The 56,592-nt window shown below is 56.5% G+C and carries 59 protein-coding genes (2 of these 59 only partly in view); 20 read left to right on the top strand and 39 right to left on the bottom strand.

What is annotated here, in order from left to right:
- The 13 genes from glsA to ACR0AA_RS07855 all read right to left on the bottom strand — a co-directional run.
- A protein-coding gene (gene glsA, locus ACR0AA_RS07915) for a glutaminase A (protein WP_480661730.1) crosses the window boundary here: on the bottom strand, positions 1–468 show its 5' portion. Its footprint begins 321 nt before the window's first position; only the first 468 of its 789 coding nucleotides appear in the window; its start codon is at positions 466–468; the stop codon falls past the left edge of the window.
- On the bottom strand, positions 440–865 hold the full coding sequence (locus ACR0AA_RS07910) for an alanine:cation symporter family protein (RefSeq protein ID WP_480755812.1): 426 nt from the start codon (positions 863–865) through the stop codon (positions 440–442). The genes glsA and ACR0AA_RS07910 overlap by 29 nt, the downstream gene beginning before the upstream one ends.
- 46 nt (positions 866–911) lie before the next feature.
- Positions 912–2,441, bottom strand: coding sequence for a phospholipase D family protein (locus ACR0AA_RS07905; protein ID WP_480755811.1), 1,530 nt, complete (start codon positions 2,439–2,441; stop codon positions 912–914).
- 55 nt (positions 2,442–2,496) lie between these two features.
- Positions 2,497–3,585, bottom strand: a complete 1,089-nt coding sequence (locus ACR0AA_RS07900; protein ID WP_480755810.1) for a transporter substrate-binding domain-containing protein — start codon at positions 3,583–3,585, stop codon at positions 2,497–2,499.
- 105 nt (positions 3,586–3,690) lie between these two features.
- Positions 3,691–4,536, bottom strand: a complete 846-nt coding sequence (gene ypfJ, locus ACR0AA_RS07895) for a KPN_02809 family neutral zinc metallopeptidase (RefSeq protein WP_480755809.1) — start codon at positions 4,534–4,536, stop codon at positions 3,691–3,693.
- A 186-nt stretch (positions 4,537–4,722) separates the two neighbouring features.
- The gene (locus tag ACR0AA_RS07890; protein ID WP_480661720.1) at positions 4,723–4,908 is read right to left on the bottom strand and encodes a hypothetical protein; all 186 of its coding nucleotides are present in this window, start codon (positions 4,906–4,908) and stop codon (positions 4,723–4,725) included.
- Positions 4,909–4,930: 22 nt separating this feature from the next.
- Positions 4,931–5,941 carry a HupE/UreJ family protein gene (locus ACR0AA_RS07885; RefSeq protein WP_480755808.1) on the bottom strand — a complete coding sequence of 337 codons (1,011 nt, stop codon included), beginning with the start codon at positions 5,939–5,941 and terminating at the stop codon, positions 4,931–4,933.
- Positions 5,938–6,810, bottom strand: a complete 873-nt coding sequence (locus ACR0AA_RS07880; RefSeq protein WP_480755807.1) for a peptidyl-prolyl cis-trans isomerase — start codon at positions 6,808–6,810, stop codon at positions 5,938–5,940. Before ACR0AA_RS07880 ends, ACR0AA_RS07885 begins: the two co-directional genes overlap by 4 nt.
- Positions 6,811–6,873: 63 nt before the next feature.
- Positions 6,874–7,251, bottom strand: a complete 378-nt coding sequence (locus tag ACR0AA_RS07875; RefSeq protein WP_480755806.1) for a hypothetical protein — start codon at positions 7,249–7,251, stop codon at positions 6,874–6,876.
- Positions 7,252–7,671: 420 nt separating this feature from the next.
- The gene (locus ACR0AA_RS07870; RefSeq protein ID WP_480755805.1) at positions 7,672–8,673 is read right to left on the bottom strand and encodes a SphA family protein; all 1,002 of its coding nucleotides are present in this window, start codon (positions 8,671–8,673) and stop codon (positions 7,672–7,674) included.
- 57 nt (positions 8,674–8,730) lie between these two features.
- Entirely contained in the window at positions 8,731–10,437 is a 1,707-nt protein-coding gene (locus tag ACR0AA_RS07865; protein ID WP_480755804.1) for a DUF3604 domain-containing protein, read from the bottom strand.
- A 217-nt stretch (positions 10,438–10,654) separates the two neighbouring features.
- Positions 10,655–12,538, bottom strand: a complete 1,884-nt coding sequence (locus tag ACR0AA_RS07860; RefSeq protein WP_480661709.1) for a DUF3604 domain-containing protein — start codon at positions 12,536–12,538, stop codon at positions 10,655–10,657.
- A 10-nt stretch (positions 12,539–12,548) separates the two neighbouring features.
- The gene (locus ACR0AA_RS07855; RefSeq protein WP_480661707.1) at positions 12,549–14,477 is read right to left on the bottom strand and encodes a DUF3604 domain-containing protein; all 1,929 of its coding nucleotides are present in this window, start codon (positions 14,475–14,477) and stop codon (positions 12,549–12,551) included.
- A 118-nt stretch (positions 14,478–14,595) separates the two neighbouring features.
- Here ACR0AA_RS07855 and ACR0AA_RS07850 point away from each other — a divergent pair, with 118 nt between their 5' ends.
- From ACR0AA_RS07850 to ACR0AA_RS07800, 11 genes are all read left to right on the top strand, one after another.
- Positions 14,596–15,294, top strand: a complete 699-nt coding sequence (locus tag ACR0AA_RS07850; protein ID WP_480755803.1) for a Crp/Fnr family transcriptional regulator — start codon at positions 14,596–14,598, stop codon at positions 15,292–15,294.
- A gap of 39 nt (positions 15,295–15,333) precedes the next feature.
- A complete protein-coding gene (locus ACR0AA_RS07845) occupies positions 15,334–16,074 on the top strand; it encodes a hypothetical protein (RefSeq protein ID WP_480755802.1) in 741 nt (246 codons plus the stop codon).
- A 7-nt stretch (positions 16,075–16,081) separates the two neighbouring features.
- Positions 16,082–16,411 carry a hypothetical protein gene (locus ACR0AA_RS07840; protein WP_480661702.1) on the top strand — a complete coding sequence of 110 codons (330 nt, stop codon included), beginning with the start codon at positions 16,082–16,084 and terminating at the stop codon, positions 16,409–16,411.
- A gap of 641 nt (positions 16,412–17,052) precedes the next feature.
- Positions 17,053–17,547 carry a hypothetical protein gene (locus tag ACR0AA_RS07835; protein ID WP_480661700.1) on the top strand — a complete coding sequence of 165 codons (495 nt, stop codon included), beginning with the start codon at positions 17,053–17,055 and terminating at the stop codon, positions 17,545–17,547.
- A 184-nt stretch (positions 17,548–17,731) separates the two neighbouring features.
- Positions 17,732–18,760 (top strand): zinc-binding dehydrogenase, encoded by a 1,029-nt coding sequence (locus ACR0AA_RS07830; RefSeq protein WP_480661698.1) that lies wholly within the window; start codon positions 17,732–17,734, stop codon positions 18,758–18,760.
- Positions 18,761–18,835: 75 nt separating this feature from the next.
- A complete protein-coding gene (locus ACR0AA_RS07825; protein ID WP_480661696.1) occupies positions 18,836–19,711 on the top strand; it encodes a branched-chain amino acid ABC transporter permease in 876 nt (291 codons plus the stop codon).
- 3 nt (positions 19,712–19,714) lie between these two features.
- The gene (locus ACR0AA_RS07820; protein WP_480661694.1) at positions 19,715–20,812 is read left to right on the top strand and encodes a branched-chain amino acid ABC transporter permease; all 1,098 of its coding nucleotides are present in this window, start codon (positions 19,715–19,717) and stop codon (positions 20,810–20,812) included.
- Positions 20,809–21,573 carry an ABC transporter ATP-binding protein gene (locus tag ACR0AA_RS07815; protein ID WP_480661692.1) on the top strand — a complete coding sequence of 255 codons (765 nt, stop codon included), beginning with the start codon at positions 20,809–20,811 and terminating at the stop codon, positions 21,571–21,573. Before ACR0AA_RS07820 ends, ACR0AA_RS07815 begins: the two co-directional genes overlap by 4 nt.
- On the top strand, positions 21,570–22,343 hold the full coding sequence (locus ACR0AA_RS07810; RefSeq protein WP_480661691.1) for an ABC transporter ATP-binding protein: 774 nt from the start codon (positions 21,570–21,572) through the stop codon (positions 22,341–22,343). The genes ACR0AA_RS07815 and ACR0AA_RS07810 overlap by 4 nt, the downstream gene beginning before the upstream one ends.
- Positions 22,344–22,348: 5 nt before the next feature.
- On the top strand, positions 22,349–24,235 hold the full coding sequence (locus ACR0AA_RS07805; protein ID WP_480755801.1) for an AMP-dependent synthetase/ligase: 1,887 nt from the start codon (positions 22,349–22,351) through the stop codon (positions 24,233–24,235).
- A gap of 30 nt (positions 24,236–24,265) precedes the next feature.
- Entirely contained in the window at positions 24,266–25,426 is a 1,161-nt protein-coding gene (locus ACR0AA_RS07800; protein ID WP_480661687.1) for an ABC transporter substrate-binding protein, read from the top strand.
- Positions 25,427–25,498: 72 nt separating this feature from the next.
- Here the strand turns inward: ACR0AA_RS07800 and rpsI are convergent, their stop codons facing one another.
- On the bottom strand, positions 25,499–25,984 hold the full coding sequence (gene rpsI, locus ACR0AA_RS07795; RefSeq protein ID WP_039535473.1) for a 30S ribosomal protein S9: 486 nt from the start codon (positions 25,982–25,984) through the stop codon (positions 25,499–25,501).
- Between the two features lie 6 nt (positions 25,985–25,990).
- Positions 25,991–26,449, bottom strand: a complete 459-nt coding sequence (rplM, locus tag ACR0AA_RS07790; protein WP_170373746.1) for a 50S ribosomal protein L13 — start codon at positions 26,447–26,449, stop codon at positions 25,991–25,993.
- A 236-nt stretch (positions 26,450–26,685) separates the two neighbouring features.
- On the opposite strand from rplM, the gene ACR0AA_RS07785 reads away from it, so the two are divergent.
- Positions 26,686–27,048 (top strand): nuclear transport factor 2 family protein, encoded by a 363-nt coding sequence (locus ACR0AA_RS07785; protein WP_480661685.1) that lies wholly within the window; start codon positions 26,686–26,688, stop codon positions 27,046–27,048.
- Positions 27,049–27,052: 4 nt separating this feature from the next.
- Here ACR0AA_RS07785 and ACR0AA_RS07780 read toward each other — a convergent pair whose 3' ends face one another.
- Positions 27,053–28,456, bottom strand: coding sequence for an aminotransferase-like domain-containing protein (locus ACR0AA_RS07780; protein ID WP_480661683.1), 1,404 nt, complete (start codon positions 28,454–28,456; stop codon positions 27,053–27,055).
- Between the two features lie 99 nt (positions 28,457–28,555).
- On the opposite strand from ACR0AA_RS07780, the gene ACR0AA_RS07775 reads away from it, so the two are divergent.
- Positions 28,556–28,783, top strand: a complete 228-nt coding sequence (locus tag ACR0AA_RS07775) for a DUF1127 domain-containing protein (protein WP_480661681.1) — start codon at positions 28,556–28,558, stop codon at positions 28,781–28,783.
- Positions 28,784–28,840: 57 nt separating this feature from the next.
- Here ACR0AA_RS07775 and ACR0AA_RS07770 read toward each other — a convergent pair whose 3' ends face one another.
- Positions 28,841–29,284, bottom strand: coding sequence for a PaaI family thioesterase (locus ACR0AA_RS07770; RefSeq protein ID WP_480661679.1), 444 nt, complete (start codon positions 29,282–29,284; stop codon positions 28,841–28,843).
- Between the two features lie 58 nt (positions 29,285–29,342).
- Here ACR0AA_RS07770 and ACR0AA_RS07765 point away from each other — a divergent pair, with 58 nt between their 5' ends.
- From ACR0AA_RS07765 to gluQRS, 4 genes are all read left to right on the top strand, one after another.
- On the top strand, positions 29,343–30,128 hold the full coding sequence (locus ACR0AA_RS07765; protein WP_480661677.1) for an enoyl-CoA hydratase: 786 nt from the start codon (positions 29,343–29,345) through the stop codon (positions 30,126–30,128).
- A 262-nt stretch (positions 30,129–30,390) separates the two neighbouring features.
- On the top strand, positions 30,391–31,731 hold the full coding sequence (gene trmFO / locus ACR0AA_RS07760; protein ID WP_480661675.1) for a methylenetetrahydrofolate--tRNA-(uracil(54)-C(5))-methyltransferase (FADH(2)-oxidizing) TrmFO: 1,341 nt from the start codon (positions 30,391–30,393) through the stop codon (positions 31,729–31,731).
- 37 nt (positions 31,732–31,768) lie between these two features.
- Positions 31,769–32,383 (top strand): class I SAM-dependent DNA methyltransferase, encoded by a 615-nt coding sequence (locus ACR0AA_RS07755; protein WP_480661674.1) that lies wholly within the window; start codon positions 31,769–31,771, stop codon positions 32,381–32,383.
- Positions 32,380–33,276, top strand: a complete 897-nt coding sequence (gluQRS, locus tag ACR0AA_RS07750) for a tRNA glutamyl-Q(34) synthetase GluQRS (RefSeq protein WP_480661672.1) — start codon at positions 32,380–32,382, stop codon at positions 33,274–33,276. The genes ACR0AA_RS07755 and gluQRS overlap by 4 nt, the downstream gene beginning before the upstream one ends.
- 3 nt (positions 33,277–33,279) lie before the next feature.
- On the opposite strand, the gene hisI is transcribed toward gluQRS, so the two are convergent.
- Positions 33,280–33,669, bottom strand: coding sequence for a phosphoribosyl-AMP cyclohydrolase (hisI, locus tag ACR0AA_RS07745; protein ID WP_480661670.1), 390 nt, complete (start codon positions 33,667–33,669; stop codon positions 33,280–33,282).
- A 48-nt stretch (positions 33,670–33,717) separates the two neighbouring features.
- Between hisI and ACR0AA_RS07740 the strand changes: the two genes are divergently transcribed.
- Complete coding sequence (locus ACR0AA_RS07740; RefSeq protein ID WP_480661668.1) at positions 33,718–34,170, top strand: iron-sulfur cluster assembly scaffold protein; 453 nt, start codon at positions 33,718–33,720, stop codon at positions 34,168–34,170.
- A gap of 59 nt (positions 34,171–34,229) precedes the next feature.
- Positions 34,230–34,868, top strand: a complete 639-nt coding sequence (locus ACR0AA_RS07735; RefSeq protein WP_480661666.1) for a MarC family protein — start codon at positions 34,230–34,232, stop codon at positions 34,866–34,868.
- Between the two features lie 187 nt (positions 34,869–35,055).
- Here ACR0AA_RS07735 and ACR0AA_RS07730 read toward each other — a convergent pair whose 3' ends face one another.
- From ACR0AA_RS07730 to sciP, 5 genes are all read right to left on the bottom strand, one after another.
- The gene (locus ACR0AA_RS07730; RefSeq protein ID WP_480661664.1) at positions 35,056–35,178 is read right to left on the bottom strand and encodes a hypothetical protein; all 123 of its coding nucleotides are present in this window, start codon (positions 35,176–35,178) and stop codon (positions 35,056–35,058) included.
- Positions 35,179–35,289: 111 nt separating this feature from the next.
- Entirely contained in the window at positions 35,290–37,380 is a 2,091-nt protein-coding gene (recG, locus tag ACR0AA_RS07725) for an ATP-dependent DNA helicase RecG (RefSeq protein WP_480755840.1), read from the bottom strand.
- A complete protein-coding gene (ligA, locus tag ACR0AA_RS07720; protein ID WP_480755800.1) occupies positions 37,377–39,503 on the bottom strand; it encodes an NAD-dependent DNA ligase LigA in 2,127 nt (708 codons plus the stop codon). Before ligA ends, recG begins: the two co-directional genes overlap by 4 nt.
- Positions 39,504–39,627: 124 nt before the next feature.
- Positions 39,628–40,344, bottom strand: a complete 717-nt coding sequence (gene ctrA, locus ACR0AA_RS07715) for a response regulator transcription factor CtrA (RefSeq protein WP_480661660.1) — start codon at positions 40,342–40,344, stop codon at positions 39,628–39,630.
- Positions 40,345–40,425: 81 nt separating this feature from the next.
- On the bottom strand, positions 40,426–40,719 hold the full coding sequence (gene sciP / locus ACR0AA_RS07710; RefSeq protein WP_480755799.1) for a CtrA inhibitor SciP: 294 nt from the start codon (positions 40,717–40,719) through the stop codon (positions 40,426–40,428).
- Between the two features lie 129 nt (positions 40,720–40,848).
- Between sciP and mnmA the strand changes: the two genes are divergently transcribed.
- Positions 40,849–41,994 carry a tRNA 2-thiouridine(34) synthase MnmA gene (gene mnmA / locus ACR0AA_RS07705; protein ID WP_480755798.1) on the top strand — a complete coding sequence of 382 codons (1,146 nt, stop codon included), beginning with the start codon at positions 40,849–40,851 and terminating at the stop codon, positions 41,992–41,994.
- 16 nt (positions 41,995–42,010) lie between these two features.
- Here mnmA and ACR0AA_RS07700 read toward each other — a convergent pair whose 3' ends face one another.
- From ACR0AA_RS07700 to ACR0AA_RS07625, 16 genes are all read right to left on the bottom strand, one after another.
- Positions 42,011–42,586, bottom strand: coding sequence for a hypothetical protein (locus tag ACR0AA_RS07700; protein ID WP_480755797.1), 576 nt, complete (start codon positions 42,584–42,586; stop codon positions 42,011–42,013).
- Complete coding sequence (gene lpxB, locus ACR0AA_RS07695; RefSeq protein ID WP_480755796.1) at positions 42,579–43,745, bottom strand: lipid-A-disaccharide synthase; 1,167 nt, start codon at positions 43,743–43,745, stop codon at positions 42,579–42,581. Before lpxB ends, ACR0AA_RS07700 begins: the two co-directional genes overlap by 8 nt.
- Positions 43,745–44,539: an LpxI family protein gene (locus ACR0AA_RS07690; RefSeq protein WP_480755795.1), complete on the bottom strand. Its 795-nt coding sequence runs from the start codon at positions 44,537–44,539 to the stop codon at positions 43,745–43,747. Before ACR0AA_RS07690 ends, lpxB begins: the two co-directional genes overlap by 1 nt.
- Positions 44,540–44,543: 4 nt before the next feature.
- Positions 44,544–45,329, bottom strand: a complete 786-nt coding sequence (gene lpxA, locus ACR0AA_RS07685; RefSeq protein ID WP_480661648.1) for an acyl-ACP--UDP-N-acetylglucosamine O-acyltransferase — start codon at positions 45,327–45,329, stop codon at positions 44,544–44,546.
- Complete coding sequence (fabZ, locus tag ACR0AA_RS07680) at positions 45,326–45,799, bottom strand: 3-hydroxyacyl-ACP dehydratase FabZ (RefSeq protein WP_480661646.1); 474 nt, start codon at positions 45,797–45,799, stop codon at positions 45,326–45,328. Before fabZ ends, lpxA begins: the two co-directional genes overlap by 4 nt.
- A 72-nt stretch (positions 45,800–45,871) precedes the next feature.
- A complete protein-coding gene (locus ACR0AA_RS07675) occupies positions 45,872–46,354 on the bottom strand; it encodes an OmpH family outer membrane protein (RefSeq protein ID WP_480661645.1) in 483 nt (160 codons plus the stop codon).
- A gap of 109 nt (positions 46,355–46,463) precedes the next feature.
- The gene (gene bamA / locus ACR0AA_RS07670; RefSeq protein ID WP_480661643.1) at positions 46,464–48,824 is read right to left on the bottom strand and encodes an outer membrane protein assembly factor BamA; all 2,361 of its coding nucleotides are present in this window, start codon (positions 48,822–48,824) and stop codon (positions 46,464–46,466) included.
- Between the two features lie 126 nt (positions 48,825–48,950).
- Positions 48,951–49,079 carry a hypothetical protein gene (locus tag ACR0AA_RS07665; RefSeq protein ID WP_480661642.1) on the bottom strand — a complete coding sequence of 43 codons (129 nt, stop codon included), beginning with the start codon at positions 49,077–49,079 and terminating at the stop codon, positions 48,951–48,953.
- An 89-nt stretch (positions 49,080–49,168) separates the two neighbouring features.
- Positions 49,169–50,521, bottom strand: a complete 1,353-nt coding sequence (rseP, locus tag ACR0AA_RS07660; protein WP_480661640.1) for an RIP metalloprotease RseP — start codon at positions 50,519–50,521, stop codon at positions 49,169–49,171.
- Positions 50,522–50,525: 4 nt separating this feature from the next.
- Positions 50,526–51,698: a 1-deoxy-D-xylulose-5-phosphate reductoisomerase gene (gene dxr / locus ACR0AA_RS07655; protein ID WP_480661638.1), complete on the bottom strand. Its 1,173-nt coding sequence runs from the start codon at positions 51,696–51,698 to the stop codon at positions 50,526–50,528.
- Positions 51,698–52,480: a phosphatidate cytidylyltransferase gene (locus tag ACR0AA_RS07650; RefSeq protein WP_480661636.1), complete on the bottom strand. Its 783-nt coding sequence runs from the start codon at positions 52,478–52,480 to the stop codon at positions 51,698–51,700. Before ACR0AA_RS07650 ends, dxr begins: the two co-directional genes overlap by 1 nt.
- Positions 52,477–53,208, bottom strand: coding sequence for an isoprenyl transferase (locus ACR0AA_RS07645; RefSeq protein ID WP_480755794.1), 732 nt, complete (start codon positions 53,206–53,208; stop codon positions 52,477–52,479). Before ACR0AA_RS07645 ends, ACR0AA_RS07650 begins: the two co-directional genes overlap by 4 nt.
- 9 nt (positions 53,209–53,217) lie before the next feature.
- The gene (gene frr / locus ACR0AA_RS07640) at positions 53,218–53,781 is read right to left on the bottom strand and encodes a ribosome recycling factor (protein WP_480661632.1); all 564 of its coding nucleotides are present in this window, start codon (positions 53,779–53,781) and stop codon (positions 53,218–53,220) included.
- 186 nt (positions 53,782–53,967) lie between these two features.
- The gene (gene acuI, locus ACR0AA_RS07635; RefSeq protein WP_480755792.1) at positions 53,968–54,963 is read right to left on the bottom strand and encodes an acryloyl-CoA reductase; all 996 of its coding nucleotides are present in this window, start codon (positions 54,961–54,963) and stop codon (positions 53,968–53,970) included.
- Positions 54,964–55,023: 60 nt separating this feature from the next.
- Positions 55,024–56,127, bottom strand: coding sequence for a dimethylsulfoniopropionate demethylase (locus ACR0AA_RS07630; protein WP_480755789.1), 1,104 nt, complete (start codon positions 56,125–56,127; stop codon positions 55,024–55,026).
- On the bottom strand, positions 56,128–56,592 hold the 3' portion of the coding sequence (locus tag ACR0AA_RS07625) for a DinB family protein (RefSeq protein WP_480755787.1). It continues 42 nt past the right edge of the window; 465 of the gene's 507 nt are visible here — the last part of the coding sequence; its start codon lies off the right edge, out of view; it ends in the stop codon at positions 56,128–56,130.

Genomic DNA, 56,592 nt, shown 5'->3' with positions numbered 1-56,592 from the left:
GCAACTCATCTCGTTGCTGCACCGACGGAAATATATTTCGGTGACCTCTGTCACATCGCCGCGAATGTTGCCTTCGGCCAGCATGAAGTAGCCCAAGGCCCGGTTGCGGTCGCCCGTTGCTACCTCAGAGGAAAAGACATCGTCGTCCGCCATGATATCCGGCGAGTCTGCCAGACGTCGGCAAAGCTCAAGAACCGGATGCAAACCGGGTTCGCCGGATTGGTGTTCTAAAATTACATCGGACACAACAATCGCGCCCGGGTTAATGAAGGGGTTTCGAGATTTGCCGCGCTCGAACTCAAGCTGAACGGTCGAGTTGAAGGGATCACCCGACGGCTCTCGGCCCACGCACTGCCAGAGTGATGCACCGACATGCCCAAGCGCCACGACCAGCGCGAACACTTTCGAGATGCTTTGGATGGAAAACGGCACGCCAGCATCACCTGCAATGATAGGTTCTCCGTTCAACGGTGCAAACGCTATGCCAAACCGGTTTAGCGGGACGCTCGCGAGTTCCGGGATTTAGTTGGCACCTCTCCGCGATCAGCCTCACCGTCCATTCGGGCAGCGCCACCATCCAAATCCAGAAGATTGCTCCCGGTCCGCCCAGCGTCAGGGCACCCGCGACACCTGCCAAGTTCCCGGTGCCAACCCGCGACGCAAGGCTGACAGTCAAAGCCTGAAACGGAGTGATCCCGCGTTTGTCGGTGCTGGGGGCTGCCGTGATGACGCGCAGCATCTCGCCAAAATGTCGGAACTGCGGGGCACCGAGTCGGATCGTGAAATAAAGCCCAGCCCCCAGCAGCGCGTAAACAAGGACATAGTTCCAGAGAATACCGTTCAGACCATCAACAAAAAAATCCATCTAAAACTCTTTCTCTTAAATTGCGCCCACTCTTTTTGGACCCGCATTAAAGCTGCGACCCAATAGGCAGGATCGCCAATATCCCGGCCTTGATGTGATCAAAGAAACTGCCGGTGGGTTCGTTTTTATACAGCAGGATCGCGCCATCCTCGCGGCGGGATCGCCAGGTGAGACGGTCATCCTCGTCATACTGGACCGAATAGGTGTTTTCCTTCAAAGCTTCATCCAGCACGACCACTGCGCGTTTTGTCAGATCCGGTGAGTCAACAAGCACACCCATTTCGGTGTTTATGTTGACCGACCGTGGATCCCAGTTGAACGAGCCCACAAACAGGTATCGGTCATCAATGGTAAACGCCTTGGTGTGAAGGCCCGCGCGCGACTGACCCCAGTTCACGCCCCTCTGATGCACCCGATCGGAATCAGGGCGCAATTCAAACAGCTCAACGCCCCCGTCCAGCAGCGCGCGCCGCTCTTTTGCATAATGCGCATAGACAGGCGCCACATCGTTTGATGCCAGTGAATTGGTAACGACGCGCACCTCGACCCCGCGATCCTCAAGTTCGCTCAGCCATTCAACCCCTTTCTTGCGCGGAACGAAGTAGGCCGACACGATGTTGACCGAGCTTTCGGCTTTCCGGAAATAGGGCACCATTTGCGATGCCAGAATGGGCTGACCGTTATCGGCCCCGGCCGCTTTGGACGGCGGGTCGGAATACAGTTTGGCCGGAACCCAGTTCAACCTGAGCGTCCTAAGCGTAAAGTTCTCTTGCGCTGCTTTTTTGACCGCCGCTGCATACGGGGTTTTCAGGGATTCATCGACCAGCGCATTCAACAGCACGCGGGCGTCGTCCAACCCCAGAGTCTCGGGTTCGTCAATCACCGCGCGGGCGGGAACGGCAAATTCGCTGTTCCAGTATTCGTCGAAATTATCCGACACCTCATTCACCACCGGCCCAGCCACGAGGATGTCCAGATCGGCATAGTTAAACTCTTCCTTGGCCAGAAAATACTCATCGCCCACATTGCGGCCACCGACGATGGAAATGGTGTTGTCTGCGGTGATGGACTTGTTGTGCATCCGCCGGTTGATACGTTTGAAATCCGTCAGGCCCGCGATCAGCAGGCTTTGGTCGCGCCAGAATGGATTGAAAAGCCGGATCTCGATATTTTCATGGGAATCCAGCGCCGCCGTCATCGCGTCATATCCGGATGTATCCATGTCATCTAGCAGCAGCCGAACCCGCACACCGCGATCCGCCGCATCAAGCAGGCTTTGGGCGAACAACTGCCCGGTTAGGTCGTTGTGCAAAAGGTAGTATTGCGCATCGATTGACACATCCGCCTGTGCCACCAGCACCATGCGCGCCGCCAAGGCTTCTTCTCCGTTGCTGATCAGCTTGACGCCCGACCGCCCGTCGCGCGGGTCACCCAGTTTGCGCACCGCCGATGTCAACCTGCTGTTGGACGGCGTCTCGACGACCCGCGATGGAGTTTGGACAAAATCCCGAGGCCCTGTCGAACAGGCTGCCAGCGCGATAAGTCCCAGCAAAACCCATAGAAATTTTCTCGACATCATCTTTCTTCCTTTGGCCTTATTCTCCAAACCAGATCGGTGGAGCTGGAACGTCTCATTTCCCGATGTACCTTAGCACCTCGGCCTCCCACGCCGGGCTTTTGCGGACAGACAGCAAAGCGCGATTGAGCACTTCGACATATTCGCTTTCATCCTGCAGGGCGAAGGCATAGTTTTGTTCTTCGAACTCATAGGGCAGCACTTCGGGGGTCTCGAAACGACCCTGCTCTCGGCCCTGTAGGATTTCGTACTTCAGGGCGGGTGCATCCATGACAACCGTATCGACCCGGTCCGTTTCCAGGCTAGTGACTACTTCTGACAAGGTAGCAAAGGTGCGCGCGGCAATGCCTGACCGTTGCAGATATTCTGCCGACGTTGAATCCGCCAGCGTCGCAACCCGCACCTTCGCCAGATCTTCTGGTGAACGGATTTCGGATCGGATCTGCTCCAGCGTGAATGCGCTGGCTAAAATAGCCGTGATGCTGGCTACCATGATGGTACTTCCCACCGCCAACAAAGCCGAGAGAATCCGTGCAGTCGGTGTTTTGAACTCGTAACAGCGAATGGGACCGCGCGTCACGAACAGCAGTCCGATGACCAGAGCCTCCATCACTTTCCCACCTCGAGTTTTCATCGCGTAGAGCTTCGAGTTGATCTTATGCTCAAGCAGATAAAAGATGCCGCCAACCACAGCTGCCGCGCCGAAGACGATGATGATCGCAGTCAGAATTCGCGGACTCAGAAGGAATTGCCGGATCGAACTTAGATAGCTGACCTTCTTTATCCCAATCGCCTTGTGGGTCTCAAAAAAGGAATGAGAAAAGTCGACCAGTTCTTCGCGTTCCGGCGTGATCGAAAGGCAGGAGACACCAACTGCGGATCGACCGGTGGCGACACTTTCGATCATGTCACCGAAATTCATGACCGAAATGTCGTACGTAATGTCCAATTCCCTGCCGACGCGGTCCCACAAGAAAATGGCCAGCCCATCCAGGTTGCCACCTTCCTGCATCACGAAAGGTGGACAAACCGCTGCAGCGATTGGCACCAAGCCTCTACTATCCTGTGCTCTGCCGTTGTCGGGCAATAATGCCAAAGTGAACAGCACAGAAATACTCAGGATCAAAGAAAATTTACGTTTCAAACTCACATCATTGAAATAAATTGGTTTTCGAAGAACGAAACTCAGAGCTTTTTCAAAGCAAAATTTGGCCTTTAGTTTGAATAAGTCCGCTGGCATCACCAGTTCCTACAACCGGTTCGTCGAGAAGGTGTCGCAACTGTTGGGGTCCCCGGTTTCATATCCCTGATAGAACCAGTTTTGCCGTTGCTGACTTGTGCCGTGAGTAAAGCTGTCCGGAACCACCACTCCCTGTTGCGCGCGTTGCAAAGCGTCATCTCCAATCGCGGCTGCGGTGTTAAGAGCTTCTTCTATATCACCGGCCTCAAGTACGCCAAACCGCTGATCAACGGCGCGGGCCCAGACACCGGAATAACAATCAGCCTGAAGCTCCACGCGCACCGAAAGGGCGTTCGCCTGGGATTGGCTGGACTGGCTTTTGGCACGGTTCACCTGTTCCAGAACGCCAAGGCTGTTCTGAACATGATGGGCCACTTCATGCGCGATCACATAGGCTTTGGCAAAGTCGCCGCGCGCGCCGAGGCGCTGTTCCATGACCTGAAAGAAGGACGTATCCAGATAGACGCGTTGATCGACTGGGCAATAGAACGGACCGGTCGCGGGCATGGCACGCCCGCAGGCTGAATGGGTCCGGTCCGCAAATAAGACCAGTATGGGTGGCGTGTATTGAATGCCGGAGTTCCGGAATATCTCTGACCAAATTTCTTCGGTATCGGCCAGGATGACGGCCACAAACTCTTCGGTTTCGTCGTCAATCTGCACCGGCGCATTCGCTTGCGGCGCCGAAAGTTGACCACCACCGGTCAAAAACGGGGTCACATCCACGCCCAGAAACAACCCTACGACAACGACCACGATCAATCCAAGACCGCCGATACCAGCACGGGACGTGCCGCGCGACCCATGGCGTCGGTCGTCGATGTTTTTGCTTGTACGTCGTCCTTTCCAGCGCATGCGGCCTCCGAACAATTCGGGTAGTCTACCACAGTTTTCACGGTTCCCCGATCTACGAGGTTTGAACGGGGAACCGATCCGGGCTTCCAAAGCCTGAGGCAGTGACAACCGTAACTAATGGACGATATCGGGTGTCACTTCGCCACCACTCAAATTGCGCTCAGTGTATTGGAACGTCCGAATTCCTCAACCGTCGATACCGGCAGTATCGCGTGCTGTTTCGGCCGGAGTGCAACGATTGCTCACCCCGATCGTTGCCTGCTGGACTTGGCGTTTCGCGGCCTTTTCCGGTGTGCAATCCGGGTCCACCACGTCGCAGCCAGCAAGCGCGACTACAGCGACCATCATCACGCCTCCAAGTATTTTAATCATTGTCCCTTCTCCATCTTTTTGTTCAAAATCCTGCCAGCCGTTCGGCCAGCCAGAACGCTGCAATGCATCCGATGGGATATCCGAGAAATTGGCGCGACGGCTCATGTGCCATCGACCAGCCCCAGACCATTTGCAGTGTCTTTTTCAGCGTCAGGAACACGCCCAACACTGCAAAGATGAATGCCAGTTGCCCTGCCTCAACGCCGAGGTTAAAGGCCAGCAAGGCCGCCGGGATGTCCTGCTCGGGAAGACCAATCTCGGCCAGCGCTCCGGCAAAGCCCAGACCGTGCAGCAGGCCGAACCCAAAGGATGTCACCCAGGGGAAACGGCTGGCCAAAGTCTTTGGTTTGTCGTCAGAGCGCAGAACCTCTGTCGCCAAAAAGACGATCGACAGGGCAATCACGGCCTCGACCGGAGGGCCCGGTACGTTCAGCACGCCAAACGTGGCCAGAACCAGCGTGATGGAATGCGCGACGGTAAAAGCAGTCACTGCCGAGATCAGCTGCCGCAGATTGCGGATCAATACCAGCAGGGCAAAGACAAACAGCAAGTGGTCCCAGCCTTCAAGGATATGTTCAAAGCCCAGAACCCCATACTGCCACAGCGTCTGAACAAGCCCCTGTTGCGCGGGCAGCGTGACGGCCGGTGCATCCGGCGTCAGTCGGAAGGTCGCAATGTTCACCGTGTCCAGATACCCCACCCGCAGTAAGACGTCCGTTCGCTGCGCATCAAGCTTGTCGATTAGGATCATATTGCCGCGCAGGTCTTCGGCGCAGGTCATACGCCAGATCTGAGTCCAGGCGCGACCGTCAAAGACCGGCGCGTCAAAGGTGGGTGCGGTACAGACATCCGGAAGCGCAACGTCGATATCCATCGGTGCTCCCAGAACGTCGGGTTTGCGCCAAAAGACGTGCCAGTCACTCTCGGTTTCCTGCGAGATTTCCAGATAACCGGGTTCCAGCGCGTGAGCATTTGCAAAGGCGGGAACCAGAAGCCCCGCCAACAGCACAATCAGCGTCAGAAGGCGACTCATGTGGCACCCGCTGGCGCGTCGGTCTCCGCGGGTTCCTGAATCGTGTAAGTGGATCGCAGGTTTTGCAGAAGGGTCTCCGTCGCGCGTTCAGCCTGCTTCTCACGCCAGTCGGCCAAAACACGATCCCGGATCACGCCAAAAGGCGGCAGAGTGGCGTCCAATCTGTTGTCGATCCGAACCATGTGAAGTCCGAAAGACGATTGAACAGGTCCGCTCCATTCACCCAGCGGCAGAGGTTGCAACTGATCAAACAAGCCCGTTCCAAAGTTGCCATCTACTGAGTTGCGCGCGCTCAGATCAAACCCGGCCGGAAGCAGTGACGCCTGACCCAACTGGCGGTGGTCTTCGCCTGCCGTCAAACGCGCCCGAGTCTGTTCGACAAATGTCTCGCTTGGGTTTTGCCCCAGATAAACAAGGCTGACTGCAAGCCGTGCGGGGGTTGTGAACGCGTCGGCATTGTCGGACAGGTAAGTTTGCAGCACCTCATCCTCGGGGCGGGCCGCGCCTGCCTCGGAGGTCAAAAGGAAGTTCATCTTCTGCACCAACCGGTTGCGGATGATCTCGTCATTCCCATCCAACCCCAGCGCCAAAGCTTCGCGCACCAACACTTCCCGGTTCAGCCAATCCTCTTTGAGTTTCGCCAGTTCCTCCGCCGTCGGAGGGCGCCGCCATGTGTTTTCGTACTGACCGGCCAGAATGTCGATCTGACGCTGATCGACAATGATGACCCGCGCATCCGGGTCAGCGTACCAGGCGTCCGGTTGTGCAAGCTTGAACCAGCCAAAGATCGCAAGGCTGAGAACTGCAAAATGGACAAACGGCTCGGTGACTATCCGGCGGATCATACTTGGTTTGAATGAGGGTGGCATGGTCCGACTCGGAGGGTTCGTTGTTTGCCAGTGCGCATTCATCGCTTTGCCCTGTTCATGGGTTCACACCCCCTTTGGAACCAACAGTTTCAGCGTGAAGCTGACGGTGTCGGCAGCTGAAACCGCCCCATCGAAAAAGTTGTGCTCGTAGGACAGTGACCATTGCCACGGTAGCCCTCCACCCTTGACGAGCTTGGACACCTTGACCCCCAGCGGCAGGCTGTTGAATTCGCTGGCCTCCCAGTCGTAGACAAAAACCATTTCGGATGTTCCGGCAGACCAACCATTGCTAAGGTTGTAGTTGAAGACAGGCTGGATTGTGGACAGGTTAACATCCGACCGTTCATCGTCCCCAGCGACGGTAAACAGGTTTTGATTAAAAAGTCCCCAGAGCCCCATTTTTCCTGTTTCGCAAACCCTGCCGCAGGCCCTAAGGCCCATTTCTCTGCGCTCAACCCGTCTTCGCCGGTCGGCAGTAAGGCCACCGCGCCGACGCCGAAACGACCCCAGGACCTATCGAAGGTCATGAGGTCGAACAAAGTGGTGTCGCTCAGGCCCGACTGCCCATTGGCGCTGCCCGTCACATATGGCAGCGTGAGCCGTGCAATGTGGTTGGTTGATCCCAGCGTAAATGGGATCGCAGCCCGAAACTGCAGCAAGCTGCTGTCCTCCGGCGAGTTGTGTAGATTAAAATTGAAAAACCCTTGCAACTGAAACGACATAATCGAAGCCGTCGGGTCATTAGCGGCCGTTTCCAGCGATTCTGAGTTTTCCTGCGCCTGAACACCCCAAGGGACCAAAAAAGCCACCAACCAAGACAGGTACATATTCTTAGACACGTTTAACACCGTGATTTCATTTTCAGAAAGACAGAGAGATCAAGGCCGTCAGGACATCGCTTTCAAATCGCCGTTTTGCCGCAAACTCATGCGTATATTTGAGCTTTAGGGAGGCGTCGGCTCCCAGCAATGTTCCGCCATCATAGGTGACAAGCGGGCCAATACCGCTGACCTGAGCCCGCAGGCTGCTGGCCCCCAAGGCGATCCGGGTGAGTTCGGCGCCTGCACCACTGTCATCTTCAAGCTGATGGTAAGTGTACCCGGCAAGACCAACCCCCCAGCCCGAGCGGAAGCGTTGCACAACGGCTCCTTCTAATTGAAATGCAGGAGCAGTCTGATAGTCGGTAGCATCGTTTTCTTCGCTGAACAGCAGGCTGGCCGCACCCGAAACCTCAAAACCACGTTCCGGAACAAACCAGGTCGCAGCAAAGAAGGGTTGGAAAGACCAGACATTCTTGCCGGCATTCAAAACTTGGACGGTGCGCTGCTGAACGTTAATAGATGCGGTATTGTATTCGCCAGTCGGCGCAAAAACGGTTATGCCCGTGCTGTAATGCAGATTGCCCCGGTGCCACCCCACCAAACCTGTCAGGCTGATGTCACCGAAGCTTGAGAGCGTGTCGTCAATGTTCGCACCCTGCAAAGGGGGGCGGATCGCGGTAAAGGTGAGTTCGGCGACGGGAAAGGGAACGGTCAGGTTTATGGCAGGGGTCCCGCCAAAGAGCTGCGCGTCGAAAACCTGAGTTACACCCAGTCGCCATAGGTTCAGTTCAAGGTCTGCGTCTGCTGCAATCGGAAGCCCTGCAAGCGAAACGCCGTCCACGCTGCCGTCCAGATAGTCGAATGTCAGACTTGTGTAGGATCCCGGCTCGGGCACAAATCCCGAAAACGTATCTCTGGTTCCCAGAAAGTAAGCACCCAGACCCCCTTCAACCGCAATCGCCGGTTTGACTGGCAGAACTGTAATCGTAGCTATAGCCACCGCACCCATCGCTGAGCGCATCTCGCGCAAAAGCATTTTCATTTTTCACCTCGTTCTAACTTCTTGACGCGTTTGCTGTGCTTTTTGGGGTTTTTGGGATCAGGGTGTGTACCAGATGGGCGACGTGTACGCGCGTTCCTGCGTCGTCATCTGCGTACCTTCTGGCATTTCTGTGCCGAACTTGACCGCGTCGTAAGCTGTCCAGCGTGGCGTTGGGATTTCGATCACGCGCGCGTAGTAGAAAGCAGGTTCTGAAGGGTCGAAATCGGGGTCGGTCCAGACGGTGCCCAACTCTGGCGCGCCTATCGAGTTGGTCCAGGAGGGAATGGACAGATCGACGGTGTTGCCGACAGGAGGCAGTTTTCCGGCTGCATCCGGCGACCGATCACCACCCCACGCCACGTCGTAGACCATCTCCATGGCTTCTCCGCTTTCCGCGTCGATCCAGCCTTTGACGATCTGTATGCGGTCGAGGTTGGCGCCAATCGGATCACGTAAAGAGTAGACGAGAAAATCTGGCGCGTCTCCGTCGGCGGGTGTTGCCAAGTCACCGCCCATGGGCACACCGCCGGCATAGCCGATGCGGGCGAGATCCCGTCTCGCCAGCGTATCACTGTCGTAGTCCCCCCCGAAGAAACGCACGGACATGCGCGGTCCGGTCGTGCCATAGGCCTCACGACGGCGCATCGCGTCAAAGATCGACTCACGCGTATTTTCCTCCGCCCAAACCGCCGTCAATCCGGCTGCATTGTATTGGGAAGAGTAATAGGCTACCTCTCCATCCGGAAATGTCCGGCCCACGTGGACTGCGCGGTCCGCTTTCGGTTCAAAGGCGGTGAGTTTCCCGAAGAAATTATCCTCTGTCACCGTTGTAAGCCCGGTATGCGTGTCCGTTGCAGCACTCGCGCCGAATTTGTATGGGTTCACGCCCAATTCCGCCTCCAGCGCCAACCCCCTCAAAAGGCCAGAGCGGGCGTATTCACCCGGAAGCATTTCCTTTGTTTTGCGTTCAGAACTATCGAGATTGCCGTAGTCCCATGTTTCAAAGTCGGCGAATATGTCATCAGGCGACAGGAACGGATGCGCTTCACCATCTCCCTTGTACTGTGTCCATTCATAAAGCGGCTCCCACTTCTGGCGCAGTTCGGCGTATTCCCGGTCCAAAGGCGGGGTGCCGTCAGCGAAGTCGTCAACCAATGAAAACATCCAGCCGTTGGACAGATTGCCGTTGTGGGCAATCGCCAGCGCGTCACCGCCCGTGGTATCCTCATAAGCTTGAAGCCAAGCATAGAGATCGCGCGGGTTCGGTGATCCCATCGGCGGCGTCGTGGTGTAAGGTACAAGCTGCCTGGTCCTGTTCGGCCCATCGCGCAAAATGACGTTGCGATGCAAATTGTTGCCGCTCACAAGCGAAGTCCATTCGAAAGCGGCGAACGTCGTAAAAACGCCGGGTTGGTAATACTCCTCGGCAATAGTGACCAGATTGTCCCAAACGCGCACATAAGCTTCGTTGCCCAGTTGATAGTTTAGGGCAGGACTGAGGGTGCCTTGCGCGAAACTTGCGGTCATCTCCTGCGCTGCCCTGAGTGCAGCTTCGCCGCCCTGATTGAATGCTTCGTGGAAACTGCGCCCCTGTTCATCCGCCATTATATTGGGAGCACCCGAAATTATATCAGTGATCGCGCCCATCCCATCGGAGTGATCTGTGATCATGTAAAAGTCAAAAGGCCGCGCGAGTTTCACAGGTTGGCCAGTGTTTGAGATCACCTGTTCACCTCGCGCAAACCTGTATGCATCCCGAGGCATCAGCCGCGTTCCGCCGCCGCCTGCATCCGCTGAAAGGCTGGTATGAAATGTGTATCTCCAAAGAAAACGCGCTCGAGGTACGCCCGGTCTGCGTAGGGCGAATAGGGTCTACCTTTCAAAGCGTTGGCGGTCGCGTTGGTTGGCGTCTCCTGGCATAATGCTGCGGCCGCAGCGAAAACAAAAATGCTTGAAGCAATTGATAGAGTGTTCATTAGAATTACTCCGGAGCATACCAAATGGGCGATGTGTAGGCCCGGTCCTGAATGGATTCAGGCGCACCCACTGGCAATTCGACACCAAAGAACTTGCGGTCATAGGTGGTCCAGCGCGGGGTCGGAATTTCCAGTACCCGAACGTAGTAGAAAGCGCTCTGATCAGCGTCGAAATCCGGATCTTCCCAATAGCCGCCAAGAATGGCTTGGCCGATGTCATTGGTGTATGAAGCCTCTTCGGCATTAACCGTATCGCCCACCAGACCATTGCACGCACCATCAACAACCTCGCGCCCACCACAAGAAACGTCATAGACTTTTTCGGATGTGGTGCCGTCTGCGTTGAGCCAGCCCTTGATGACCTGAACCCGGTCCAGATTAGCACCATCGGGGTCTCGCAACGCCCGAATTAGGAAACGCGGCGCACGGCCTTCACTCTTTCCCAGATCACCCCCCATAGGTACGCCATTGGCGTAGCCGTGCGCCGCGAAGTCCGACCGAGGGAGGTCAGATTCCTTAAAGTCATACCCGGCAAAGACACGGACCCTAATGCGCGTGCCAGTAGTCGCGTAAACCTCTCTGCGCATCATCGCGTCAAAGATGGCCTCGCGTGTGTTCTCTTGTGCCCAAACCGCTGCAAGGCCCGATGCGCTGGTTTCCCACGCGCGGATCGTATTTTCCGGGGCGCCTAACCGCCCTGCTATGGCTTCTTCGAACCTCACTGGATCGGCCGTGGGTTCAAGCTGCGTCACCTTGCCGAAAAAGTTTTCCTCACGCGTTGTCGGCAACGAAGTATGGGCGTCGGTCGATCCAATCATGCCAAATTTGAAAGGGTTCGCACCTAACTGCGCCTCGTAGGCCAGCCCCCGCCGCAGCGCCGGTCGGGCATACTCCTTCGGCAACATATCGGGTGTCTTGGGTTCAGATCCGAAATTGGCCGAGTCCCATGTCTCAAAATCCGCGAAAGGATCATCGGGTGACAGCATCGGGTGCGTTTCACCGTCGCCTTTCATCTGCGTAACTTCATAGATCGGTTCAAACCTGGCTCGACGTTCCGCGTACGCCTGATCAATAGGGTCTTCCGAACCATACGGGGTGTCGTCGAACATCAACCCGTTGGACAGATTGCCATTATGTGCGATGGCCAACACGCGCCCGCCGGTTTCCGTCTCCAGCGCCTCCATCCAATCCCAAAGGCTCTCAGGGTTAAAACCTCCGTCAGACGAAAGCGGAACGCGAGAGTTAGCGACATCTTTGCCGTCTCGGTACACGACCACGCGGTGCATGTTGTTGCCATTTGGCGTTGAGGACCATTCGAAACCGATGATCGCGGAAAACAGACCAGGCTCATTTGCTTCTTCTGCGGCGTCAATTGTCTCTTCCCACGGACCACGTGAGAAATCGGGATTGTTCGAGTACGGGTTCTTGCCTTCAAACCGGGAGCCGGCCCACAGATTCCACGCCTCTCCAGCCGCCTCGGCTGAACCATCCTTGACATAACCATGCAACGTTTGACCGAATTCGGTATCCAGTACTGCGGGGTCGTCCCGCTTGAGCATGGGCGCGACGCCAAGCCCTTCGGCGTGATCTGAGATCACCAGCCAGTCTAACGGACGAATGAGGCGCACGGGAACACCCATCGAAGACACTACCTCTTCGCCCTTAGCGAACCGAAACGCTTCGGCAGGGCCAAGGTTGTTGCCGATCATTCCGGCATCTGGCGAATAGGATGTGTGCAGGTGGGTATCACCAAAAAGAACCTGATTAGGGAAATCCTGTTGGGGGTAAGGTGAGTACTCACGGTCGCCCGGATTTGGCGGTGGTGCGTCCTGAGCGAAGGCCGCTGAGGACAAAGCAATGATGGATACCGTAAGTGCTTTTAGATACATGGTTAAATCCTCAAGATGGCGTGTACCAGATGGGGGATGTATAGGCCCGTTCCTGGATTGAAACCGGAGCACCGTCGGGCAGTTCGGTGCCAAAAAACTTGGCGTCGAAAGTTGTCCAGCGCGGGGACGGAATCTCAAGCACGCGGACGTAGTAGAAAGCCGACTGCGTCGGGTCGAAATCGCGGTCTTCCCAGAAACCGGCCAGAATGGCCTGACCGATATCGTTGGTCCAGGTGGCCGTTTCCTCAACGACCGTATCACCGACCGGACCATCGCACGCCCCATCTATCAGTTCGCGCCCGCCACACGCGATGTCGACGACCCGTTCGGTAGTGGTTCCGTCCGCGTTCACCCAGCCTTTGACGATCTGGATACGATCCAGATTTGCGCCATCAGGATCACGCAGCGCCCGCACCATGAAACGAGGTGCGCGGCCATCGCTCGTGGAAAGGTCAGCGCCCATCGGCACTCCGTTTTCATAGCCGTAAGTGTCGAAATCCGAGCGTGGCAGGTCTGTCTCCTCAAAGTCATATCCTGCAAAGACACGCACGCGCATGCGCGTCCCGGTCGTCGCAAAAACCTCTCTGCGCATCATCGCGTCAAAGATGGCCTCGCGTGTGTTTTCACGCGCCCAGACGGCGGCCAGCCCCGAGGCTGAGGTCTCCCATGCCTTGATCTGATTAGCTTCGTCACCAAGGCGACCGGTAATCGCCTCGTAGAAGCGCATTTCATGGGCTGAAGGTTCAAGCGCGGTGATCTTGCCAAAGAAGTTCTCTTCGCGAGAGGTGGACAGGGACGTATGTGCGTCCGTTGACCCGATCATCCCGAACTTGAACGGATTGACGCCGAGCGCGGCCTCATGTTGTAGCCCCAGACGATAGGCCGAGCGCGCATATTCACGCGGCAACATTTCGGGTGTTTTGACCTCGGTGCCAAAGCTGCCTTTGTCCCACGTTTCGAAATCCGCGAAGGCGTCATCCGGAGACAAGGCCGGGTGGGTCTCACCATCCCCTTTCATCTGGGTCACCTCGTACAGAGGCTCCAGACGTTGCCGTCGCTCGGCATATTCTGCGGACAGAGGTTCCCCCGAGAACCGTTTGTCATCAAACATCAGCCCGTTGGACAGATTCCCATTATGTGGGATGGCCAATAGCTGGCCACCGGTTTCGGACTGGTAGTCCTCCATCCAGTCCCACAGCGCCTCGGGATCATTGCTAAGCCCATTGGACAGCGGAATACGGGTATTGGCCTCTTCCTTGCCATCCCGGTAAACGACGACACGGTGCAGATTGTTGCCGTCCGGGGCCGAACTCCACTCATATCCGATAAAGGCGGTAAAGCTGCCGGGCACATTGGCCACTTCGGCGGCGTCGATGATTTCTTCCCAAGGAACCTTGGGCACGTTTTGATCTGACGCCAGATGGTTCGTGCCTTCATAGGCGCGGCCGAGCCACAGGTTATAAGCGGCCTGCGTGCTTTCGATCGTCTTCTGGCTGACCAACTCATACAGCTCTGCGCCCAGAGGGTCTTCCAGCAAAGTCGGATCAGCGCGCGTCAGCAGCGGCGCAATGCCAAGACCGTCAGAGTGGTCGGCGACCACCAGCCAATCCAATGGTCTCTGCAGTTTTGCGGGGATGCCCGTGGACGCAACCACCGTTTCGCCTTTGGCAAATTTATAGGCATCCGCAGGGGACAGTTTGTTAAAAACCAATCCGGCATCCCACGAGTAGGACGTGTGGAGGTGCGTGTCGCCGAAAAAGACCTGATTAGGAAAACTTTGTTCCGGGTATGGGGAATATCCTGCCCGATCTGGTGCTACATTGGGCGCATCCTGCGCCACTGCCGAATGTGCTAATATGCCTACAATGCAAGTTATAGCAGCGTAGCTAATCGCGGAAGCTGAGAATAGAAACCCACGAGAACTCTGAGCGGAGTACATCTCCTATGCCCTCATAATATTGTTTATTATCAGGTAATTATGCTATTGTAACGTAAACGTTGTTGGGCAAAGCTAACAGAACAGTTTGCCAAATACTTTCCCAAATGGGGTAATTGCGATGAAGAAGGAATCTAAAGATACATTTTTCCCTATCTTTTCTTCAGCATGGCTAAGAGGCGTACCTCGAGAAAGCTTAGAAAAACTTGAGCAGATTTCGGAAATCGTCACGTACAAGGACAAGGAAACGATTTACGCAATTGGTGGGGCGCAAAACTTTCTCTATGGCACCGTCTCGGGAAAGGTTCAGGTTCGCCTCACACTTACCGAAATGGAACCGGTTCTGGGTCATATCCATCACCCTGGTGCCTGGTTCGGTGAATCAGAGTTGTTGCTTGACGTTGACGGTTTGGTGGAGATGAAGGCAGCAGGCGATGTCAGATTGGTCAGGATCGCATATTCCCGGTTTCGGCCACTGGCAAATGCGCGCCCTGATCTGTGGGAGGCAATTGCCCGTCTAAGTTCGATGAACCAACTGTTGGCCATGTCCGCGGCCAATGACCTTGCACAACGAAATACCCGCAAACGCATTACGGCCGCGCTTTTGCGATTGGGCGGATGGAGAGGCGTTTTGCAGGGAACCGAACCGACAGACACCGTTGTTGCCAGCCAGCAGGAACTCGCGGACCTGTCGAATATCGCCCTGTCCAAGATTTCTGTCTATTTGGGAGAAATGGCGGCCGAAGGCCTAATACGTTTGGAATATGGTCGCACCGTCTTGATCGACTTGGATGGATTGCGATGCGTGGTCGAGGAGTAGATTGATGTGTGCTGGCACATGTCATAACTGTAGCCAATCTTGGAAAAAGCTTCCTCTGCCCTTTTCTCAGGATTAAATAATTTTTCGATCTTCTGTCTTGGGGTGTTCGGCCCGCGTTCAGCTTTGGCATGTCCAGTTTGCGTCACGCTGCCCGAGACCTCACTTGCGGATCACTTGATCACGGCTGATGTCGTCGTTTTGGCGGTACCGGCGCAGGATAACCCGTTCAAATTTGCTCCGCGTCAGATCATCAAAAGCACTTCAGACGATCAGGAGAGAGTCCCTGAAATTCCATTCTTGATTGACAGCGCAACCCGCGCTGCCTGCCGCGCTGACCCCGAGATGACAGTTCTGCTGACCTACGGTACCGTTTCTAAGGATGGCGCTGGACGTGGCTTGTCACGCAAGAGGACAAGGATATTCACGCTGACCCCCGAGCGCGAAAAGTTCCTGGAAGCGCTTTGGGCCGAAGCAGAACTGTGGCAGGACCGCACTACGGCATCCAATGCGCGCGTCGCGTTTTTTGCCCGATACCTTTCGCAAGGAGATCGGGTGCTAAGAGATACTTCCCTTATCGAAATCGATCGAGCGTCGTACGGAAGTATCCAAATATTGCGCAATACGGTTGCTGCAGACGAGTTATTGCGCGAGTTCGACAGCCTCTCTCGTATGAGTTTCGTTCCGGTTGCTGGGCCTCCAGGGCGACGATGGCAAGGCCAGACAAATTGTCCGAACACGATATCCCAATTCGGTTTTTCAAAGTTCGGGGTATGCGTATGATTGGGCTGTGGCTGGGATATCTGTCGATGGGCCGGACGCTATCACCGTTGTCGACGCCGCGTTAGGTTCGGTAAACCTCAAACAGGACCATAAGCAATCCCTCATTCGCGCCCTGACTGACTCAGGTTTGGTGTCGTCTGCACTCAGAGATCAGATCATCAGGATTATTTCCCGCGAGTTGGAACAAGATCACTCGTCGGCTTTGGAGATTGCTATTGCCATGCGCAATTGGAATGAAACGCTTCTGGACAGCCAGTTTGTATCTTTGCTCGAAAACGAAAACGTTGATCCGGTAACGCGGTTCGTCATCCAAACCAAACTCGCCCCAATTGAGTGACAACCAACTGTCTCGAGCTGCGTTGAAACCGCTTCATTGATTGGCCGCACATACTAAAGCAGCCGATCTTTTTTGCGCAGTGCAATTACCAATCCTGCAAGGCGTCGGTGAAAAATTCTCTCATGGCTGGTTGATCCGAACATCCGGTTTCTGGAAATGGACTGTCCAATCGGGAAAGGTAACGAAGGTCTGCTATCCGCCCTTCGGAACCTCAATGCACCTTCGGTGACAACTGAAGAAGTTCACCCATCTCAAATCACTATGACGCTTTCCTAAGACACCCCCACCCGCTTTCTGTGCCGTGCCTGCTTATTTTGCCGCCACAAAGCCCTTGTTTTATTGATGTGACGATTTCTGCATAGATATCAAAAACGGTCTCGAAAACCGTTGTGGGTGCAAGCCCACCCAGGGTTCGAATCCCTGTCTCTCCGCCATAATCCTTCCGATTTGGTCGCCATATCGTTTTCAACAACTGTGTTGTTAGTCGATGGCACGCGCGACGGCGTGTTATTGCCATCAGCGCCAGTCGTATCGGCGCAGGCTGGCTCAATACCCCGTATTGAAAAGAACTTTGGGGAATTCCCCTTTGATTATCATTAGTTTTAACCCATCTAAGCGGCACTTATTTCAAGGAGAGACACATGTCGCGTACTATCTTGTTAGCTGTATTCGTCGCCGCCATCGGCGCTGGCATTTATTACTACCTCAACCAACCAGAACCCACCCCGGCTGAGCAACTTCAGTCAGCAGCCCAAGATGCGGGTGATGCGGTAAACGAAGCCGTGGATGCGGCAACCGAGCAGGTGAACGAAGCCGCCTCTTCTGTCGCCGATCAGGCTTCGCAGGCCGCCGAGCAAGCCGGACAGACAGCTACTGATCTGGCCAATCAGGCAGGTGATCAGGTCGCATCTTTGGCGAGTCAGGGCCAGGATCTAGTCAATACGTGGATCGAACAAGGTTCTCTGAGTGTCCAGAATTTCGACTATGACGCCATGGTCACGTCGGTGCAGAACAGCGATCTGACGCAGGACCTGAAAGATCAGGCCGTGAAAATTCTGGATGACATCAAAGCATCGCCTCAGTTGATCGCCGAAAAGATAGAAGAGCTTCGCGCACTGCTGTCGGGGCAACAATAAGTCAGGGGGCCGTTCGAATTCGAGCGGCCCTTTTCTTTCGCGCGCCCCGGAACTCCAGCTACGTCAGCCGTCCTTCAGATTGACGTGCCTGCTGTGGTTTGATTGGCTGCCCCCAAAATCCGAAGCCACACCAATTGCGACAGACCCAGTCTTTGCTGTGCCCGCACAGGAATTAGGAGATACCATGACCGCCCTGCCCACAAACATGTTTGCCGTCATTCAGACCCATGACGGGTATTCCGGATCGGCCTCTGGACCCTTTATCGAAGACGCTGCTGAGTGGCTGGCCGAAGCGGAGCTTCCCGTTCCAGAACCCGGCCCCGGACAGGTTCTGATCAAACTGCGGGCTTCGTCGGTAAACCCGTCCGACATCCACTTTATCAAAGGCGAATACGGTCAACCGCGCGTAAAAGGCATGCCAGCCGGATTCGAAGGATGCGGAGATGTGGTCGCCACCGGCACCGGAGCCGAAGCCCTGCAGGGTCAGCGCGTGGCGTTTGTTGCCGCCGGTTCTGGCGCTTGGGCGGAATATGTTGTGACACAGGCGATGATGTGCATCCCGCTTCGGCCCGACATTTCGGACGAGGACGGGTCGGCGCAGATCGTCAATCCCATGACCGCGATGGCGATGGTCGACATCGCCCGAACCGCCGGAGACGCGTTTATCGTCTCGGCCGCGACAAGCCAGCTGGGTAAGCTGATGTGTTCGCTGGGTCGTGACTTGGGGCTGAAACCTATCGCAATCGTCCGCCGGGCTGAAGCGGTAGACTCTTTGAAAGAGCTTGGCGCGTATGATGTTCTGGTCACTTCCGACCCAGAGATGTTGCAGAAATTCGCAGCTTTAAGCGCCGAACTCAAACCGCGTGTATTTTTGGACGCGGTCGCGGACCAAACATCCGAGCAGATTTTTTGCGCGATGCCAAATGGCGCGCGTTGGGTTGTTTATGGCAAACTAAGCCCCGAACTTCCCAAGCTGACGCAGACGGGTCAGTTGATCTTTATGGGCAAGCGGATCGAAGGGTTTTGGCTGACACAATGGATGACCTCGACACCGCCGGCAGACCAGATGCGTGTCGTCGGTGACGTTCAAGCCCGCTTTGCCGATGGCCGTTGGAAAACCGATGTTTCTGAACGGCTTGCACTGAAGGATGTGGTGTCAAATCTGGCCACCGCACTAAAAAAGAGTGACGGAAAGGTGATTATCACGCCATAGTAGAACAAAGCCCCGGCGCACGGAGGATGCCCGGGGCGCCAAAAACGCCGGGTACACCGGCATGGGAGGGTGAATTTGGATAACGCGCAGCTGCTGATCAGCGGGCTGGCGAATGGCTGTGTCTATGGCCTCATCGCGCTTGGCTTTGTGTTGATCTACAAGGCCACCGAGGCGGTGAATTTCGCACAGGGCGATTTTATGATGCTGGGCGCCTTTGTGACTATCGGACTTACGAATACCGAGTATATGGGGCTTCCGTTCTGGCTTGCGCTGCCGATCTCTCTGGCGATCATGGGGGCCTTGGGTTATCTCCTTGATCGTCTGATCATCCGGCGTTTGTTCGGTGAAAGTCAGACGGCGGTTGTGATCCTCACTATTGCGCTTGGGTTCGTGATCCGCTTTGTGGCCGGCCTGATTTGGGGGCACGAGCCGCAGACGCTGCAGAACCCCCTCGCTGGAAAAGAGGTTCGGTTTGGTGGATTGGTTCTTGGGATGGAGGACGTGGCGGTCATAGTGGTCACCATCCTGTTGACCTGGGGTCTGTACGTCTTTTTCAGCCGGACCAAGCTGGGATTGGCGATGCAAGGCGCGTCGCAGAACCAACTCGCGGCTTACTACATGGGCATCCCTGTCAAGCGTGTGCAGGGGTTCATCTGGGCTCTGGCCGGGGTTGTCGCCGGGATCGCGGGTATCCTGTTTGCTGCCAAAGGCTCGGTTGACCCGAACACCGGTTTGCTTGGGATCAAGGCCTTTGCGGCAGCCGTGATCGGAGGTTTTGGCAGTTTGCCCGGAGCTTTGGCCGGAGGGCTGGTTGTTGGTGTGATCGAACCCTTTGCCAGCCGCTATATCGCCGCCGGGTACAGCCAGATTGCCCCATACGCGTTGCTATTGTTGGTCTTGATTTTCCGTCCCAACGGGCTGTTCAGTCAGGTTCGGGTCAAGAAGGTCTAAGCTATGCGGATTGTCTTCAAAACCAACTACATGCAGGATATCCGGCCGTGGAAAGACACATACCAGCTGACCCTGTATCTGATCCTGCTGATCATTGTTGCCGCTGCGCCCTGGTGGCTGGATGACTTCTATCTGGGTGAACTGACAAACGTCCTGATCTGGGCCATCGCCGGCTTGGGGCTGATGGTCCTGACGGGCCACACCGGGCAGGTCAGCCTGGGCCACGCGGCGTTTCTGGCCTTTGGCTGCTACGCCAATGTTGTTCTGCTGGAGGCGGGGGTGCCGTTCCTGATCGCCTTCCCTCTGGCGGGCATTTTGACCGGGATCGCCGGAGTAACCGTCGCGATCCCTGCCCTTCGTCTGCACGGCATCTATCTGGCCATCTTCACAATGGCTTTGTCCATCCTGATGGACGATGTCATCGTTCTGGCCGAACCCATCACGGGCGGCGTCGCTGGCAAGTATCTGGGCGGGGTAGAAATCTTTGGCTTTCTGGTTGATCGCTGGGGCACACCGGTTCAGTTCTTCTGGCTGGTCCTCGGTGTGGCAGTGCTGGTGACGCTGGGTTACATTAACCTTCTGCGTGCCCCATTAGGGCGTAGCTTTATCGCCGTGCGGGACTCCGAAGTCTCTGCCCAGGCCATGGGTGTGGACATCGCCAGGACGAAGATGATCTCGTTTGCCTTGTCCTGCGCCGTCACCGGATGGGCCGGTGCCCTAATGGGCATGTATGCCGGGGCGTTCAACAACGAGACCTTCAGTGTCGTGATCTCCATCCAGCTTCTGATGATGATCGTGATCGGTGGGCTGGGCTCGATCCACGGCGCGTTTTTGGGTGCCATTGTGATAGGGTTTCTTCCGCAGTTCCTGTCGATCTCGAAGGAATATGTTGGCGCCATTTTCGGCGGCAACACTGTCGCCATTCCGGGCCTGGAGTTCGGCATCTTCGGTATGATCCTGATCGCCTTCATCCTGTTCGAACCGATGGGCATGTATGGTCGCTGGCTCAAGATCCGCACGTGGTTCGAATTGTTCCCTTTCTATCGCAAAGACATGTTCAAGCGTCAGAAATCCTACCTCAAGACGGAGCGCCTGAGATGAGCCTGCTTGAGTTCGAAAATGTCACCCTGAAATTCGGTGGCCTGACTGCGGTGAACGACCTGTCTTTCGAGGTCGAAGAAGGTGAGGTCTTCGCCATTGTCGGCCCCAACGGCGCGGGAAAGTCCACCGTATTTAACCTCATCTCGCGTTTCTACGATCCATATGCCGGTTCGATCCGCTATGACGGGCACGATCTTCTACAGGTGAAACCCTCGGGCGTGGCAGCCTATGGGGTTGCGCGGACATTTCAGAACATTGAGTTGTTCGAACACGCCACCGTTCTCCAAAACCTTCTTGTCGGTCGGCATCGCCATCGCAAAACGAACTTTCTTTCGGAAGTTCTGTTCCTACCCACTGCACGGCGGCAGGAGCTTGAGAACCGGCAGAAAGTTGAAGAGATCATCGACTTTCTCGACCTGCAGGCTTTTCGCGACAAAATGATCTCGGGTCTGCCCTATGGTGTGCGCAAAGTTGTTGAGGTGGCGCGCGCACTGGCCACCGATCCGAAGCTACTGCTGTTGGACGAACCGGCATCGGGGCTATCGGTTGAAGAGACCACAGACATGCGTTGGTGGATTGACGATATCCGGCGGCAAATGGGGATCACGGTTCTGATGGTCGAGCACGATATGGGTCTGGTCTCAGGGGTGTCGGACCGAGTTCTGGCGATGGCGGACGGCGCAAAACTGGCGTTGGGAACCCCGACCGAGGTGCAGTCGCATCCTGCGGTGGTCGAAGCGTATCTGGGGAAAGCCTCATGAGTGAGCCTATCCTGACGATCCGCAATGTCGAAAGCTTCTACGGCCCCATCATGGCCATCCGGGGCGTGTCGCTGGACGTTCATCAGGGGAAGATCGTTTCAATTTTAGGCGCGAATGGTGCGGGCAAGACCACTCTGATGAAAACAGTGTCAGGCGTTATGGACCCGGAAAAGGGTAAGATCACGTTTGACGGTGACGAAATTCAGGGGTCCGAGCCGCACAAGGTCGTGCGGAAAGGCATCGTCCATGTGCCAGAAGGGCGCGAGGTGTTCCCGCTTCTGACCGTCGACGAAAACCTTAGCCTTGGCGCCTATACCCTTTCGGACAAAGGGCAAATCGACCACGACCGCGATCTGGTGTTTTCGTACTTCCCCATCCTCAAGGAACGGCGCAACCAAGAGGCAGGTACCCTGTCAGGCGGGCAACAGCAAATGTTGGCAATCGGTCGGGGCCTTATGGCGAATCCGAAAATCATGCTGCTGGATGAGCCGTCTTTGGGTTTGTCGCCGCTGCTGGTGCAAGAGATTTTCGGCATCCTCAAACGCTTGAACGACGAACAGAACATGACGATGATGCTGGTCGAACAGAATGCCAATGCCGCGTTGGAACTGGCCCATCATGGCTATGTGATGGAGGTGGGGCGCATCGTCATGGACGGCGCGGCGGGTGTTTTGATGCAGTCCGAGGACATCCAGAACTTTTATCTGGGCGTTCAGGAGGAAGGCGCGAGAGAGAACCGCCGCTGGAAGCGCAAGAAGACGTGGAGGTGAGCCAGATGAATATCAGCACCCTGCCCCCTCAGATCACGGTCAACGGCGTTCGTCTGAACGCAACACCCGGTCAACGCCCGGTCCGCGTCGACGAATGCATCACGATCTGCCAGTTGTTTCAGAGCCGCTGCGCCGAGCTTGGCGATCGCACCGCGCATCGCGAAAAAGATTTTGGCATCTGGAAGTCGTATTCTTGGGCTGATTATTGGCAACACGCGAAGTGGATTGGTCTAGCCCTGCGTAAACTGGGGCTGCAGCGTGGTGAAGTCGTCTCGATCCTGTCCGAGGACCGCAAGGAATGGGCGTGGTTCGACATGGGTATTCAAGGCGTCGGTGGTATCGCTTCGGGCGTTTACACCACAGACTCCGCCAACCAGTTGAAATACCTTATCAATGACAGCGACAGCCGCTTTCTGATCGTCGAAAACGAAGAACAGCTGGACAAGTTCTTTCAGGTTGAAGGCGAACTGCCGGGGCTGCTGAACGTCATCATTCTGGACGATGAGGGCCTTCATGACCTGAACCACCCGCGCTGCATGATGATCGACGAACTCTATGCGGTGGGAAGACAGGCCGAGGCGGAACGACCCGGCAGCTTTGAGGCCGAAATCGCGCTGGCATCACCGCAGGATACGGCCTTGTTGGTTTACACATCGGGTACAACCGGCATGCCGAAGGGCGCGATGCTCAGCCATGAAAACGTCCTGGCCGCCATCGAGTGCGGCGCGCATTCCTTGCCCACCTTCATGACCGACGAACAGCTGTGTTTTCTGCCTCTGTGTCATATTCTCGAGCGTGATGTCTCGGTCTATTTCCCGCTGGCCGCCAAATGCACTGTCAACTTCGCGGAAAGCCCGGAAACCGTCTTTGCGAACTTACAGGAAGTGTCCCCGTCGACCTTCACTGCCGTGCCCAGAGTTTGGGAAAAGATCTATTCCCACGTGCAGATCATGGCGCAGGACGCAACGCCGACGGGTCGCGCTGCCTTTGGTATGGCGTTAAAAGCGGGTTTGGCCCGGGCCGAGTATATTCTGACCGGCAAGCCCGTGCCCACAGGTGTCGCGGCAAAGTTTTGGCTGTGGGATCGTCTGGTACTTCGCAACTTGCGGAGGATGCTGGGCATGGACAAAATGCGCCGTGGCGGGACGGGTGCGGCCCCTATCTCAACCGATCTGTTGAAGTGGTACTGGTCCATTGGCGTGCCTCTGATCGAAGGCTTTGGTATGACCGAAACCTCGGGGCTGGCGACGCTGAACACAATTGAGCACAACAAGATCGGAACCATCGGACGCGCTGTTCCCGGTAATGACATCCGTATCTCGGATGAAGGCGAAATCCAGCTGAAAGGCCTGAACATCTTTCAGGGCTATTGGCGCAACAATGCCAAAACGGCTGAGACCTTTACTGCTGATGGTTGGCTGCGGACCGGAGATCTGGGGCATGTCGATGATGAGGGCTATGTCACGATTTCCGGCCGGATGAAGGACATCATCATTACGGCCGGAGGCAAGAACATCACTCCTGCCGAGATCGAAAGTAGGTTGAAGTTCAGCCACTACATCTCGGACGCGGTGATCATCGGTGACAAGCGCAAGTATCTGACCGCACTCATCATGATCGATCAGGAAAACGTCGAGAAATTTGCTCAGGACCGGAAAATTCCGTTCTCGAACTTTGCCTCGCTATGTGCTGCCGCTGAGGTGAAAGAGCGGATCCAGGCCGAGATCAATGCAGTCAACAAGGACTTTGCCCGGGTTGAACAGATCAAGGACTTTCGGCTGATCGACGTTTTGCTGACCGCCGATGACGACGAACTGACCGCGACCATGAAGCTGAAGCGCAGTTTTGTTGAAAAGAAACACAGCCATCTCATTGAGGACATGTACAAATAGAATAAGGGAAAACCCAAAGGGAGGAGAAAGATGAAGAAAATGATCATGCGGTTGGCGACGGCCACCGCTTTGACGGCTTCGGCGACCCTTGCAAACGCGCAGACCCAAGGCGTTACCGATGACGAGATCATCATTGGTTCGGTCAATGATCTGAGCGGTATTTTCGCGGCCGTTGGTGTTCCGGCGATTAAGGGTGCCAATGTCGTGTTCGACCGCGTGAACGCCGACGGTGGCGTCCACGGTCGCACGATCCGTTATGTGGTCGAAGACAACGGATATCAGATGCCGCGCGCGATGCAGGGCTACAACAAGCTGCTGAACCGCGACAAAGTCTTTGCCATGCTGCAATCACTTGGAACACCAATGAACCTTGCCGGGTTCAAGTTGTTGGATCCTAAAGGTATTCCAAATGTCGCGCCTCTGACCGCCGCCCGGCAGATGCTGCAGGATCCGATGGACAATAAGTTCACGTCTTTCTCGACCTATTTCGATCAAAGCCGCGTCGGTGTGAAATATCTGGCCGAGCAGTTCGGGTCGCAAAACGTCTGCACCATGTACCTGCCTACCGACTTTGGGGAAGAGATTCTGGAAGGCAGCAAAGCCGGTGCCGAAGAAGCGGGCATCAACTTTGCCGCCGAGACGACACATAAACCGGATGAAACGGACTTTGTGGGTTCGCTCAGCAAGCTCAAGGAAGAAGGCTGCGATATCGTCACGATTGCTCTGGGTGTGCGTCAGGCGATTACGGTGGTCGGAACTGCCAAAAAGATGGGCCTGAACGACATGAAGTTCATGGGTACCTCGGCCAGTTTCCTGACCGTTGTTGCCCAAGTGCCCGGTGGCGTGACGGACGGGTTCTATGCCGCGGCCTCATGGCAAGATCTGTGGGCCCGTGCGGACGACCCTGCCCCTGCGGCTTTCATCGAAGAGTATAAGGCGGCCACAGGCGAAGATCCGGTTGGTTTTGCCATGCTCGGTTACGCAGCCGCTGAAATGATGGTCAAAGCACTTGAGGCCGCGGGTCCCGACCTGACACATGAAAGTTTCATCGCTGCAATGGAAACGCTGGATTATCAGGATGAACTGGTCGGCAACCATATGACCTTTGGGCCGGATGATCACCAAGGCGCCGATTCAGTCTATGTGAATGTCGTGGAAAACGGGGCGTGGAAGATGGTGTACGAGGAGTAAGTTCCACACATCTCCAAAACGAAAAAGGGCTCGCAAATGCGAGCCCTTTGATTTTGTGCACTCGGCAGCGAATTAACGCTTCGAGAACTGGAACGAACGACGCGCTTTGCGCTTACCGTATTTCTTACGTTCCACAACACGGCTGTCGCGGGTCAGGAAGCCAGCGGCTTTCAGCGCGCCACGCAAGCTGGGATCGTACAGTTGCAGGGCTTTCGAGATGCCGTGCTTGACCGCACCGGCCTGACCGGTCAGGCCACCGCCTTTGACGGTTGCAACAACGTCGAACTCACCTTCTACGCCGGCAACCTGAAACGGCTGGCGCAGGATCAGTTGCAGAACGGGACGAGCAAAGTACTTGTCCTGGTCTTTGCCGTTCACGGTGACCTTGCCGGAACCCGGCTTGATCCAAACGCGGGCAACAGCGTCTTTACGTTTGCCGGTGGCATACGAGCGACCCAGTTCATCACGTACGGGTTCACGCACGATGACTTCTTCGGCCACGGTTTCAACGCCTGCGACGGCGCTCAGCTCTTCGAGAGTATTGATCTGATCAGCCATCGGTCATTAGCTCCGGGTGTTTTTCTTGTTCATGGACTTAACGTCCAGAACTTCGGGCGCTTGCGCCTCATGGGGATGCTCGGCACCGGCGTAAACGCGCAGGTTGGTCATCTGCTGACGCGCCAGACGGTTGCCCGGCAACATGCGTTTGACGGCCTGAACGACCACGCGCTCGGGGTGTGCACCTTCCAGGATCTGCTGTTTGGTGCGCGACTTGATGCCGCCCGGGTGGCCAGTGTGCCAGTAGAAGTTCTCTTCGCGCTTCTTGCCGGTCATCTGGATTTTGTCAGCGTTGATCACGATGACGTTGTCGCCCATGTCCATGTTCGGGGTGAACGACGCTTTGTGCTTGCCACGCAGACGCATGGCGACGATCGAGGCAAGACGGCCCAGAACCACGCCCTCGGCGTCGATCAGGATCCATTTCTTGTCGATGTCTGCAGGTGTTGCAGAAAAGGTTTTCATGGCAGGATAGTCCTGTTTGATGTGAAAGACCGCCCCAAGGCGGAGCGGCCCGAATTCGATGGAGCGTATTTAGAGGGCTGCGTCGCGCAGGTCAACCACGCCAATCCTATTTAAATTCTGCAAAATCAATGAATTAAAAAATAGGTATTATTTTACCCCATACTTCGTTGGGTAAATCGACATACAGAGTGAACGTTAATTTACAATCCGATATCCGATATGGGAGAAATCACATAATGAACTGGCAACAAACTGTGTCCGACTATGGGGCGGCATGGCAGGAAGCAGACCGGAGCAAACGGCTTGAAATTCTGACTGCGTGCTTTGCAGAGAACGGAATATATGTCGACCCCATGGCCGAGGTGAAGGGCCGGTCAAACCTGTGCGATCATATCGGAGAAGTGTCGCAAAGCACGGGCGGCAAGCTAGAGCTGACCAGCAAGGCCAGTGGTCATAACGATGTCATCCACTTCACCTGGCGTTTGGTTGGTCCGGATGGCGGCATCGTCGTTGCCGGCCACGATTTTGCGCATCTGGATGCCGAGGGAAGGTTCGCACATTTGGCCGGGTTCTTTGGCGATCCTGAACCTTTGGGCTGAACCTTCAGACGCTGATCTGCTCGGGGGGATTATCCAGAAGCGCCCTCAGGCGCTGCATCGCGGCCTCGAACCGCTCCAACGACACGTGGCCGTTCATTGCAATGCGTACGGCGTTCGGTGCGCGCCCGTCACGCAGCGCGAATTCGTCAGCGGACCGCAACTGTATGCCGTCTCGCTCGGCCGCACGACTGAATGCAGCAGCGCGCCAGCCCGAGGGCAGGTTCAGCCAGACGAACGGAACGTCGGGTGCCCAGTTCAGATCAAACCCGCCCAGAGCGTTAACGGCCACGCGAACATACTCGCCCATCCGAACTCGGACATCCTTAGCGATTTGGCGCGTCCGGGGGTCGGACAGCAGCAACCGGGTTAGTTCCGCCAAAGGCTGCGCCAGCCCGAAATAACCGTATTCAGCCGACCGCCGCAGGTCCACGCTGCGTTCCCGTGGAGCTATCGCGAACCCAACACGCAACGCCGGGGTCAGGATTTTTGAGATCGAAGATACATGCCACCCCCGTTCTGGTGCCAAGGCGCGAAAGCTGGGTGCGTGGGCGTCCCCCATGCGATAACAATCGTCTTCGATAATCTGCAGATCGTGGCGGCGCGCGACCTCGACGATCTCCTTTCGACGTTCCAACGGCGTGTGAGAGCCGGTGGGGTTCTGCACTTCGGGCGAGACACAAACTGCCTGCGCCGGTGTTTGGCGCAGGACGTGATCCATTGCATCGGGATCAACGCCCCATTTGTCCATTTTGACGCCAACTACCTCGGCCCGCATTAACTCCCCTGCCCGACGGAACCCTGCGTAAGACAAGTCCTCGACCAGAACGACCGGCTTGGGACCACGCAATATTGTTTGGAAAACAAGGCACAGACCGTTCTGCCCACCGTGGGTCAGAACCACGTCATCATGGGTCAGGGCGCCCAGCGGGAGATCCGAGAGCCACTCGACCACCGCCTGCCTCATGGGCTTGTAGGCATCGCGGGTGGGATAGTTCATCAGCAACTGCGGATCTGCCTGCGCCACCTTATTCAGGCATTCACGGATCAATGCAACCTGTCCGACATCGGCCAGTCGCGGGCTAAACAGGCTGACATTGGCGCTGTATTTGTCTTCGCGCAGATAAAGCTGCCTTGCCCATACATCGTCCAGCAGGGGTGATTTTGGCGGCGCTACAAATGTACCACGTCCGACCTCGGCTTGTAACAAGCCTTCTTCCGTCAGAATCGTATACGCCCTGGCAACTGTACCAGGTGTGATTTGTAACCGATACGCAAGCTCACGCACCGGAGGCAGTTTCGTTCCGACTTCCAGTGCTTTGTTCTTAATAGCTTTTCGTATTGTGTCGGCCACCAGGGTGTACTTTGGACCTTTGGATTTTGGCAGCGCCTCTGGCCAAATTGTATCCATTACAATTCTTCCTTTGCTTTTGACACAATGCTGAATGTATCAAGCATATGTACCGAACATATTAGCTTTGTGTCAATACAATTTGAAAGGATACCCAAGATGACACGCCACATGCACACCCCCGCCCTCATGCTGCTGAACGATAGCCCCCGGCTGCCGATGATTGCCGCGCTGGCCGTGCGGTTTGCGGCGACTGTCACAAAGTGGGAACGACAGCGCCGCAGCAGGGTTAACCTGTCGCAGTTGGATGATCGCATGTTGAAAGACGTCGGGCTGACCCGCGATCAGGCCGACCGAGAGATCAAACGCTATTTCTGGCAGTATTAACCAATCCCCAGTCCCTATCGGGACCTCTTCCTTGGCCGGGTCTTACCCGGCCATTTTTTATCCGAACGCCGCCGCAGCGGACCCTTCGGGCGGTAGAGAATAAGTCATCGTGGCTCGGGCAACGGGCTTGTCTGAACCGGCCGAGAACATCAGGACATCGCCAACGGCAAGCGTTTTGCCAAGTTTCAGCAACGTGCATCGGCCGATCATATCCGCACTGCCGTCCGGTTTGCGCATAAAGTCCATTGAGCAGCCTGTTGTCACGGCCAATGACTGGCGTCCTTTGCGGGCCAGGATCATTGCGTAAACACTGACATCTGCCAGGCCGAACATTGACGGGCCCGACACCGTTCCCCCCGGTCGCAAGTGCCTGTCCTCGACCAGCAATCGCATTACGATCGAATTTTCGTCCAAACTGTCCACCGCAAAGTCCCGCTGGACCTGTGGAAACACCTGATGCAGATACTCCGACAGCTGTTCGCGGTTCAAAACCAACGACATACTTCCCCTCCTCGATTTGCCGCCCTAGAGTTGGCCCGACATCAGATCGGAGGGCAAGATGGGAATTCTGGAACGTAACGACACAGGGGGTGTCGCGCGGCTGAAAATGAACGCGCCGGACCGTCTTAACGCTCTGAGCGACGAGATGCTGGCGGCGCTACAATCCGAATTCGACGCTCTTGGTGGTGACCCAAGTATCCGTGCCGTGATCTTGTCTGGTGAAGGCAAGGCGTTCTGCGCGGGACACGATCTCAAGCAGATGACTGCAGGGCGCCAAAGCGAGGATGGCGGAAAAGCCTATTTTCAGGATCTGTTTGCGCGTTGCGCCAAGATGATGCTGTCGATCCAGTCCCTGCCCCAACCGGTTATCGCTCAGGTCCACGGGATCGCTACGGCCGCGGGGTGTCAACTGGTTGCGACGTGCGACCTTGCCGTTGCCGCTGAGGGCACGCGGTTTGGGGTGAACGGGGTCAATATCGGATTGTTCTGTTCGACACCGATGGTCGCGCTCAGCCGGAATATCCCGCGGAAGCAGGCTTTCGAGATGTTGACCACCGGTGAATTCATTTCTGCGGACCGTGCAGCCGAACTAGGGTTGATCAACCGCGCCGTGCCCGAAACGCTGTTGGAGCAGGAAGCGACGTCGCTTGCGGAACAATTGGCGGATAAGCTTGGATCAGCGGTCAAAATCGGCAAACAAGCTTTTTACCAACAGCTCGATATGCCAATCGAACAGGCTTACGCCTATACCGGAGAGGTAATGGCGCAGAATATGATGCATCGGGATACCGAGGAAGGGATTTCCGCATTTATCGAAAAAAGACCTCCGAATTGGGATCAATAACGCGATTGTCATGGTAAATTTTAACGACTGTTCGCATTTTTGGACTTTTCAAAAGGGCGACACTGTGGCAAAGCTGAGACAAGGCTTAGGCCCCAGATAGCTTTTGGGTCGCTGTAAGCGGAAGGTCCCTCCAAGCTGGTTTCTCTCACCGGCGTTGACATTCCCGCTGCGGCGACCCCAAGTTCCCCTTAAATTGTTGACGATCTGATACGGTGCGCAGCTTGTGTTGCGTTGCGCCTTGCTCTGCCCTATGTGGCACCTCATGACACAGAAATTGCATATCGTGGGCGGCGGCATGGCAGGGTCCGAGGCGGCCTGGCAGGCGGCTGAAATGGGCGTGGATGTAGTGATCCACGAAATGCGGCCCAAAGTTGGCACCTTTGCGCACCAGACCGGCAACTTGGCCGAAATGGTGTGCTCGAACTCATTCCGCTCGGATGATGACGAACAAAACGCGGTTGGGCTGCTGCATTGGGAAATGCGCGAAGCCAACGGGTTGATTATGACCACGGCCGATGCGCATCGTCTGCCCGCCGGGGGCGCGCTGGCCGTGGATCGTGATCCCTTTGCCGAAGCGGTCACCGCAAAACTGCACGCCCATCCACGGGTCGAGGTGACCGGAGAGGAAGTCACCGCCCTGCCCGATGGCGGTCATTGGATCATCGCGACCGGTCCACTGACCTCAGCGTCGCTGGGAGAGTCGATCCGGGCCGAAACCGGTGCAGAGTCGCTGGCCTTTTTTGATGCGATTGCCCCCATCGTCTATGCCGATAGCATCGACATGAGCAAAGCCTGGATGCAATCACGTTACGACAAAGGTGAGACTGAGGAAGAGCGCACGGCCTACCTGAACTGCCCCATGGACCGTGATCAGTATGAGGCGTTCGTTGATGCCCTTCTGGCCGCTGACAAGACCGAGTTTCACGAAGGCGAAACCGCGGGATACTTTGACGGATGCCTGCCCATCGAGGTGATGTCCGAACGCGGCCGCGAGACGCTGCGCCACGGCCCGATGAAGCCGGTTGGCCTGACCAATCCGCATGAGCCAGACGTGAAACCTCATGCGGTTGTGCAGCTGCGCCGCGACAACGCGCTTGGAACGCTGTTCAACATCGTGGGTTTCCAGACCAAGATGAAGTACGGTGCGCAAACCGAAGTATTCCGGATGATCCCCGGCCTCGAAAACGCGAGTTTTGCGCGTCTGGGCGGCATTCATCGTAACACGTTTATCAACTCTCCGACATTGCTTGACGCGCAGATGCGTCTGAAAACAAAACCGAATATCCGGTTCGCCGGTCAGATCACCGGTGTTGAGGGCTATGTCGAAAGTGCTGCCATGGGACTGCTGGCCGGACGGCTGGCCGCTGCCGAGATTCTCGGTCGGACGCTTCCTGAAGTGCCGCAGGATAGCGCCATGGGCGCATTGATCCACCACATCACAGGCGGGGCCGAGGCCAAGACGTTTCAACCGATGAATGTGAACTTTGGCCTGTTCCGCCCTGTCGAAGGGCTAAAGGGCGGTCGGCGTGGACGGAAAGACCGCTACAAAGCCTATACTGACCGCGCCAAGGCGGAATGGTTTGACTGGCTGGCGCATTGCTGACTGGACGCACCGCGTCCAACCAGCCTAACATGCGTATATGAGCGACAAATACCTTAAGGATGTCTATGGGTTGGAAACGCCCGAGGCCACCCGCGCGCACTATCAGAAATGGGCATCATCTTATGACGCAGAAGTCGGGTCGCATGGCTATGCTACGCCTGGTCGCGTCGCCGAAGCACTATGGTCAAAGATGCCCGAACCTCGGACCCCTGTTCTGGACTACGGCTGTGGAACTGGGCTGTCGGGAAAGGCACTGCACGCGGCGGGATTTCAGGTGATCGACGGGATTGATCCTACACCGAAGATGCTTGAGGAGGCCAAAGCCAAAGGCATTTACAGGAATCTGACGTCGTTTGAGATCAACGACCCGGATCCATTGGAGCGAGGCGCATACAAGGCGATCACCGCGATAGGCGTGATCGGAACCGGAGCAGCCCCGCCAAAGACCTTCGACCTGTTGATGAATGCGCTGCCCAAGGGTGGTTTTCTGGCGTTTTCGTTCAATGATCATACGCTCAACGACCGGTCCTATACCGGCCGCCTGAACGATTGGCTGGACATGGGGGCGGCAAGGCTGTTGTTTAAGGAGTATGGGCCTCATCTTCCGGGGATGGACCTTAAATCAGACGTATATGTTGTTGAGAAAACGTGACATTTATCACCAGGTTCGCCCCTTCTCCAACGGGCCCGCTTCATCTTGGCCATGCTTATTCCGCACTTCTAGCCAGTGATATGGCTGCTAAAGAAGGTGGCCAATTCCTGTTGCGCATTGAGGATATAGACCGCTCCAGATGCCGACAGCACTGGGAAGATCAGATTTACGATGACCTGAGTTGGTTGGGGCTGGTATGGCCGGAACCGGTGATGCGCCAGTCATCTCGCCTTTCCACGTACGAAGAGGCATTGCGAGACCTGTGGTCGCATGGACTGCTGTATCCCTGCACGTGCAATCGCAGGGATATCGCCGCCGCAGCCAGTGCACCGCAAGAAGGGCTGCCCTTGCATGGGCCGGACGGGATTATCTATCCGGGCACGTGCCGGGAGGTGTCAGACAGAACTGGACCCATGCCAACCGACACGCCCCTGCGATTGGACATCGCCATGGTCGCAAGCATAGTTCCCGAGTTGTTCAATACTGCCTCTCAACAACCTGCAAACGCAGCCTTTTTTGAGGAAACCGGCATCGGTCCAGATGGCGAAAGCGGACATATCGCCTTCACAGCTAAAGAGCTTAGGGAAACCATCGGCGACGTTGTACTGGCACGGCGCGATATGGGGACGTCCTACCATCTATCCGTCGTTCTGGATGATGCGGCTCAGGGCGTGACCCATGTCGTGCGTGGTCAGGACTTGTTCGAGGCGACCCGTATTCATGTGCTGCTTCAGGCGCTTCTCGGGCTGCCAACTCCAGTGTATCACCATCACCGCCTAATCCGCGACGACACTGGCAAAAGGCTGGCCAAGCGCGACGACGCGCGGGCGATTTCCAAATACCGCGCCGAGGGTGTGTCCGCAGGTCAAATTCGAGCCATGGTTGGACTTTGAGCCCTACTCCACCGGAGACATCAGTTCGACTTCGTCGCCATCGCGAACAGCAGTGTAGAAACAGGTGCGGCGGTTTGTGTGGCATGCTGCGCCTGTCTGCCGCACCAGGACCAACAGACAGTCCCGGTCGCAGTCCACACGAAAATCCACCAAATCCTGAACGTGGCCTGATGTTTCGCCCTTGATCCAAAACGACTGCCGCGAGCGCGACCAATAGGTCACCCGGCGCGTTTCCAGCGTCTTTTCAACTGCTTCGGCATTCATCCAAGCCATCATCAGAACTTCGCCAGAGGCCTCATCCTGTGCGATGGCAGGGATCAGACCAGCCTCGTTATACTTCAAGCTCGACGGATCGAATGTGATGATCTCGGACATCATAAAAACCTTTTGCATCCCGGTGGATGCTCACTATGTATGGGGAACACGCAACGAGGGGAAGCCATGTCCGGCGAGAACGACCTGATAAAGCTATATTCCGGCCGCATACTAGCGCTTGCCGCTGATATTCCGCATCTGGAACGGCTGGAAAACCCTGACGCGACCGTGAAAAAGCGGTCGCCCTTGTGTGGATCGACCGTGACCGTGGACGTCAAGGTTCTGGACGGTCGGGTTGCCGAGTTCGGACAGGATGTGAAGGCCTGCGCGCTAGGTCAGGCCTCGGCTTCGGTTGTTGGTTCTACCGTGATTGGGACCACGCGCGCGCAAATCGAAACGGCACGGGATCAGTTGGCCGCCATGTTGAAGAAAGATGGCCCTGCCCCGGATGCTCCGTTCGACGGCCTGGAGGTCCTTATGCCCGCACGCGACTACAAAAACCGTCACGCCTCGATTCTGCTGGCGCTTGATGCGACTGCCGAGGCGATGGAGCAGGCCGAACAAGCCAATTGCGCCTGATTATGGTATTTCGGTTCAAACCCATCTAACCTCTCGCCCAATCAGGGGGAGAAATTGGTTTGAATAATTTATTGGAGCACTTCGTCACCCTTTGGGTGGTCATTGATCCGATTGGCACTATCCCTGTGTTTATCGCGGTGACGGCCGGGCTTGAAGCCGCGGCGCGTCGGAAAACGGCATTGCTGGCTGCGGCTATCAGCGCCGGCGTTCTTCTGTTTTTCCTGGTTTGCGGACAGTGGCTGATCGAGGCGCTGGATATCGGGCTCAACTCGTTTCAGGTGGCCGGTGGGATCATTCTGTTCCTGTTCGCCCTGACGATGATCTTCGGTGAAAGCAAACAAGACATCGAGCAACGTGAAGCCGAAGATGATCAGGAGGACAAGTTCCACCAGCATAACCCGGCGATTTTCCCGTTGGCCGTGCCGTCGCTTGCCTCTCCGGGCGCGATGCTGGCGGTGGTTATTCTGACGGATAACAGCCGCTACAGCGCAACCGATCAGGGCATCACCGCCCTAGTCATGCTGTCGGTGATCGCAATTGCCTTTATTTTGATGCTGCTGGCCGAACCAATCATTCGTCTGATTGGACATTCCGGTGCGGCGATCATCAGCCGGATCATGGGCATGATCCTGGCGTCAGTTGCGGTGAATTCCGTGCTGTCAGCGATGCTGGAAATCTTCAAAACCGGTCAGTTGTAAAAAAACCGCCGCACCTTCCGGGCGGAAAGGGCGGCGGCAGGCATTGCGTTTCTCGTGTGGGACCCGGATATCCGCGCAGGGCCGAGGCATGGCCCTTTCAAGGGAATTGGGACAGGCAGGTCACCCTTGACTGATATGGGGATGACAGCGCACGGTTTGAACGGCACGAGATCGCAGGCAGAAAGGGTCAGAACGCTCCGGGAAGGTGAAGGGCAACCACCAGCATCACCACCAAAGACACAGCACCGGCAGCGTCTTGCAACAGCGTTGCGTGCGAGCGGCTAATGGCGGTCTTGATCTGGGTCAGCATGGTCTCACCTCCGGTCGGGATTTAATCCTTTGTTGACCTTTTGTTCTCATATTTCACCGAGTCGGTAAAGAACTTTTTGAGAACATTTGTGAACTTATGGGAACGATTTTGCTAACCCACTGAAATCAAACGGATTGCCTGATCCTGCTTCATGAGCCACAAAAGGACGCGGACCGACTGCCCCCGTTCACTTTCAAGTTTCGGGTCTTTACTCAGCAGGTTGCGTGCATCCGTCTGAGCGACAGCCATCAATCCGGCCTGACGTTCCAGATCCGCAATCCGGAACTTTGGCAACCCTGATTGCGCTGTACCGATCAGGTCACCTGCGCCGCGCATCTGCAAGTCAGTCTCGGAAATCCGAAACCCGTCTTCAGTTTCACGCAGGACTTCCAGTCGTTTGCGTCCCCCTTCGCTCAGAGGGGGTTGATACATAAGCAAACAGGTCGAGTCCGCTTCACCCCGTCCGACCCGCCCGCGCAACTGGTGCAACTGGGCCAACCCGAAAATCTCGGCACGTTCGATCACCATGATCGAGGCATTGGGAACGTTTACGCCAACTTCGATGACGGTTGTGGCAACCAATACCTTTGTCTCACCTTTCTGAAAGGCAGCCATAGCGGCATCTTTATCCGTTGCTGGCATCTGGCCATGGACCAAGCCAACCATGCCTTCGCCCAACACAGCACGCAGCCGCTTGAACCGTTCCTCTGCAGCTGTCAGGTCCGACACTTCGGATTCATCGACCAGCGGGCAAACCCAGTAACACTGGCGGCCTTCGTCGATCGCCCGCCGTAAATGCGCGACGACCTCATCCATGCGTTCAGTACTGACGATGGCGGTTTTGATCGGCTTCCGTCCCGGTGGTTTTTCGTCCAGAACGGAAACGTCCATGTCTCCGTATTGCGCCAAAGCGAGGCTGCGCGGAATTGGCGTGGCGGTCATGACCAGAACATCCGCGCCCTGCCCTTTTTCGGAGAGCTCCATCCGCTGGCGGACCCCAAACCGGTGCTGCTCATCGACAATTGCCAAACGCAACGCGCGGAACTCAACATCGCTTTGAAAAACCGCGTGCGTGCCGACAAGGATGTGAATGTCGCCCTGTTTCAATGCTGCCAATTTGGCGCGCCGCTCGGCCCCTTTATCCCGACCCGTGAGGATTTCCAGAACGACACCCGCTTCTTCGGCAAGTGGGCGCAAACCTTCAAGATGCTGCCGAGCCAGGATCTCGGTTGGTGCCATCATCACACCCTGACCGCCCGCCTCGACAGCGGCTAGCAGAGCCATGAAAGCAACCAGAGTTTTTCCCGCGCCGACATCGCCTTGCAGCAACCGGTTCATGCGCGCGTCCGAGGCCATATCGGCAGTGATTTCTTCGATCGCCCGCATCTGGGCTCCGGTGGGTTTGTACGGAAGACTGCGCAAAACTTTGGCCTGCAGGACACCGGTGCCAACACTGACGATACCCCGCGCCTTGCGCTCGCGCTGCCGGGCCAATGCCAGAGTCACTTGGTGCGCAAACAACTCATCATAAGCCAATCGCTCCCGGGGCGGAGCGTGTGCGGCAACATCATCCGCCCCCTGAGGGTTGTGCGCCGCTGAAATAGCCGCCGCCCAGTCCGTCCAGTCTTGTTGGACAACCTGAGCCGGATCAATCCACTCGGCCAGTTGTGGTGCACGCGCCAACGCGCTGCGGGCCGCCTTGTAGGCTGTCTTTTGAGTGATGCCCTGGGTCAGATGATAGACGGGCTCAAACTCGGGGATGTCACCTGCGTTTTCCAACGGCAGCATATGATCTGGGTGGACCATCTGTGCCATGCCATCGAACAGTTCGAGCTTGCCAGAAATCACCCGGCGACTTCCCTCCGGCAGAACCTTTTTCAGATAGTCACCGCGCGCATGAAAAAACACCAATTGGAAGTCAGTTTGCGAGTCCTCGACATGAACCCGATAGGCCCCGCCCTTGTTGCGCGGCGGCCTGTGAGTTCCGACCGTAACCTCAACTGTTAGCGTCGTCGGCAGGTCGGCCCCTTTGATTGTGTCTCGCCGACGCCGGTCCACGACCGCATATGGCAATCCGAACAACACATCACGTGGAGACTCGATGCCAGTCTGCGCCATGACCTGAGCGGTCTTGGGACCAACCCCCTCAAGCGTCTCTAGCCCCGCGAACAGCGGAAACAAAACTTCGGGACGACCACTCATGCGGTGCCGATCAGTTGCAGCCATTCGTCCTCATCCAAGGTCCTGATGCCCAGCTCTGCCGCTTTCTTGGCTTTGGACCCGGCCCCCGGTCCTGCAACCAGAATGTCGGTTTTCTTGCTGACCGAACCCGAAACCTTGGCGCCAAGAGCCTCGGCCCGTGCCTTGGCTTCGGCGCGGGTCATCTTTTCCAGCGTACCGGTGAAAACGACCGTTTTTCCTGCCACCGGGCTGCCCGAAGTGTCCGGGCGTTTGGCGTCCTGCACATCCAACTGATCGACAAGAGCGTTAATACTCGAACGCTCGGCCTCCTGAGCGAATGCGGACACCAGTGCGCGGGCCATAACCTCTCCTACGCCATCGATGCCCAGCAACTCGTCCCATTCAGGGCCTTCGAAACTCGCAGCTGCGGTGATAGCCCGTTCAAAGTCAGACCAAGCACCATAATGGTTGGCGATCAGGTTTGAAGCCGCTTCACCCACGTGACGAATGCCTAATGCGAACAGAAGGCGTCCGAACGGAATCTTGCGTTTCTCGTCGATTGCTTCCCACAGATTGCCAGCACTTTGTGCGCCCCAGCCCTTGCGGTTGGCCAGCTTGTTCAAGTTGGCCGCGTCCCGGTTCTGCAGCGTGAAAATATCAACGGGCGTTCTGACCGGCAGATCGGGGTCGTCGTAGAACATTTCGATCTGCTTTGCGCCCAGACCTTCAATGTCGAACGCCTTACGAGACACAAAATGTTTCAATTTTTCAACGGCCTGTGCGGGGCATATAATCCCACCCGTGCAGCGCCGAACAGCGTCGCCTTCTTCGCGAACTGCATCGCTGTGGCATTCCGGGCAGGACGTGGGAAAGACATAAGGTTCCGCACCTTCAGGGCGTTTCGAAATGTCTACATCCGCCACTTTCGGGATCACATCGCCCGCGCGATAAACCTGTACCCAGTCTCCAACCCGAATGTCCTTGCCATCCCGGATCGTACCGCCCTTGGCATCCCGACCGGCGATATAGTCTTCGTTGTGCAAGGTGGCATTTGACACAACGACCCCCCCGACAGTTACGGGGTGCAATCGGGCGACGGGGCTAAGCGCGCCTGTTCGTCCAACCTGAATGTCGATCGCTTCCAGCCGTGTCCACGCCAGCTCGGCCGGAAACTTGTGAGCAATGGCCCATCTGGGGGTCGTGGACCTGAACCCCAGTCGGGCCTGGAGCGCCAGATTGTTCACCTTGTAGACGACACCGTCGATGTCATACCCAAGCGTGGCCCGCTGCTCTTCTATGCTGCGATAGTGATCCAGCATCTGACCGGTCGTTTCACACAATGCCGTCAGTGGGTTGGTCGAAAAACCGAAACTGGCCAATCGTTCTATTGCGCCTGATTGCGTTTCCGCCAGAGGTTCAGACAGTTCGCCCCACGCATAGGCAAAGAACCTGAGAGGACGGGATCGAGTGATTTTGGGATCCAGTTGCCGAAGCGACCCCGCCGCCGCGTTCCTCGGGTTTGCAAAGGTCTTTTCGCCCAGCTCTGCCTGTCGCGCGTTCAGCTTTTCGAAGTCTTCATGCGACATATAAACTTCGCCGCGAACCTCTAGAACATCAGGTGCATTTTCAACGCTGTGTGGAATGTCAGAAATCGTCAAGGCGTTCGCAGTTACGTTTTCGCCAACTTCTCCGTCGCCGCGGGTCGCCGCCTGTACGAGCTTTCCCTGTTCATACCTTAACGACAAGGACAGACCGTCAATCTTGGGTTCGGCGGTAAATGTAAGCCCGGCTGAGTCGCCCAATCCCAGATATTTGCGGATAGACCGATCAAAATCTGCGACATCTTCGTCGTTGAACGCATTGCCAAGGGACATCATTCTGACGGCGTGGACGAGTTTTGAAAACCCTTCCGCCGGTCTTGCGCCGACCTGGTCAGAGGGGCTATCGGGTAGCTTCAACTGCGGAAAACGCGCCTCAATGTCGGTATTTCGCCGCTTTAATGCATCGTAGTCCGCGTCAGATATCTCAGGTGCGTCCTCTGCATGATACCGCGTGTTGGCTCGCGCAATCAATTCTGCCAACCGCGCCAGCTCAGCACGTGCCTGATCTTCCGTCAGCTCTGATACCGCAATTGAATCGCTCATGGCCTTGCCCTGTCACATAGTCTTTGAACCCAGTGATAGGGCGAGGCCATGGCTAGGTCCAGATGTGCTGTTCCATGAGTGAGGTGGCCGCCTTGGACCAACGACGACCAGATTTCATTTTAGGTCAGGCTCCAACAGCAATCCGATGCTCGCCCATACCGTTGGCCTGAGGGTCGCGCAGCACGTATCCCCTGCCCCAGACAGTTTCGATATAGTTTTCGCCGCCCGTCGCATTGCTGAGCTTCTTGCGCAGTTTGCAGATGAAAACGTCGATAATTTTCAACTCGGGCTCGTCCATGCCGCCATAGAGATGGTTCAGGAACATCTCTTTGGTCAGCGTGGTGCCTTTTCGCAGACTTAGCAGTTCAAGCATCTGGTATTCCTTGCCGGTCAGATGGACGGCCTTGCCTTCAACCTCAACCGTTTTGGCATCCAGATTCACTGCGACCCGGCCCGTATGTATGATGGATTGGGAATGGCCCTTGGACCGACGAATGATTGCGTGGATGCGGGCTACCAGCTCCTCTCGGTGGAAGGGTTTGGTCATGTAATCGTCAGCGCCGAAACCAAAGCCCTTGATTTTGCTTTCGGTGTCGTCAGCACCCGACAGGATCAGAATAGGTGTTTCAACCCGTGCAATGCGAAGCTGCCGCAGCACTTCGTGACCGTTCATATCCGGCAGGTTCAGGTCCAAAAGGATCAGGTCATAGTCGTACAATTTTGCAAGATCGATGCCTTCCTCGCCCAGATCCGTCGCATAGACGTTGAGGTTTGCGTGCGTCAGCATCAATTCGATGCTTTTGGACGTAGTGGGATCATCCTCGACAAGAAGTATACGCATTTACTGCTCCAATTCGGGTCAATTACCAATTAAAATTGAACCTGATCAAAAATGGTTAATCTGACGTTACCGTTGAATCATTTATTCACATTCGCCTTTAGGTTGTCGATATTTTTTTAGAGCGGTGGCTTTCAGCGCGTCCAATCCGTGTTCCGCAACCGCTGAAACCCATGAATTGAACTCTTCATCGCTGAGGCCATAACGTTTTTTGGCGTCGGATAGCGAAATTAGCCCATAAAGAACGCCGCGCACGACGATCACTTTGCGCGAGGCGACCCATCTGGTCGTGTCTTCCGGCGGAAGGTCCGCGCGCGATAAAAGTGTTCCATCCGGCAGGGTTACAGACCTTGGCCCTTCGACTTTGTGCAAATACATCTCTCGACCCTTTTCCAACTGCGACAAAGCTGCCAACAGCCTACTTAATGCCGGGTGAAACCGCCCCTTGAGAGTGTGTAGAATTTTCCTATATTCTGCCGGTCTTTCTTAACCCGCACTGGAATCGTCATGGCCCTCGATACCGAGACACCGCTGAACTCGCTTGGCTTCGCCAAACCCCCGTCGGAAACGCGGGTGGTTGTTGCCATGTCCGGTGGCGTGGACAGTTCTGTTGTCGCCGCTTATCTGGCCGATCAGGGCTATGACGTGGTTGGTGTGACGTTGCAGCTATATGACCATGGCGCGGCCCTGGCCAAAAAAGGTGCCTGTTGCGCAGGGATTGATATCCATGACGCGCGCCGTGTGGCCGAGGAACGCGGTTTTCCACACTACGTTCTGGACTACGAGAACATCTTCAAGGACGCCGTGATTGACGAGTTCGCCGACAGTTACTTGGCCGGTGCAACTCCGGTGCCCTGCATTCGCTGCAACGAACGCGTGAAGTTCAAGGACTTGTTGGAAACCGCCAAGGACCTTGAGGCTGATTGTATGGCCACCGGTCACTACATCCAGCGCAAGATGGGCGCGAACGGACCTGAGCTACACAGCGCCGAAGACGCGAACCGGGATCAATCATATTTCCTATTCTCGACCACGCCCGAGCAGCTGGACTTCCTGCGCTTCCCTCTGGGACACTTGCCCTCCAAGGACGCGACGCGTGAGATGGCCGCGCAGTACGGTCTGTCGGTTGCGGACAAGCCTGACAGTCAGGACATCTGTTTCGTCCCGAATGGCAACTACGCCAGCGTGATCGAAAAACTCCGCCCCGGCGCCGCCGAGCCGGGTGAAATCGTTCATGCCGACGGTCGTGTCCTGGCACAGCACAATGGCGTCATCCACTACACAATTGGTCAGCGCCGCGGTCTGGGTATTGGTGGGCTGAGCGAGCCCCTGTATGTCGTGAAGCTCGACGTGGACAAAAAGCAGGTCGTGGTCGGCCCCAAGGAGTTGCTGGCCACCCGCACCGTACCGGTGCGCGAAATCAACTGGCTGGGTGATGAGCCATTCGCCTCACAGAAAGAATGGCATTTGTCGGTCAAAGTCCGCTCGACCCGCCCTCCGCGCGAGGCGATTGTCCGGCCACTGTCGGAAACGACAGCCGAGGTTGAACTGCTGACACCCGAGGAAGGCATCTCGCCCGGTCAGGCCTGCGTTTTCTATGCCAACGAAGGCTCTCGCATCTTTGGTGGCGGCTGGATATGGCGCGGCTACTGAGGCCCTAGCCTTCAGGTCACAAAACGTCTGTCGGGCTGTTGACTAGAATATACAGTCCGACGGAGACCATGATGTAAGGTGCAATTCTGTCGAGTCTTGCGAAACGTGGTCCCAGCACCTGCGCTCGTGGCGCACCCCAGCTTGCAACACCGATCAACCCGGCAAGCGCGCAGGCCGCCCCGATCAACGCCGTCATCCGGAACGCCGGGGTGGAATCCGCAAACAATGGTGTCATTGCGACCAGCGTATCAATCGAAAGACTCAGAAACAGAGCAACGACCGAAGTGATGGCCCCCGTATCGGGCATCTTGCGGCTGTCAGCGCCCCTGATTTGTTGCCAGATTCCATAAAGCCCCAGACACAAGGGAATAATCCCGAGGTAGCCAACCCAGTTTAGAAATCCGCTTTGGTCCAAGCCGCTCGCAATCACCAGTGCCAGCGAAATGACAATAGTCTGAGCAACCGCAAACCCAATCACCACGCGACGTGTGTCCATCACCATGATCAGTCCGAACATAACGACAAGATTGTCGAGATTGGTTGAGACGGTTACGACCCCCGCCGAAATACCGAACAGGATGTGTTCAATCATGGCTTTCGGGCAGTCTGTTCAGAATGGCACGGGCTGCGCGCAGGCCCGGCGCTTCTCCACCCCGTCCCAACCGGTCCATTGTCAGGTCCATGGCCCTCTGCTGCGCCTCAGGATCGGCGGACACAGCCGCCAAAGCTGCAGCAATCTTTCCCAGCTCGCAATCGTCCAGCAGGCATTCGGGAACTGCACGGGTCTCCGCCACCAAGTTGACAAGGGTCACCGTGTCCAGGTCCACCATTCGCTTAGCGATCACGGTTGTCAGCCAGTTCAGATTATAGGCAATCACCATAGGCGTCGCTTGCGCGGCCAGTTCCAAAGAAACTGTTCCGGACGCCGCCAGGGCCAGATCGGCTGCTGCAAACGCTGCCCTTTTCTGTGCCTGAGCCTCGTCAGGGGGCAATTGGCGCGGGTCCACCACGACCGGCGAACCCGGCCAGTTTTGGACATGCTCCGTCACCGTTTCGACAATATGGGCAACAGCCGGGACGACAACGCGGGTTTCGGGGTGCTCTTTCAGATACAGGTTTAACGCTTCACCAAATACGGGGGCTAGACGATCCACTTCGCCGCGGCGCGATCCTGGCAAGGCCAGCAGAATTGGGGTTTGCCCAAGATCGTGGGCGTCCCGAAACTTCTGAATGTCCTCATCTGATGCCACTGGTTCGCTGACGACCGGATGGCCGACAAAGTCGCATTCCATGCCCGCACGCTCCATGTAGGGCGGCTCAAATGGCAGCAGGGCCAACACGTGGTCGATGACCTTTGCCATTTTGTCCGCACGACCCGGACGCCAGGCCCAGACACTGGGGGCAACATAGTGGACGGTACGAATCTTGCTTTGCGCCTTCACCAGTTTGGCGACGCGCAGCGAGAAATCGGGGCTGTCGATGGTGATCAGAACATCAGGCTGGGTATCCAGAACAGCCTGTGCCGTCTCGGAAATCCGACGTTTGAGATGAAAGAACTTGGGCAGGACCTCGACCAGCCCCATGATCGAAAGTTCAGACATCGGGAAACGACTTTCCAAGCCCTGCGCTTGCATTAACGGGCCGCCGACACCGTCGAATTCGACATCCGGCACAAGGGTTCGCAGCCCTTCCATCAATGCGCCGCCAAGCCGATCCCCCGAAGGCTCCCCGGCCACAACGAAAACGCGCATCAGTTCGTCCGCTCGCGGACGTACAGGAACAACCCGAGCCGATCGCATTCGGCGATGACGCGGTCCTTCTCCAAAACAAGAACGCCGCCCTTTTCGATCACAATCCCGGACAGCCCAGCCGCAACGGCACCAGACACAGTATCCGGCCCGATGGCAGGCAGATCAGCACGGCGATCCTGATCTGGCTTAGGCGCCTTGAACAGTACGCCGCCGCCGGCATCCGGTCTTTGCGTCAGGGACTGCAACATCCACGCGGTACCGAATATCCCTTCGATGGCGAGAGCCTGCCGTTTGGACACAACGCAAGCCTGCCCAACATCTGCAGCCCCCAATGCACGCACGATTGCTGACGCGCGGTCTGAATCGGCCAGATCAGCCTCGGACGGTTGCGACTGCGTCAGGCAGCCGAGTTGCGGCAGTAGGTTCGGTGCGATTTCGTGTGCCGCCCGCACTTTGAATCCGGCCTCTTCAAATATTCCAATCACGGCCCGCAGCGCGGCATCGTCCCCGGAGAGGATCGCTTGTTGCAAGATCGGGACCAACGGTATGGTTGCTGCGTCGATCCGCCCGGGATCAATAGGCGGACGCCCAACGGCCCCTGCCATGCAAATCTCGGTCACGCCGCGCGCTTTGATGTCAGCGATGAAGCTGCCAAGCTGTTCCAGCGGAAATTCGACATCCGGGGTCAGGGTGTCCGGGCGAAACCCCTCCATGGCGCATATCACCGGGCGCTCGGCCAGTTGCTCTACGACTTCGCCCGGCAATATGCCCGTTCCGGCAATCAGCGCCAGCATGGGTCTATTTCCCCGGTGTCAGGAAGGATCGGTCCGAATGCCCGGTCACGAAATCGACGATCCGCTGAACGTATTCGCTTTCGTTGTCTGCCCCGACCCGATGCGCCCGCTCCATGAAAGTACCGTCGCCGGTCGAAAGTTCACGGAAGGCGGCGCGCAAGGCTGCGATATCCTCACGAGATACACCGCGCCGCTTGAGCCCAACAAGGTTCAGGCCATCAAGCTCCCCCCGCGGGGCCTGCACCAGACCATAGGGGATCACGTCGTTCGGAACCATCGTCAGAGCGCCAATGATCGCGCCGCGGCCCACGCGGACAAACTGGTGCAGCCCGGAAATGCCGCCGACAATCACGTCGTCCTCAATGATGCAATGACCGGCGGCGCCTGCATGGTTCACCATGATCACCCGATTGCCGATCTGGACGTCATGCGCGACGTGTACGCCGGCCATCAGCAGGCAGTCATCGCCGATCCGGGTAACACCGCCGCCTCCGTCGGTTCCGGTGTTCACCGTGACATGTTCGCGAATCCGGTTGCGCTTACCGATTTCCAGCCGCGTGTTCTCACCGCCGAATTTCAGATCCTGCGGGATTTCCCCGATGACGGAAAAGTTGAAAATTACGGTGTCTTCACCAACAGAGGTTTCCCCCGTGACCACGACATGGGATTTCAACACGACCCGGTCATCCAGCGTTACCTGACTGCCCACATAGCAGAACGGGCCGATGACGCAGCCCTCACCAATTTGCGCACCGTCTTCGATAATCGCGCTTGGATGGATGCCGCTCATGTCGTTTTTTCCATGTCCCAATCGACATAGGCCGAGAATTCGGCCTCGGCCGCGACTTCGCCGTCAACCGTGGCACGACCGGCGAATTTGAAGATCTTTCCGCCTTTTTTGCCCCGAACGGTTTCGACATGCATCTCAAGCACGTCGCCCGGGATTACCTTGCGGCGGAACTTACATTTGTCGATGTTCATGAAGTAAATCAACAGCTCGCTGTCGATCACATCCATGCCAACGCCAAGCATCACACCTGCGGTCTGGGCCATAGCTTCGACGATGGTCACACCCGGCATGATCGGAGTGCCCGGGAAATGCCCCTGGAAATGCGGCTCGTTCATGGTGACGTTCTTGATGCCAACAGCCGACTGATAGCCCGAGATGTCCACCACCTTGTCAACCAGCAGAAACGGATAGCGGTGTGGCAATATCCGCTGGATCAGCTGAATGTCGGCGCTTTTGGTTTCCGTGCTCATCTTGCAGTCGTCCCGTTATGGAGTTCTCTTTGACGCGTGGTTAGCAACACCGCGCCCCAAGGGCAAGCGACCCTATTCGTCGCCTTTGGTTTCAAGCTGGCTTCCGTCGCCAATCAATTCATTGATCCGTGCGATTGCAGCATCCGTGACGTCGGTCCTGTCCGAGCTGAGAAACACGTTGGAGCGTTCAATGACGACCGAGGCCCCGGATTCGCGCAACAGATCGATCAGAACCGGCTGAACCAGTTCATAAAAGGCTTGCCGGGCTTCCTCGCTCTGGCGGGACAGCGCGTCCAGCTTTGCCCGCTGGCCATCTCGATGAGACTGAACCTTTCTGTCAAACGCTTCGGCAAGTGGCCGAAATTCATCCGGCTGCATCTCGGTGCGCTTTTCTGTCAGATCTTTTTCTTCCCGGCTCAGCTCGGCAACGATCCGTTCGTTTTCCTCGGCCAACAGAACGCCTTCGGCCTCGATCTCTCGCATAACGCGTTGACCGAATTCCGACTCGGCGAACAGGCGTTCGCTTGACAATGTCAGGACACTGGATTGCGGCACACCCAACTGTTGGGCTTGTATTGGCCCTGTGCAGACCACCGTCAAAAAAACGCACAGGGCCCGAAACGGGCCCTGCACTCTTGAGATTATTACGTTCAACATCCTGGGATCAGAACCGTGCCTGAATGGTCAGGTCAAAATTCTGTTCCTTGTCGAAGTCCTCTTTCTTAATGGCTTGCGAGAAGTTGAAGCGCAGCGGACCAAAAGGTGTGGTCCACAGAACCGAAAGACCGATGACGTGACGGATGGAGCCGTCGGCACCGACGATATCAGCTCCAGCAGTGTTCACGTTGTTGATGTTGTACAGGTTACCGAAGTCATAGAACACGCCACCGCGCAGACCCAGCTCTTCTGGCAAACCCAGAGGGAAGTCTGATTCAAGACGTGCAACCCAGTAGTAGTTACCGCCGATCGCATCGTCCTGACCGTTGGACAGGTCGCGCGGACCCAGACCCGCGGGCTCGAAGCCCCGGAACGTGTTCGGTCCAAGAACAAAGCGGTCGATGGTCCGGCTGAAGTCGTCGCCTCTCCAATGCAGCGCGCCCAGTTCCAATGTCGCTCGCAGCACCACTTCTTCGCTCAGAACGCGGGTCTGCGCGATACCACGGGCGGTGGTTTTGTAGTATTCGTTGTCGCCGCCAAGCCCGGCTGCATCAACACCAACTTCAAACAAAACACCTGCATTCGGGTTCAGACCACCACGACGGCTGTCATAGACGTAGGACACGCCCAGCGAGCTGGTCGTCCGTTTGCCTTGCGCGATCTCGGACGCAATGACCGCACCATTGGTTTCATTGTCCTGCTGCGTCATCTCGCTCCGGTCCCAGCCGTACCGCAACCGCAGAGACGACAGCTCGCCAATTGCATAGCTTAGCTGAGGATTGAAGAAGACCCGCTTGGTATCGTAGCTCGCAAAGCTCGAGTTGGTCGAAGCCAGTCCCAGACCCAGGTCGAATTGCAACCGGCGGCCCAGCAGATACGGCTCGGTGAAGTTCAGAGTGTATTGCTCCGAGTCCTGTGCGGTCGACAGCGTCACGCCGAGGTTCTGACCACGGCCCAGGAAGTTCGACTCGTTCAGACCAATCGCAATCCCGAAACCGTCGGAAACCGAGTAGCTACCACCCAGGCTCAACGACCCGGTGGGCTGTTCTTCGACGTCCACATCAACGATCACCTGGCTTGGAGTCGAACCTTCGCGCGGCTCGACATCAGCTACGGCAAAGAACCCAAGTGCGCGGATGCGTTCGGCGCTCTGGCGGATTTCACGTGGGTTGAACGGGTCGCCTTCGACCGTGTCGAACTGGCGCCGGATCACGCGGTCCAGAGTTGTCGTGTTGCCCTCGATGTCGATGCGTTCAACAAAGATCCGGGGGCCACGCGTCAGTACGAATTGAACATCCAGCGTCAGGTCGCGCGGGTTGCGAGTGACCCGAGGTTCAACCCGCAGGAAATCCACGCCCTGTTTCAGACCCAGACGTTCCTGACGTGCAATCGAGTTTTCAACAAGCGACGGAGAATAGGTGACACCTGGTTTGATCTTCAGCGCTGCCTGATAGGCGGCCGGATCGACACCCGGAATTTCGCTGACGGTCGAGATTTTGCCGAACGAGAACTTTTGTCCCTCGGTGATGTTCATCACAAGGAAGAACGCGTCGCGCTCACGCGTGAATTCCACGTTTGCGCTGTTGACGCGGAAATCCACGTAGCCACGGGAAAGGTAAAAGTCACGAATGACCTGTTTGTCGAACTCGATCCGATCCGCGATAAACGTATCACCGCGCAGGAAAGTACGTAGGACGTTCGCTTGCTTGGTTTCCAAAACGCGGCGCAGGCGGCGATCCGAGAACGCCCGGTTCCCTACAAAGCTAACGCGCTCGACCTCAATTGTGGTTCCTTCGGCAATTTCAAACACAAGATCGACACGGTTGTCGCTGCGGCGAATAATGCGGGGAATGACCGTCGCAGACACACGACCTTGCGCCGAATAGATCGCTGCGATCTGGTCTGCATCCGCTTCTGCGACCTGGGGTGTGAAAACCCGGCGAGGCTGAGAGTTGATGGCCTCTAACAGGACGTCGTCCTTCACCCGGCGATTGCCTTCGATGCTGATCTGGTTGATCGTCGGATACTCCGCGACTTCGATCACCAGAGTATTGCCGCGCGGGGTCAATTCGACTGTTTCAAAAACACCACTGTCAAGCAAACGCTGATAGGCATCATTCAATTCCCCGGCAGTCACTGTCTGCCCCGGTTGGATCCCTGTCCGGGCTATGACTGTCGAGCTTTCAATCCGCCTGTTGCCCTCAACATCGAACGAATTGATGGTGTAACTCTGTGCGTGTGCGACCCCCGGCAGAGACGCAAATCCAGCTATAAAAACAAAGGAAAAAATACGTAGCGTTCGCCACAAAATCTTGTTTGTTGGCATCTGCCCCCCGCAGGATGTGCCTGCGCCTCGCCTATCTGTCATTTTTTTCTCTACCCAGAATTTCAGGACTTTATTGTTGAGTAGCGAGATTAATTACCCTTGTCAAAAGACCAAAAAACAAAGCGGCCCGGTGGGCCGCTGCATGTCCTTTTCAAAAAGGAGCAAGAATCACATGCTGATCACGTAGGCCCAACCGCCCATCGCCAGAGCGGTGGCACCGAAAAACAGAAGTGTGTCCCAGTTCAGCATGAAAAGAAAGCTGAAGCTTTGATATGATTTCCGCAGCGCCTTAGTCATTTGGTCCTCTGACACAAGAATTAGCCGTGCGAAAACCTACCCAAGGATTGGGGCGAAATTGCGGCTTTTGTGCGCTCACTCAGCCACAATCAGCAGAACAGATCGTTTGAGACCGAAAAGATCATCAGGCCAAGGATCAACGACACCCCTACCCCCATCAGCACCTTGAGCACGCCATCGCTGGGCGGTTTGCCCGCGACAGCTTCGTAAGCGTAAAAAACCAGATGTCCACCGTCCAATGCCGGTATCGGAAAGAGGTTCAACAGACCTACGGCCGTAGACAATACAGCGATGAAGAAGATGAAGTTTTGCGCGCCCTGGCTGGCCATTGCACCTGAGGTTTCGGCGATACCAATCGGTCCGGACATGTTGCACGTGCTGATTGCGCCCGTAACCATGTGCCAGATCCCGGACAGAGACCCTTCGATGATACGCAAGGTTTGCTGCGCTCCGCCGGACAACGACTCCAGAATGCCGGCCGGTTCGGTCGCGGGTTCCAGCATCATGCCGCCAACGATCCCAATACGCCAATGGGTAACAAAACCGCCATCCGGTTGCGGTTCGTCCGTGCGACGCGGCGCCAGCGCAAATTCCAGTTCGGCACCATCGCGCCACACATCCAACAGCAGGACCTTCCCGTCTGATCCTTCAACGTGATCTTTCAACTGATCAAAGGCAAAGATGGGATCACCGTTCACGGCCGTGATGACGTCACCCTGTTTGAGATCGATATCCATTGCAGCGCTTCGCGGAGCAACCTGCTGAATCAGCGGCGGAAACAACCATGGCGCCGACACATTCAAAGTCTGATCGTCCCGAAGGACCGTGTAATCCAGAACCGGCTCAACCGGCAAAGCGTCGGTGAAGTCGGTCCAGGCACCGTCCTTATCGAAATCCGGAACCGGGATATCTGCGATCGCGACGATCTCGTCCCCGTCCCGCAGCTCCTGAATGGTGCCCGGCAAAGGATGCAATGTGCCGACCGTTAGAGGTTCTTTGGTGACGCCTTGGGTCAGGAAGATCAGACCGAAAACCAATATGGACATTGCGAAGTTGAACACCGGCCCCGCAGCAACTGTAGCTGCGCGCGCCCACAATGGCGCCCCGTGCATGGTGCGGCGCAACTCTTCGGGGTTCTGTTCCGAAATCTCGCTCATGGCGGTTTCGTCTTTGCCCGATGCCGCGTTCGCGTCACCCAGGAATTTCACATATCCACCAAAGGGTAACGCCGCGATCTGCCAGCGTGTGCCGCGCTTGTCGACCCGGCTCCAGAGTACAGGACCAAATCCTATCGAGAAGACCTCGGCATGGATACCCGACCAGCGCCCAACGATGTAATGGCCGTATTCATGCACCGCAACGATCACGGAAAGCGCGATGACAAAGGCAATGATCGTGTATAGCAAATTGCCAAACTGAGGGATCAGAGAGAGTACGTCCAAAATTCTATCCTGCTCGTTGGATGACAGCATCATCAACCCACGTACGTGCCAGATGGTCCGTTTGCAGCACGTTATCAAGGGTTAAAGGGGCATCAATAAGGCCATCTGCGGCCTCAAACCTGTCCAGAACGGCCTCGACAATGTCGGCCATCTGAAGAAATCCGATCTCGCGGGCGATGAACCGATCCAGCGCCCGTTCCTTTGCGGCGTTGAAAACCGCGCCGGACAGACCGCCCCGATTCATCACGTTTCTGGCAAGGCGCAGGGCCGGATAACGGGCCTCGTCCGGTTCGTGGAACCTCAACTGGCCCAGTTTTGCCAAGTTCAAACGCTCGACCGGCAGGTCGCGACGGTCCGGCCAATGAAGCGCATAGCCGATTGCGTGCCGCATATCCGGAGCACCCAAATGCGCCATGACCCCGCCATCCGCGAAGCCGACCAGAGCATGCACGATGGATTCCGGATGCACCAGAACCTCGATCTGATCCGGCGCAACACCAAAGAATTCTTTGGTTTCAATCAGCTCCAGCGCCTTGTTGAACATCGACGCGCTGTCGATGGTTATCCGCTGCCCCATGTTCCAGTTCGGATGGCTTGAGGCTTGCTCTACTGTCGCCCGCGCCAGATCGCTAAGCGGCCAGTCCCGGAACGCGCCACCGCTTGCGGTGATGATGATACGCTCAACCGCGTCCATATCTTCGCCGACAAGCGCCTGAAACACAGCCGAATGCTCACTGTCGACAGGCAGCAGCCGCGCTTCATTGGCTTTGGCCGTTTCCAAAACCAGTGCGCCCGCGCAAACCAGAGTTTCCTTATTGGCCAACGCCAGCGTAGCGCCCTGTTTCAGCGCCTCCAGGCCCGGCTCAAGGCCGGCTGCACCAACGATGGCGGACATGACCCAATCAGTCGGCCGCGCCGCAGCTTCCGTCAGGGCGTTTTGACCGGCTGCGGCTTCGACTCCGGAGCCCGCCAGTGCTGCGCGCAGATCATGCAGCCTATTCTCATAGGCCGTCACGGCAACTGTTGCGTTTAGACGCACGGCATCATGGGCCAGTTTTTCGATATTAGCCCCGCCCGTCAGCGCAACAACATCATAAGCCGCCGGGTTGCGGTCGATCAGATCAATGGTGTTCTGCCCGATTGATCCGGTCGCACCGAAAATTGAGATTTTGCGCATCACATGGCTCCGGGGGAATAGAGTATCCCGGCTATCAATACGAACAAGGCCGCACCCATCATGCCGTCAAAGCGATCCAGAAAACCGCCGTGGCCCGGTATCAGGTTCGAGCTGTCCTTGACCCCGAACTTTCGTTTGGTGGCGCTTTCGACAATGTCACCAAGCTGGCTGGCCATGGACGCAAGCACTGAGACGACGACAAACATAAAACCAAATCCGGCATGGACGGCAAAAATGGCACCAACAACAGCTGCTGCGAGCCATCCTCCAGCGGTGCCGGACCACGTTTTCTTTGGGCTTACCTTTGGCCAGAACTTAGGGCCACCAAAGGTTTTGCCAACAAAGTAACCGGCGACATCAGTGGCCACGACCACCGAAATCAACCAGACCATCCAGCCAAACCCCATATTTTCCCGGATCGAAATAAAACCCAGACCTGCGGCCGCGATCCAGACCGCAAACAGGGCGTACGTTCCCTTAGACTTGCTGATCTGCCCTGCCCCAACCAACGCCGGCGCCAGCAGGAACGGAAGCTTGTATAACGGTGGCAGGTGATAGCTCAGAATAACTGCGACGCCAGTCAATATCCCCAATTGGATTGCAACGCCGTTCCGTTCGGGATCGATCATCCGAACCAGTTCCCAGGTCATCAAACCGCAGGCGATTGCAATAAAGGATTCGAACCACAGGCCACCCAGCCACACTTCGACCGAACCTATACAAACCAGAACCGCGGCAGATAGTACTCGGGCGGTTAAGTCAGACCATCGGCCTTCGCTCATGCCGGGACCGCTCCAAATCGTCTGTCGCGGGTTCCAAAGTTTTGACACAACCTTTCAAGCTCGGCAGCAGTAAAGTCGGGCCAGAGCGTATCGATGAACTCATATTCGGAATAAGCCGATTGCCACAAAAGGAAGTTGGAAATACGCGCCTCGCCACTTGTCCGGATTACAAGGTCCGGGTCGGGAAGAACATGCGTATCCAGATACTTGGGAAGTGTTTCCTCATCTACATCCTCGGGGCGCAAACGGCCCTCGGACACGTCGCGCGCCAGACGTTTGGTCGCCCGCGCAACCTCGTCCCGCCCACCGTAATTAAGCGCAATGGTCAGATGAACAAGGTCATTATGTTTGGTGGCGTCTTCCAGCGTGTCCATCAGATCGGTCAGTTTCGAATCCAGCCGGACTCTGTCACCGATAAATCGTACGCGCACCCCTGCCTTGGTCAGGTTGCGCGCCTCTTTGATGATATACCGCCGAAACAGACTCATCAGCCCCGCCACCTCGACCTGGGTACGCTTCCAGTTCTCGGTGGAGAAGGCGAATACCGTCAGATATTTGATGCCCAAGTCCGGACAGGCTTCGACCACTTCCCTGACGCGTCGCGCGCCTGCCTGGTGCCCAAACAACCTAGGCCGGTTGCGCGCCTGCGCCCACCGGCCATTGCCATCCATGATGATGGCAACATGGCGAGGTCCGGAAACGGTCGAAGTGTGAGCAGTATCGGGCATATTCCGGGCTCAGACCTGCATGATCTCTGCCTGCTTGGTCTCAAGCGCGGCGTCCACGTTTTTGATCATCTCGTCGGTCAGGTCCTGAACTTCGGTTTCCCAGAACTTCTGATCGTCCTCGGACATACCGTCGGCTTTGGCTTTCTTGATTTGGTCCATGCCATCGCGGCGCACGTTGCGGATCGAAACGCGAGCGTGTTCAGCATATTGGCCAGCAACTTTGCCCAGTTCGCGACGACGTTCCTCGTTCAGTTCGGGAATCGGCAGCATGATGATGGTGCCGTTCAGCTGCGGGTTGATACCCAGACCGCTTTCGCGGATCGCTTTTTCGACCTTGCCGACCAACCCTTTGTCCCAAACATTCACGGTAACCATGCGGGGCTCCGGAACATTGACGGTTCCGACCTGATTGATTGGGGTCATCGATCCATAGGCATCAACCATGATCGGCTCCAGCATCGATGCGGATGCACGGCCCGTCCTCAAGGACGCAAACTCGGTTCTAAGGTTGCCCATCGCGCCTTCCATACGGCGCTTCAGATCGTCGGTGTCCAGTTCAAAATCGTCAGACATGCTGCTCACTCCCCGTCTTCAGGTGCTGTTTGCTTGGCTCATAGTCCATCGCAATTGGGATGTATAGCAATGATGATGTGGAATTGCGCCAATGGCCAGAGTTGTTTCTGGCAATTTCGGGTTCTTTCAGGGGCAATTGAACCGACCGATGCAAAGATCGCCCGGTTCATCTCATTTACACGGGAATCAGGCGTTTACGTCGACGACCACGCGACCTTTCACCTGTCCATTGAGAATATCCGCGCCCAATTGTGGCAGATCACCCAGAGTCGCGGGATGGACCATCGCCTCAAGCTTATCCATCGGCAGGTCGGTTGCCACGCGCTGCCACGCGCGGACACGGTTGTCATATGGCTGCATCACGCTGTCGATGCCCAGCAAGTTCACGCCGCGAAGCAGGAATGGGATAACGCTTGCAGGCAACCCTGCCCCACCAGCCAGACCAACAGCTGCAACCGAAGCACCGTATTTCATCTGCCCCAGCACGCGCGCCAGCATCTCGCCGCCAACAGCGTCAACACAGCCTGCCCAGGTTTCACTTTCCAGCGGACGTTTCACGGTTTCATTGAGGTCTTCGCGCGGAACAATGGTCGTGGCGCCCAATGACTTCAGATACTCGCCCGCCTCTGGACGACCTGTGACCGCGGCCACTTCGTAACCCAGGTTGGCCAGGATGGCCGTCGCGACCGAGCCGACGCCCCCGGCAGCCCCGGTCACAAGAACTGGCCCATGTCCCTGCTTCATGCCCTGATCCTCAAGCGCCATGACTGCCAGCATTGCGGTGAAGCCGGCGGTGCCCACCGCCATGGCCTGCCGTGTGTCCAGACCATTGGGCAAAGGAACAAGCCAATCGGCCAATGCGCTGGCCTTTTGCGAATAACCGCCCCAATGTGCCTCGCCGACACGCCAACCGGTCAGAACCACCTTGTCGCCGGGCTTGTAGCGCTCGTCCGAGGACGTTTCGACAGTGCCACTGTAATCAACACCGGGAACATGAGGGTAATTCCGGACCAGACCGCCGCCCTTTGGCGACATGCAAAGCCCGTCTTTGTAATTCACGGTCGAGTACTCAACGGCAATCGTCACCTCGCCATTGGGCAAGTCCCCTTCGGAAAGCTGTTTGATCGAAGCGCTTGCCAGACCGCTTTCTTCGTCCTTATCCATTACCAATGCACTGAACATTCCAACTTTCCTTTCATTTTCAATCTCTCACCAGGTGCTACTGAAGTGAATAGCGCCCGTTTAGATCCAGAATTTTTCCTGAACGGTTGCGCTGCGCATTCCGTCTGGTGTTGCAACTTCGGTTTTCGTTCCCGGGTCCCAATGGCTCAGTTTGACCATCCCTATGGAGACATTCGTGGAGAAATCAGGAGACCAAGCGGCCGAAGTCACCTGCCCGACCTGTTTGCCTCCGGCCACAACCGGCCAGGGGCGATCGCACGGCGGTACAGGGTCTCCATCAATTGCTATTGGGCGGATTTGCTGCACCGGCCCCTCCTTGGCCACCCGCAAAAGTGCATCCCGTCCAATACAGCCGATTGCAGTATGCGTATTGCAGAACTTGCCCAAACCGCATTCATGCGGGGTGTTATCGTCGGTCATGTCGTTGCCGTAGGACAGCAACCCGCCCTCGATCCGCTCGATCAGGTTCGGGCATCCGGCGCGAACCTGCAGGTCTTCTCCCGCTGCAAACAAGGCGTTCCACAAAGCCATGCCAATGTCCGACCCCTCAACGTAGATTTCGAACCCGCCCTGTTTGGAATAGCCTGACCTAGCAATCGCCAGTTCACGCCCTTCGAAGGCGAACTTGTCGAACCTGAAAAACCGGATGTCGCGCACGCGGTCGCCAAAAACACGCGCCATCAACTCGTCCGCTTTTGGTCCCTGAACCGCCAGTGGTGACACATCAGGTTCATCCACAAGCACATCCAGGCGATAACCGTTGGCAATCCCTTTGACCCAAAGCAGAAGATCGCTGTCGGCGATCGAAATCCACCACCGGTCTTCCGACAGTTTTACGGCGACTGGATCGTTCAGCATGCCACCCGTTTCGTCGACGATGGGCACGTAAAAACACTGACCGGGAAGCATGCCCCGCAAATCCCTCGGCGTCAGCATTTGCATCAGCCGCGCGGCGTCCGGCCCTCTTAGTTCCACCTGCCGTTCGCAGGATACATCCCACACCTGTACATGGCTTTTCAAATGCCGGTAATCCGCTTCGACGGATTTGAAAACAGTGGGCAATAACATACGGTTGTAAACCGTATATCCCTTGACACCAGCCGCTTCGACACCCTCGGAAAATGGCGTGCGACGCAAGCGACGAGAGAGTGATATCTGAGCCACTTAGGCCTCCTCAGGCAGAAAAACCAGATCGCTCAACGGAGCGGCCGAGCCTGTTTCGGTCAGCATCTGATGCAACTGACCCCGGTGATGTGTTTGGTGGTTGAAGAAATGGATGACGCATTGCGCGTAGGGTTTCGTGACATCGGCTTCCTTGGCGGCTGAGAACCATGTGAATGGACCATTCAGGTCTTCATCATTTAGTGTCGCAACCCATTTGGTGATCCGTTCGTCAATCTCATCCCGCAGAGGCAACCATGCAGCCAGATTGGCGCATAAGGACGGGCTTTCCGGAATACCGCCGCCCGGACTTTCGCCCTTGTCAAACCGCGACATCCATATCCAGTCCCCCCAAAGCAGATGATTTGCTGTGCCTAGGATAGATCCAAAAAACGCCCCGCGCTCACGGGTCAGTTCCTCACTAGGCATAGCTGAAAAAAATCCCTTCAACTGACTGTTCTGCCAGTG

The organism is Ruegeria sp. CE8, from assembly GCF_056537465.1.
Note: the sequence above shows the minus strand (reverse complement) of the source record. Positions and strands in the feature narration are given on the sequence as shown.

What these genes read in the sequence shown, in the direction of transcription:
- ACR0AA_RS07910 (WP_480755812.1), bottom strand. Translation starts at nt 865, where the DNA reads ATGGATTTTTTTGTTGATGGTCTGAACGGTATTCTCTGGAACTATGTC.
- ACR0AA_RS07905 (WP_480755811.1), bottom strand. Translation starts at nt 2,441, where the DNA reads ATGTCGAGAAAATTTCTATGGGTTTTGCTGGGACTTATCGCGCTGGCA.
- ypfJ (WP_480755809.1), bottom strand. Translation starts at nt 4,536, where the DNA reads ATGCGCTGGAAAGGACGACGTACAAGCAAAAACATCGACGACCGACGC.
- ACR0AA_RS07890 (WP_480661720.1), bottom strand. Translation starts at nt 4,908, where the DNA reads ATGATTAAAATACTTGGAGGCGTGATGATGGTCGCTGTAGTCGCGCTT.
- ACR0AA_RS07885 (WP_480755808.1), bottom strand. Translation starts at nt 5,941, where the DNA reads ATGAGTCGCCTTCTGACGCTGATTGTGCTGTTGGCGGGGCTTCTGGTT.
- ACR0AA_RS07880 (WP_480755807.1), bottom strand. Translation starts at nt 6,810, where the DNA reads ATGCCACCCTCATTCAAACCAAGTATGATCCGCCGGATAGTCACCGAG.
- ACR0AA_RS07875 (WP_480755806.1), bottom strand. Translation starts at nt 7,251, where the DNA reads ATGGGCCTTAGGGCCTGCGGCAGGGTTTGCGAAACAGGAAAAATGGGG.
- ACR0AA_RS07870 (WP_480755805.1), bottom strand. Translation starts at nt 8,673, where the DNA reads ATGAAAATGCTTTTGCGCGAGATGCGCTCAGCGATGGGTGCGGTGGCT.
- ACR0AA_RS07865 (WP_480755804.1), bottom strand. Translation starts at nt 10,437, where the DNA reads ATGCCTCGGGATGCATACAGGTTTGCGCGAGGTGAACAGGTGATCTCA.
- ACR0AA_RS07860 (WP_480661709.1), bottom strand. Translation starts at nt 12,538, where the DNA reads ATGTATCTAAAAGCACTTACGGTATCCATCATTGCTTTGTCCTCAGCG.
- ACR0AA_RS07855 (WP_480661707.1), bottom strand. Translation starts at nt 14,477, where the DNA reads ATGTACTCCGCTCAGAGTTCTCGTGGGTTTCTATTCTCAGCTTCCGCG.
- ACR0AA_RS07850 (WP_480755803.1), top strand. Translation starts at nt 14,596, where the DNA reads ATGAAGAAGGAATCTAAAGATACATTTTTCCCTATCTTTTCTTCAGCA.
- ACR0AA_RS07835 (WP_480661700.1), top strand. Translation starts at nt 17,053, where the DNA reads ATGTCGCGTACTATCTTGTTAGCTGTATTCGTCGCCGCCATCGGCGCT.
- ACR0AA_RS07830 (WP_480661698.1), top strand. Translation starts at nt 17,732, where the DNA reads ATGACCGCCCTGCCCACAAACATGTTTGCCGTCATTCAGACCCATGAC.
- ACR0AA_RS07820 (WP_480661694.1), top strand. Translation starts at nt 19,715, where the DNA reads ATGCGGATTGTCTTCAAAACCAACTACATGCAGGATATCCGGCCGTGG.
- ACR0AA_RS07815 (WP_480661692.1), top strand. Translation starts at nt 20,809, where the DNA reads ATGAGCCTGCTTGAGTTCGAAAATGTCACCCTGAAATTCGGTGGCCTG.
- ACR0AA_RS07810 (WP_480661691.1), top strand. Translation starts at nt 21,570, where the DNA reads ATGAGTGAGCCTATCCTGACGATCCGCAATGTCGAAAGCTTCTACGGC.
- ACR0AA_RS07805 (WP_480755801.1), top strand. Translation starts at nt 22,349, where the DNA reads ATGAATATCAGCACCCTGCCCCCTCAGATCACGGTCAACGGCGTTCGT.
- ACR0AA_RS07800 (WP_480661687.1), top strand. Translation starts at nt 24,266, where the DNA reads ATGAAGAAAATGATCATGCGGTTGGCGACGGCCACCGCTTTGACGGCT.
- rpsI (WP_039535473.1), bottom strand. Translation starts at nt 25,984, where the DNA reads ATGGCTGATCAGATCAATACTCTCGAAGAGCTGAGCGCCGTCGCAGGC.
- rplM (WP_170373746.1), bottom strand. Translation starts at nt 26,449, where the DNA reads ATGAAAACCTTTTCTGCAACACCTGCAGACATCGACAAGAAATGGATC.
- ACR0AA_RS07785 (WP_480661685.1), top strand. Translation starts at nt 26,686, where the DNA reads ATGAACTGGCAACAAACTGTGTCCGACTATGGGGCGGCATGGCAGGAA.
- ACR0AA_RS07780 (WP_480661683.1), bottom strand. Translation starts at nt 28,456, where the DNA reads ATGGATACAATTTGGCCAGAGGCGCTGCCAAAATCCAAAGGTCCAAAG.
- ACR0AA_RS07775 (WP_480661681.1), top strand. Translation starts at nt 28,556, where the DNA reads ATGACACGCCACATGCACACCCCCGCCCTCATGCTGCTGAACGATAGC.
- ACR0AA_RS07770 (WP_480661679.1), bottom strand. Translation starts at nt 29,284, where the DNA reads ATGTCGTTGGTTTTGAACCGCGAACAGCTGTCGGAGTATCTGCATCAG.
- ACR0AA_RS07765 (WP_480661677.1), top strand. Translation starts at nt 29,343, where the DNA reads ATGGGAATTCTGGAACGTAACGACACAGGGGGTGTCGCGCGGCTGAAA.
- trmFO (WP_480661675.1), top strand. Translation starts at nt 30,391, where the DNA reads ATGACACAGAAATTGCATATCGTGGGCGGCGGCATGGCAGGGTCCGAG.
- ACR0AA_RS07755 (WP_480661674.1), top strand. Translation starts at nt 31,769, where the DNA reads ATGAGCGACAAATACCTTAAGGATGTCTATGGGTTGGAAACGCCCGAG.
- hisI (WP_480661670.1), bottom strand. Translation starts at nt 33,669, where the DNA reads ATGCAAAAGGTTTTTATGATGTCCGAGATCATCACATTCGATCCGTCG.
- ACR0AA_RS07740 (WP_480661668.1), top strand. Translation starts at nt 33,718, where the DNA reads ATGTCCGGCGAGAACGACCTGATAAAGCTATATTCCGGCCGCATACTA.
- ACR0AA_RS07730 (WP_480661664.1), bottom strand. Translation starts at nt 35,178, where the DNA reads ATGCTGACCCAGATCAAGACCGCCATTAGCCGCTCGCACGCAACGCTG.
- recG (WP_480755840.1), bottom strand. Translation starts at nt 37,380, where the DNA reads ATGAGTGGTCGTCCCGAAGTTTTGTTTCCGCTGTTCGCGGGGCTAGAG.
- ligA (WP_480755800.1), bottom strand. Translation starts at nt 39,503, where the DNA reads ATGAGCGATTCAATTGCGGTATCAGAGCTGACGGAAGATCAGGCACGT.
- ctrA (WP_480661660.1), bottom strand. Translation starts at nt 40,344, where the DNA reads ATGCGTATACTTCTTGTCGAGGATGATCCCACTACGTCCAAAAGCATC.
- sciP (WP_480755799.1), bottom strand. Translation starts at nt 40,719, where the DNA reads ATGTATTTGCACAAAGTCGAAGGGCCAAGGTCTGTAACCCTGCCGGAT.
- mnmA (WP_480755798.1), top strand. Translation starts at nt 40,849, where the DNA reads ATGGCCCTCGATACCGAGACACCGCTGAACTCGCTTGGCTTCGCCAAA.
- ACR0AA_RS07700 (WP_480755797.1), bottom strand. Translation starts at nt 42,586, where the DNA reads ATGATTGAACACATCCTGTTCGGTATTTCGGCGGGGGTCGTAACCGTC.
- lpxB (WP_480755796.1), bottom strand. Translation starts at nt 43,745, where the DNA reads ATGCGCGTTTTCGTTGTGGCCGGGGAGCCTTCGGGGGATCGGCTTGGC.
- ACR0AA_RS07690 (WP_480755795.1), bottom strand. Translation starts at nt 44,539, where the DNA reads ATGCTGGCGCTGATTGCCGGAACGGGCATATTGCCGGGCGAAGTCGTA.
- lpxA (WP_480661648.1), bottom strand. Translation starts at nt 45,329, where the DNA reads ATGAGCGGCATCCATCCAAGCGCGATTATCGAAGACGGTGCGCAAATT.
- fabZ (WP_480661646.1), bottom strand. Translation starts at nt 45,799, where the DNA reads ATGAGCACGGAAACCAAAAGCGCCGACATTCAGCTGATCCAGCGGATA.
- bamA (WP_480661643.1), bottom strand. Translation starts at nt 48,824, where the DNA reads ATGACAGATAGGCGAGGCGCAGGCACATCCTGCGGGGGGCAGATGCCA.
- ACR0AA_RS07665 (WP_480661642.1), bottom strand. Translation starts at nt 49,079, where the DNA reads ATGACTAAGGCGCTGCGGAAATCATATCAAAGCTTCAGCTTTCTTTTC.
- dxr (WP_480661638.1), bottom strand. Translation starts at nt 51,698, where the DNA reads ATGCGCAAAATCTCAATTTTCGGTGCGACCGGATCAATCGGGCAGAAC.
- ACR0AA_RS07650 (WP_480661636.1), bottom strand. Translation starts at nt 52,480, where the DNA reads ATGAGCGAAGGCCGATGGTCTGACTTAACCGCCCGAGTACTATCTGCC.
- ACR0AA_RS07645 (WP_480755794.1), bottom strand. Translation starts at nt 53,208, where the DNA reads ATGCCCGATACTGCTCACACTTCGACCGTTTCCGGACCTCGCCATGTT.
- frr (WP_480661632.1), bottom strand. Translation starts at nt 53,781, where the DNA reads ATGTCTGACGATTTTGAACTGGACACCGACGATCTGAAGCGCCGTATG.
- acuI (WP_480755792.1), bottom strand. Translation starts at nt 54,963, where the DNA reads ATGTTCAGTGCATTGGTAATGGATAAGGACGAAGAAAGCGGTCTGGCA.